We start from the raw sequence: 57,671 nt of genomic DNA, 5'->3' as shown, positions 1-57,671 counted from the left end.
TGCTTGCTGAACAGATCCGTGACCAGCTTGAAGCAGCCAATAGCCGTATCCGTTTAAAAACCGGTTCACAAGGTTCAATGAAGAGTCAGATGAAAAAAGCCGATCAGGCGGGTGCTGTTTATGCTTTAATCTTTGGTGGGCGTGAAGCTGAAGTGCAGCACATTCTGGTCAAAGAACTGGCAACAGCAGAACAGACTGAAATTGCAGTGACTGACTTTGTGCCATTTATCATTGAAAAATTTTCTTCAAAATAAGCCGAATAACATAAGGAAAAGGTAATCCCATGAACGCATTGAGTGATGCAGAACAACTTGATAGCTTAAAATCTTTCGCTAAAAAATATGGTTCTGCCATGATGAGCGGAATTTTAATTGCGTTGATTGCCTTTTTCGGCTGGGAATATTGGCAGAAGAAGAACCTGGCTGAATCACAAATGGAAACAGCCAAGGTTCAACAGTTGATGGACGATGCAAAAAGTGTCTCAGGCGATGCCAATGCATTTAATGCCTTATCTGCAACTGCGGACAAGATTGTTAAAGAAGCTCCGGATTCTGTACAGGCCATTCAAACTCAATTGTTAATGGCTAAACTGGCTTATGACAAAGCTGATTATGCACATGCAGAACGTGCCTTGAAAAAAGTTGAAAATTCCAAACTGGATGATGTCGGTCTGGTACAGGTGGTTAAGCTGCGTTTGGCTTATGCCCAGTTGGCACAAAAAAAATATGACGATGCCATTAAAACATTGGCTGCAGTGACCGATCCTGCCTTTAAGGCAACTGCTGATGAAGCACGCGGTGATGTCTATGTGGCTAAAAATGATATCGAAAATGCTAAAAAATCGTATATGAGCGCATGGGATGCGTTGCTTGAACGTAAGCAAGAACGTCAAATTTTACAAATTAAACTCGAAAGTGTTGGCGTTTTAGTTGATGATCCTGATGTTGAACGCCCAATTTTAGAAACACAAGTGGATGAGTCGTAATGGATAGAAAATACAAAATACCGTTTGCACTAACAATTTTAACATTTGCACTTGCTGGTTGTTCTACCAATAAAATCAAGGTAGAAGAGGTTAAACCGAATCCATTGCCTAAATTGGTGCAAGCAAAGACTCTTGTTCCTGTATTTTCTCAAAGTGTTTCTTCGACCAGTAAAGCAGACCCGTTACGTTTACGCTTGGATGCCGATAACGGCGTGATTTTTGCTGTCGATCCAAATGGTGAAGTGACTGCCTATCAGGGCAAACAACGCTTGTGGCAGAAAAAGGTGTCTAAGCTGGGCTTAAGCTCGGGTATAGAAGCAGCCGAAGGCCTGGTGGTGGTCGGTAATAAAAAAGGTCAACTGTTTGCTCTGGATCAGGCTACAGGTGAGCAAAAGTGGACAGCCCAGCTATCGGGTGCCATTTTATCTGCATCACTTATTCAGTCCGGTCGTGTCATTACGGTTAGCAATGATGACACGGTCTATGCGCATGATCTGGCTACTGGTCAGCAAGTCTGGACTTATAATCTGCCGAATGTACAGTTTAGCTTGCGTGGTGTTGCGACACCGGTTGCGCTTGATCCGCGTACTGTACTGATTGCTTCATCCAATGCCTATATTTATGCGCTGGATATTATTAGCGGTGTGCCGCGTATGCAGCGTCGTGTTGCTGTCAGTGATGGACGTTCGGATATTCAGCGTCTGAATGATCTGGATGGCGATCCTGTTGTGGCTGGACAATTCCTAGTAACAACCAGCTACCAGGGCCAGGTAACGGTGATGGATCTGGCGAGCCAACAAGTGGTGTGGAGCGAAGATGCCAGCAGTATCCAACGTCCGGAAGTCTTTAATAACACTGTTTATGTGGCTCAAGCCGATGGAAAAATTACCGCTTATTCACTGACCACCGGTGAACAATTATGGCAAAATGACAGTTTACTGAATCGCCAGCTCAGCAACCCGGTAATTCTAGGTCAGGATCTGGTGGTGGGTGATCTGGATGGCGTATTGCATCTCATTGATCCGGCTACAGGCCAGCTGATTGGTCGTTCAAAGACCAGTGGTGAAGTGCGTACCCTGCGTGTGATTGATAACCAACTTTATGTGGCGACCCGTAAGGGTGCTTTAAGCATCTGGCAGAACCGTTAATTTTTTTCAGCCTTATGTTAAACTAAGCTAACCGTATTTTTTTACACGGGGGATTGAGTATTCAATGCCCCGTGTTTTATTTATTTTTGGCTAATTATTTCTTCTATTGTTTCTGATTGTTCAGACCAGACCTACTGGCTGATCTTGAATAAAGGTTAATCTATGAAACCCGTAATTGCGCTCATTGGTCGTCCGAACGTCGGAAAATCAACGTTGTTTAACCAGATCACCAAGAGCCGTGATGCGCTTGTTGCTGACTTTGCCGGTCTGACCCGTGACCGCAAGTATGGCGATGCGACATATCAAAATAAATCATTCATCGTTGTCGATACTGGCGGTATTGGCGAAACTGAAGGTGGAATCGACTCCTACATGGCTGAACAGTCCAAAACAGCCATTCATGAAGCCGACATGATCATCTTTGTGGTAGACGCACGTGCCGGATTACTGGCATCTGATGAGCAGATTGCACGTGACCTGCGTACCCTCGGCAAAAAAGTATTCCTTGTTGCCAACAAAGTAGATGGCGTACATGCTGAAGCCGCACTAGTTGAATTCTACAAACTGGGGATGGGTGAACCATTACAAGTTGCTGCCAGCCATGGTCGTGGCGTACAGCAAATGCTTGAAGATGTGCTTGCTGATGTTCCTGAAGATGAAAACCCAGATCAGCACGATAAAGACACTGGTTTACGTTTAGCGATTATTGGTCGTCCCAATGTGGGTAAATCGACATTGGTCAATCGTCTGCTGGGTGAAGACCGTGTTGTAGCATTTGACCAACCAGGTACCACCCGCGATTCAGTATATATTCCATTTGAACGTGATGGCCGTAAATACACCTTGATTGACACTGCTGGTGTACGTCGTAAAGGTAAAGTGGATGAAATGATCGAGAAATTCTCAATCGTGAAAACTTTACAAGCGATGAAAGATGCTCATGTTGTGGTGATTGTGGTTGATGCACGTGACGGGATTGTTGAGCAAGACTTGCACTTGATTGGCTATGCACTTGAAGCGGGACGTGCCATGGTGATCGCGATCAACAAATGGGACAACATGTCTGAGTATGATCGTAAGCAATGCAAGCTGGATGTTGATCGTCGCTTTGACTTTATTCCTTGGGCGAAGATTCACTTAATCTCTGCACTACATGGTACAGGGGTAGGTGATCTCTATCCGTCAATTCACCGTGCCTATGATTCTTCACACTTGAAAGTATCTCCGGCAAAAATCACGCAAATTTTGAATGATGCAACCGATGCGCACCATCCACCGATGGTACAAGGTCGTCGTATTAAAATGCGTTATGCCCATATTGGTGGTCAAAATCCACCAACGATTGTCATTCATGGTAACAAGGTGGATAAAACCCCTGCAGACTACCGTCGTTATTTGGAAAACGTATTCCGTAAAGTGTATAAGCTTGAAGGCACGCCAGTAAAAATCGAATTTAGAACGTCTGAAAACCCGTTTGAAGGGCGTAAGTCACAAATTGATGAGCGCACGGCAGCACGTAAGCGTCGTTATGTTCAGAAGTTTAAGAAAGCCGAGAAGAAATTTAAACGTGGTTAAAGACCAGCTTTAAATAGTATTCAAAAAGCCCAAAGTGATCTTTGGGCTTTTTTCTTTTAAAATATACTTCTATTTTTGACAGGTGATCTTGGTGAGCAGACGGATAAGGGTAGAAGTAAATGCACTGGAGCAGATCGTTCATGTGGATCATGCACTTGATCGCAAGAGCAAAATCCAGTTGCAAAAACAGCAAATCCATCACTTTCGTAATCAATTACTTTCCGAGCAATTGCAGGTCACAATTCAACATGAGCAGTTGACGACTACTGAATATGGAAAACCATATTTGATTAATTTTCCTGAATTTTATTTTAATCATAGTCATAGCCAAAAAAATTATGCTTTAGCCACCAGTCATACTATGCCTGATATCGGGGTGGATATTGAAGATCTAGATCGCAAGGTTAGATTTGAAGCATTGGCGAATCATGCATTTCATCCTGATGAATTAAAATACTGGAACGAATTGCAACATGAGTCAGAATATTGGTTTAAAGTCTGGACCACCAAAGAAGCAGTATTGAAAGCTGCCGGACTGGGCGTGCGCTTAAATTTAAATGAGTTAAATACTTTTGTTCATCCAGTACATAATGGCGGATTGTGTAGTCATCCTTTAATTGGAACATTTGCTTATCAAAACTTTCATTTGGGGCATGTCATGCTTACGGTTGCCTGGCGTTCAGAAGCCTCCTGTAAGGGGTTTAGCTTTCCTGAAATAAAAATAATTTTGTCATCTTAAAATATGTGGTTCTTATTCATGCCCCTATAAGGTCATAACAGCTTTAAAGTCCAAGATTCATCTGGATAAACACAGATCAATAAAAATCGATAGGATAAAAAACAGTGACCTGTATCGCCTGTTTTAAAATCAAAACAGGCATTTTTATTTCAATGATCGATAGTGATGAATGTTTAGCGAGTGTGTGAAAAGATCCACGGATTATTGAAGGCCATCTTCGCTTTGGTCCACTTCGATTCGATATAATTTGGTTCCATTATTGGCGTAGATTAAGCGTCCAGCCTCTTTATAGTAGGTTTCAATCCGAAATTGATCCTTGGAAAAAGCACCTGCGACTGGAATCCAGGCTTTCGCTGTCTGATAGCTTCTTTGATCTGTTGAAGCACCAACTAAATCTTCTACCTGACCTTTAGACATACCAATTTTTAACTGGGAAAATTTAGAATTCTGGTAATCGCCAACAATTTCACCCGTATAGCTGCCATCAATCGAAACCTCTTTGGTGGCATTGCTATTCGGCTCCGAATTTAATGAGTTATTTTGAGTCTGTTTATTGGAAGGCATAGTCGAACAAGCCATTAAACTTAAGCTGCTGATTAAAATAAGAAGAGCATTTTTCATTTTCATTATTATCGCCTTATTCATGTTGAAGGATTCTAGGGATAATTTTAATCCCAGTTGCGATATTGCCAACAGCTATTTTTTAGCTAAAGTTTTACCAATTGTTAGGAAAGGAGTCTGTATTCTTTTGATCCAGCCCTTGCTGATGGAGGTGGTTTCTCAGGCGTATTCATGAGTATTTGCCCATTTTTTATGGGGGATGTCCTCCATTTATCCTGCTCAAGATGTTTCCTAAGTGACCCGTATGTTGTGATCAGACTAACGTGGATTTACTGTTCAGGCTATGTCTGTGCAGGGGATTGCAGTCCGTGATTTGGGGCTGTTGAGCTGCTGTACGAAATAATTTTAACAATGGTGTTTTAAATGCCTCTTTTTGTGTTTTAGATTGATTGAAATATGCTGAAATATTTATTCAAAATAAACCATCAAAATAGATTAATGAATTTGTGTCTAAAGGGATATTAATTTTACATATAAAATTATATTGTTGATTGAATGGTATAAAAATCAATAAAAAGTAAAATTTAGTGATGGAGTTAATCTTAATTTTTGTTATGATTTGTATGTTTTTTGTATTTTAAAAATCACGTTAAAAATATCTAAATTTCTTTATTAGTAAATCAGAAAAATTTAGTGAAAAAGGGTGTAAATCATGAAAAAGACCATATTGGCACTTTTGTGTCTGGGCGGTTTTCAGGCGGTTAATGCAGAAATTATTAAAGTGAATGGGGAAGGCACCGCGCCGATTATCAAAAAAGATCCGAATGCTACGCGTAACCAGGCTTTCCAGAATGCGAAAACTGATGCTGTCATTGCAATGATTAAAAAAATAAACGGTCCACAAGCAATGCAAGAGGCTCAGCAGTATCTGGATGAAATTGTGAAGCAAGTCGATTCCAGCTACCTCATTAACCGTGGCAGTTCAACTCAAGGCAATAATGAATTGCTGACCCAGGTCAGTCTTGAAATGGATGATCAAGAGTTCCGTTCTATTTTAAATGATCTGGGGCTAGCAAAAAAAAATAGCCGAACCAGCCCGATTATGATTGTCATGGATGAATACTTTGGTGTTCCCAAAGATAATTCCAAGCCGGTCAAAGAATTTACCTCTTATTTTTCCGATCGTAGTTACAGCTATGACGAAAATGCCAGCTACAAAGCCAGTGAAAGTGCTAAAGCCAGTGCTTCAGACTCTTATTTATCTAAAGGCCGTTCATCTGCTGCATCAGGCTATGCCTATGACAACTATTATGGTGCCGGTGTAGGTGTTTCGGCACGCTCGGCGAGCCACAATAATTCGGGTAAATCATCATCTTCAAGCAGTTACAATGCCAGTGAATCGGCAAAATATAGCCAGTCTGAACGGCAAAATGATATTCAAAGTTTCGTGAAATATGTGGAATATCAAACGCCAAGCACCAAGGCCGAACGCGATAACCAGACCTTGAATGCAATTGCTGAGTCAGCGGTTCGTTATGACCTGCGCTTACTCGATTCTGACCGTTTCAGAAGCCAGTATTTGAATGGCCGTAGTATGACGATTCAGCAGCTGACGAGTGATGCTGAACTGAATAAACTGGTGGCTGCTGCACGTAAGGAAAAAGCTGACTGGTTTATGGCTGGCAGTTCGTATATTTATGACCGTGGCCGTTCTCCTGTAACGGGCCAGTTTGTTTGTGACGGTGCGGTGAGCTTTAAAATTTATTCAGTGGATGACTCGACCCTAATGGGTGGCCAAACCCGTACTGAATCATCAACTGGTGCGACGACAGATGCCTGCCGAACCAATGTAGCAGCCAAACTCGGCGAGCTGGCGATTAGTCAAATCGGCCCGCAGATTTTGGGTTATGCAAAAAACCGTTCCATGTATGGTAAGGAAATCACCATTTTTGTGAAAAGCATTTCTGGCAATGTATCGAGCCGTTTAGGTGATGACTTGTATATTGCACTGGATGAAATGGACGGTGCGGAGAATATCGATATTCGTACGCAAGATGGAAAATTGGTTGAAATGACCATGACCTATAAAGGGGAAAAGCCGATGAGTGCAGAGTTGGCCAAAGCATTGCGCAAAGTCAATCCAACCCTGTCAAATGCTGAACGCTTACAGGCGGGCAATACCATCACACTGTGTATTGGCGGTACACAATGCAAGTAAAATTCAAAGCCCTGTGTCTGGCGATGCCAATGCTATTTTCGGCAGTGGCACATGCAGATATCCAGATTTATCCCTCAAAAGGGATTTTTGGCCTGGAGCAAGGGTGTCGTGCCGACCCGAATAAATATGAAGCCAATGGTGCATCCATAGTCTGTGACTTTAGCCAGGCCATTGATAATGATGTGATTCGTAAGCAAGCAGAGCAATTGTTTGTACAAGGTTTAAAGCAGAGCTTGGGCGAACAAATTGTCGACAGCATTTCACAAAAGACCAAGCACCGCACCTATGTCGCATCCTTGGACGTATTACGTGCCAGTGAATATATCGTTCAAAAAGAGTCAACGGCTGAAATTTTTCTGCCAGTGACCCTGAGTTTGAAGCTCACGAATGTCTTGTCGGGCGAAGTGATTTATAGCGACAGTGCGACCTTGTCTCAGCCAATCCAAGTGCTGAGCAGTGAGCTTGAGTCGGCAGCAACCAAAGCAGCGATTAAACAGAAATTTCAAAGTACCTTGTTGAGCTTGACACAGCAACTCACTCAAGACTTGAAAACCAAGTTCCAGGTGACTGAAATTGATACGCAGGTGATTGACCAGTGGAAATCCTATCTGGTGCTCGATAAAGGATTTAAGCAGGGAATTGCCATACAGGATGAACTCAGTTCTGCTGAAGGTGACCTGATTCGTGTGGTACATGCAGACAGCGATTATGCTGTTGCTGTACCGGTGCTGATGCAAGGCAATAGCAAGCACTTTAGCAAAGTATCGACCAATACACGTCAGGCCATGAATAAGCCTAAAGCCTTGGTGGTGGATGTATTGACCTATCAAGGTGAGTCTAAAGACCTGATTGAACAAATTTTTTCGGATGCGATCGGTGAGCAGGCATCTTTTACCCTGACACCAGTCAATCGCCGTTATAGTGCGATGGCACAAAGTATCAGTGAGCAGACGGCTTTGGCACAAAGTGCCGATATTAATCAGCGCGAGCTGCCAGAATTCTTTATTCGGGTTAATGTCATTCCTGTGATTGCCTATCAGCAGCGGATTGGCAAAATGACCCAACAGCAGATCTTTCATAGTGAAGTCTTTGCCGAAATGATTGATCGTTCCGGTCGGGTGATTTATTCAGCTCATGCAACAGATGAAATTAAGGACGTGATTTCTGAAGGAATGGGCTTTTCTTTGGAAGCTCGTAAAGAAGTGGTGCTGAAAAATGCGCTGTTGAAACTGGGTCAACAATTTCAGAAGGGTATTCAATTCACCCGCTCTGATTTAAAGGTTTCGGGTTCAAGCGGGCAAAGCATCACCATTGATGATGCCGGTGAGCGCTTAAGTCGAGGCATGAAAGTTCATGTCTATCACTCCGATCGGGCAGCAGGACGCAATATCCTGATTCCTACATGGGAAGCGACCATATTAGAACGTCAAGGCAAGAAAGTTACCGCGCAACTCGACTTCCCGGTTAGCAGCAATGAACGTTTGCCGGTGCGTTCTGGTGACAGTATTTTGCTGGACAGTTCTGCACCCATCGGTGATTCCAAGCAGGCACGGGTTTTATGTCTGGGCTTACATACCGAACAAGTGGGGGAAATTCCGTTTTACGGTTTTGGTCCATTGCTTTATAGCGCTTTTACCAGCCAGTCGAAGCGACCGTTTTATGCCACTGGTGCAGGTTTTAAAGGGCAAACCTTATTAAAAGACGCTGTTATTCGTATGACCGAAAATGCCGGTTTTAAAAAGAATATGGATGTGAATTTCTATCTTCCAAAAGATGAATGTTTGCAGCCTGTCTTTAAGATCGAGGTGAAAGAAAACTCGGTGAAATGTAATAGTGATCAATCCAGTTGTGATGCGACATTGGTCATGACGAGTGGTGCGCGCAGATTCAACCAGAACGCTGAAAAAATCGGTGCATATGGTTTCCAGCAGGAAATTCAACTCAAAGGCATTGTTCATCAGCATCGTCATGAAATGTATAACATTCAGATGTTTGATGCTTTGCCAAAAATTTTAAATCAAATCGTGCAAAAAGCCGATTCTTCACAATAAGGGTAATAGGGTATGAAAAAAATTTCGATTGTTTTAGCCATCAGTGCATCAATGGGAGCATCAAGTGTTTATGCTGGTTTTGGTTCACTTAGTAGCCTGGCTTCGACACTCACTGAATCGGCTACCGGGGTATCTTCGTCAAATATGGATCTGAATGGTTTCTTTACTCAAGCCAAAGCCGCGAATGCGATGTTTCTTCAGAGCCGTACTGCTTTAGCTTCATTGCTTGCAAGCAAAAAGGATTCGGATGAATTAAAAGCAAAACAGAAAAGCCTGAAAATAACTTCTGATCTGAAAGAAAAAGAAGCCATTCAAAAAGAAATTGTGGCGATGTCTAATGCTGTTTTAGAAGCTTCTCAAAAGGATGAGGCAGCAACAGTCGCAAAACTTGCATCATTGAATGCAGACCAAAAGAAACACTTGTTGGATTCTGCAACAAACTTTGTGATTGCAAGTTTAACCGCTCGTGAATTGGCGGTAGGGGCAAAACAGGTGAGTACCAGTTTGATCACAAATCCAGCCAGCTTGACCAATACTGGAATGTCATTGGTTGATGCTAAAAATGTAGTGGGTGATATTACCGGTATTGCAAAAAACTCAACCTTGGCTTTGGTAGAATATCCTAAGCTGTTTAAAAAAGCCGGTATTGAATTTAAGCTGCCAACCAGCTCTGCAGAAAAACCAAGAGTGCTTGATGATATTTAATATATTGATTGGGATGCAGATTTTAAATCGATTAAAATCGCTACCGTTCATTAAATATATTTAACACTAAAGAAGAGCCTGATCATCAGGCTCTTTTGCTGGTATTTTATTTATTCTCTCCCCATTTTTTTGCGCAGGCGATCGCTCATTAACAGCAAGTCGCGTAATTCCCCTGATCCTATCTAGTATTGTCTCACCCATACCGATCTAGTGCCCGTATGTGTTCTCTTTTCACTTTTATGATTGAGGTACTTTATTTTTGAGTGCAATGCGGTTCAATATCACTACAATGGAGCAGGAAAATGCTTGTATCTGAACATGTCGGGGAGTACTTAAAACATGGATAATTTATTGGCAGTGATGCGTGAGTTACGTGAGAAATGTCCATGGGATCAGCAGCAAACACCGCAAAGCCTCACCCGATATGCCATAGAAGAGGCCTATGAAGTCGAAGCGGCAGTCAGAGCAGGAAACGCAAATGATGTGCGCGATGAGCTGGGTGACTTGCTGTTACAGGTGGTGTTTCAGGCTCAAATGTACAGTGAGCAAGGTGCTTTTGATTTTAATGATGTGGTCAATGCCATTACCGAAAAACTGATTCGCCGTCATCCTCATGTCTTTCAGGCAGAACAATATTCCGAATTGAGTGCAGAATATGTATCCGTACTGTGGAAGCAAATTAAACAGCAGGAAAAGCAGGGCAAAGTACAATCACGCTTAGATGAGATCAAACATGGTCCTGCCATTCAGCAAGCACATGACATTCAAAAAAATGCGGCGAAAATTGGCTTTGACTTTCCAGATGTGGCAGGTGCTTATGGCAAACTGAATGAGGAATTAGGCGAATTACAACACGCCATGCAAAGGCAAAATTCCGACGAAATATTCGACGAATTTGGCGATTGTTTATTTTCACTGATCAATGTTGGACGTAAACTAGGACTTTCTAGTGAAATGGCACTGTTAAGTACCATTCATAAATTTAGAACACGTTTTGCTTTCATTGAAGATCAGGCTAAGCAACAAGATAAAAATATTGAAGCCCTATCATTAGAAGAAATGGATCAACTGTGGGAGCAAGCGAAACAACAATTAAAATAATAGGTTTCCCAATGAAAAAAATAATACCTATCCTGAAGGGGATTTCTTATATTTTTAGTCTGCTGTCTTTGTTGAGTGTATCCAGTAGTTATGCTCAACAGTTTGACCAGCAGTATTTAAAATGGAAGGTTGAACAGGAGGCCCAGGATGCACGGTTAAAAATACCGCGCGTCTCAACACGGAATTATTATTTGGCTAGGCCTGCTTTAAACTCTGCGACTTCAGCGACCAACAAGATCAACCTGAATCAGGCCAATGCGGAACAGCTACAAGAACTTTCAGGGGTAGGACAGAAGAAAGCTGAAGCCATTATTTCCTATCGACAAAAAAATGGAAAATTTAAAAATATTGAAGAATTGCAACAGGTCAAGGGGATTGGACCTGCGCTATTTAGCAAGAATAAAGACCGTTTAGGCTTGTAGAGGAATGGCAATAGCCGCTTAGAATATCGAACAAAGTATGATGCATTAAGATAATCAAATTGCCCTTTGATTGTGTTAGAGATATGATTAGCGTCATCTTAGATATTTTACGTTCAGACGTAGGAGACAGCGTCTTTTGCAAACTTTGCGCGCGTCAAAATGTGGTTTATCAACCGCTCAATTACCTTCTTACATATTAGATGTTATTGATGCCTTAACCAAGGCAGGCTATGAAGCTTATATCGTCGGTGGCGGCGTCCGTGACTTAATTTTAGGGCTGAATCCTAAAGATTTTGATGCGGTTACCAACGCAACTCCGGCTCAGGTCAAAGAAGTATTCGGACGACGTTGCCGTATTATCGGACGACGTTTTGAGCTTGCTCATGTCTATGCCGGTCGCGAACTGGTCGAGGTGGCCACTTTCCGTGCCCCGCCTAAAAAAGCAGTCACTTCTGCCTCAGGCATGATTCTGCGCGACAATAACTGGGGCACAATTGAACAGGATTTTGTGCGTCGTGATTTTTCCATTAATGCGATGTATTACCAGCCGCGTCAAGGGATTGTGCTGGATTTCTGTCATGCTATTGATGATATAAAAAATAAAACCTTGCGCTTGTTGGGTGACCCGACCTTACGTTTCGAAGAAGATCCGGTACGTATGCTGCGTACTTTACGTTTTGCTGCAAAATTAAATTTTAGTATTGCACCTGAAATTTTAGAGATTTTTACCCCAGAGCTGACCCAGCTGTTGCGTGATATCTCTCCACACCGCTTATATGATGAATCACAGAAGCTGTTCACCATGGGACATTTGAACCGGGTGCTGCCAATGCTGATTGATTTCGGTATTTGGCATCAGCTGTTTGCGGACATCAGCCCGGATATCTCCACCTTTATCGAACGCGCTGCGATCAATACCGATCAGCGCATTCAAATGGGCAAGACCATCAATCCTGCATTCTTCTATGCGGTATTGCTGTGGAAACCGTTCTTGGAGCGTTGTGACTTTTATTTAAGTAAAGGGATTGTTCCAGCAGAGGCAAGAGCGCAAGCCGGTTTGGATGTGTTAAAACGTCAGGCTACCCGGACCATCATTCCACGTTTTGCAGAAACCTTTATTCGTGAAGTCTGGGAAATGCAAACGCGTTTACTCAATCCGAAGCCGCAGCAAATACAGGCTTTATCGACCCATGCGCGTTTCCGTGCCGGATTTGACTTTCTGTTACTGCGCGAGAAATCGGGTGACGATACCACTCAAGGCATGGGTGTATGGTGGGATGCGTATCAACAGATGTCTACGGATGAAAAAGAACGTGCCATCAGTCAATATAACCGCCAGCGTGCAAAAAGCCGCCGTAAGGCAACTACAGACGATGTGGTGGAAACCAAACCGGTTGCTGCAATTACTGAAATTGAACCTTTGGTGAACGAGCCGGAACCGCGTAGTCGCCGTGAACGCAAGAGCCGGACAAAATCTGAAAGACCCGTTCAGTCCACTTCATCAAATGGCTCGGAAATTGGCTATGACCATCCGATTTTAAAACGCAAACGGGTCAAACGTGATTTAAGCCAGGTGATTTTTGGACCGACACAATGAGCACAGTAACCTACATCGGCCTAGGCAGTAATCTGGGTGATTCACGGCAAATTTTAGCAGAGGCAGTACAGAAGCTGGCGACGCTGGGAGCCGTGAAAACATCCAGATTGTATCAAAGCCCTCCAATGGGGCCACAAGACCAGCCCAATTACTTAAATGCGGCTGTACAGCTGGTTACAGACTTGGAACCCCTTGCATTGCTGGATGAATTGCAGCGTTTTGAGCAAGAATCAGGTCGAGTGCGACTGCGCCGTTGGGGTGAACGGACTTTGGACCTGGATCTCCTCATGTATGGCGAAGAACTGATTCATCATGAGCGTTTAACCGTGCCACATATTGGTGTTATGGAACGTGATTTCGTGCTGATGCCATTGCTTGATTTAGAGGCAAATTTACAACTCAAAGGACAATTATTAAAAGATTTACCGATATTGCAACATCCATCGCTTACCGTATTGGATGAGGGAAATTGGGCAAATATTTAATTTTTTGCATGACCGCTTGAGAAAGTCGTCATAAGAGGAATATCCGGATGATTAGTCTAAGTGACTTAAGAAAATTTAAAGCGCAAGGCCGCAAATTCTCTTGCCTGACTTGCTATGATGCGAGCATGGCGAAAGCAATGGAAGTTGCTGAAATTGATACGATTCTGGTGGGTGATTCTTTAGGAATGACCATTCAGGGCTGTGATTCTACTCTGCCTGTGACGGTACAGGATATGGCTTATCACACCGCAGCTGTTCGCCGTGGTAATCAGCATGCTTTTATTCTGACTGATTTGCCGTTTATGAGTTATGCCACGCTGAATGATGCCTTAATCAGTGCCAAACAAGTGATGCAGGCTGGTGCGCACATGGTGAAAATTGAAGGCGGTGCATGGCTGGCTGAAACCGTTCAGGTCTTGACCCGCAATGGTATTCCTGTATGTGTGCATTTGGGCCTAACTCCACAATCTGTGCATGTGTTTGGCGGCTATAAGGTTCAGGCGCGTACCCGTGAAGCTGCCGATCAGCTGATTGCCGATTGTAAGGCTGTGGTGGAAGCCGGTGCTGCGGTACTGCTACTGGAATGTGTTCCGGCGCAGGTGGGTAAGGAAATTAGTGAGTTGTTTCCACATACGCCTGTGATTGGCATTGGGGCGGGGGCAGATACGGACGGCCAAGTATTGGTTGTACAGGACATGCTTGGACTGACCGGTGGTCATGTGGCCAAATTTGTACGTAATTTTATGAAAGAACAGGCAGGGGAAACTGCAATTCTGGATGCTTTTAAAGCTTACCATGCAGCGGTACAAGATCAATCTTTTCCTGCTAAAGAACAAACTTTTCAAGTTGAGCTGTAAACATGAAAACAGAAACTACCATTCAGGGATTAAGCGCTTCACTGAGTCCAGCTCGATCGGCACGAAAAATTATCGGTTTTGTTCCGACCATGGGGAATTTGCATGAAGGGCATTTAAACCTGGTGCGTGAAGCAAAAAAAATCTGTGATGTTGTTGTGGTCAGTATTTTTGTCAATCCGATTCAATTTGGGCCTAATGAAGACTTTGACAGCTATCCGCGTACTCTGGAGCAGGATAGTCATTTGTTGGCAGATGTCGGCTGTGACATTATTTTTGCCCCTAGCGTTGAGCAAATGTATGGTAACAAGCCGCGTTTAACCAACATTAGCGTGTCTGAGATTACCAATGACTTATGCGGGTTGCAGCGTCCGGGTCATTTTGATGGCGTGGCGGTAGTGGTTACTAAACTGTTTAATATTGTGCAGCCAAATTTTGCCTTCTTCGGGCAAAAGGACTACCAGCAACTGGCGGTGATTCGTCAGTTTGTACGTGACCTGAATATTCCGCTAGAAGTGATTGGGGTGCCGATTACCCGTGCCAAAGATGGTTTGGCCCTTAGTTCGCGTAATGGTTATTTGAGTGCAGAACACCGTGCCATTGCTCCGACCATTTACCAGAGTTTAACTGCTGCCGAGCAGGAACTGCACAGTGGTATCAGCCTTGCGGACGTGTTAGAAAATATAAAGCAAAAGTTGACACAAGCTGGTTTTATTGTGGATTATGTGGAAGCACGCACTCCGGAATTACAAAAAATAGAAGCCTTTGATCAGGATGTGGTGCTGTTTGTTGCCGCTAAATTGGGCACTACCAGACTGATTGATAACTTGCAGGTTAAGCATACTGCATAGACTTCACTATTAAGGACAGCCTTGCCATGAAGCGTATTTTAATCGTCACAGGACAATCTGGATCGGGAAAATCATCTGCCCTGCAGGTGCTTGAAGATTTGGGCTATTACTGTATTGATAATTTACCGCTGGCATTGCTGCCGGAAATTGTGGAAAAACTGGATCGTGACAATAATCTTGAACAGCTGGCACTGGGCGTAGATGTACGCAGTACGCGTGCAGATTTGCAGGAATTTGATCATGTTTTTGAACAACTGCAGAAATCTGGTTCGGTGGATATCATTTATTTGACTACGCAAGATCAGGAACTGATTTCGCGTTTTAGTGCATCGCGGCGTCCGCATCCTTTAGCCAGTCGTTTTAAAAGCCTGACTGAATGTATACAGGAAGAAAAAAACTTATTGCTTCCGATACAGTTGCGTTCAACGGTACATATTGATACTACCGATAAAAGCGTACATGATCTGAAACATACCTTGTTGTCTAAACTTGGACAATCAGATAACCTCATTTTAATTTTACAATCATTTGGTTATAAACACGGTATTCCGCTTGATGCCGATTATGTCTTTGACGTACGTCATTTGCCGAATCCGCATTGGGATCTGGAATTGCGAAAATATTCAGGTTTGGATTTGCCTGTACAACAGTTTTTGCTGCAAAGTGAACAAACCAATGAAATGTTCCAAGACATTTATCATTTTTTAGATAAGTGGTTGCCTGCCTTTGCAGAAGGGCATCGTCACTATATGACGGTATCCATTGGCTGTACCGGCGGGCAGCATCGTTCCGTATATATCGTAGATAGACTCAAAAAAGCCCTTGAGGAAAAATGGTCTATCCAAGTCCTCCACAGAGAAATGAAGCACTGGTCATGATTGACACAACTGTTGACGTAATTAATAAACTAGGTTTACATGCGCGTGCGTCTGGAAAGCTAATCGAAGTTACCACCAAATTTCGTTCATCGATTCAAATTGGTAAAGGCAACAAATTAGTAGATGCAAAAAATATTATGGCTTTGCTGATGCTCGGTGCAGGCAAAGGCACAACTTTACGTTTAGTGCTTGAAGGTACAGATGAAGAACAGGCTTTATCTGAAATTCAGGCATTATTTGCAGCAAAATTTTACGAGGCAGATTAATCGTGGCACGTCGACCGAACCGTTTTACTGAAGATGACTTTGAAAGTTTAGAAGGGCGGGCGAGTAAAACCGAACAGAAAAAAGCAGTTCAGCGTATGGCTGCTTTAGGTGAGCAACTGGCTCAGTTGAGTATCAAACAAATTAAAAACCTTCCGGTGGAAGAACGTTTGATTGATGCTTTACTGGATGTGCAAACCATTACTTCACATGAAGCACGTCGCCGTCAGTTTCAGCGTGTAGGAAAATTATTGCGTAATGAAGATGAAACCATGATTTTGTCTTACCTTACTCCACAGCAAGGCGCGAAAAAAACTGCGCAGTTGCAACGTTGGGTCGATCGTATGATCGCGCAAGGTGATCCGGTGATTAAAGAATTCATGAAAGCGCATAATGCTGCCGAGCATCATGCCATTCGTCAGCATATTTTGCGTATCCATCGTGATATCAAAAATCAGGTGACGGAAGAAGAGCTGGCTGCATCCAAGTTAAAACTGTTCAACTATATTCAGCAAGTGGCTTTGATTTCAGATAACTGACTTTCTTATTTCTATACTCAAACTAAAAAAGCGACTCATGAAGTCGCTTTTTTTCTTCTCTCATTTAAAAGGTGATAAATGATGTTTCACAAGGGGTAATCCCCCTAAGTCCCCCTTTGAAAAGGGGGACTTTACCCATCAGATGATGGATTACTGAAACTCGCCTGTAGCACGTTCTTTGGCCCAGTCACGCAAGATGAATTTTTGCAGTTTGCCTGTAGATGTCTTTGGAATCTCGGTAATCACCACATCTTTAGGTACTTTAAAACGGGCCAAATGCTGTTTACAGTATTCAATCAGTTCTTCAGCTGTTGCAGTTTTACCTTGTTTGAGTTCCACAAAGGCACATGGAACTTCCTGCCAGCGTGGATCAGGTTTTGCCACTACCGCTGCCGTCAGGACTGCAGGGTGCTGATACAGCACTTCTTCCACTTCGAGTGAAGAAATATTTTCACCGCCGGAAATAATTACATCTTTAGAGCGGTCGGTAATTTTGGCATAGCCATCCGGTTGGCAAACGGCAAGGTCACCGGTATGGAACCAGCCACCAGCAAAGGCTTCGGCGGTTGCTTCAGGATTCTTTAAATAGCCTTTCATGACGATATTGCCGCGGAACATGATCTCGCCCATGGTTTTACCATCATGCGGCACTTCGTGCATGGTCTCCGGATCAAGTACTTTCATGCCATCTTGCAGTGGATATGGAACTCCTTGACGAGAGTGCAAGTGTGCCTGTTCCTGAATCGATAGATCGCTCCAGCCCGCTTGTGATGCACACAGTGCAGAAGGGCCGTAAGTTTCAGTTAAACCATAGACGTGAGTGACATTAATGCCAATATTACGCATGCCTTCAATAATCGCCGCAGGAGGCGCGGCACCGGCCACCATCACTTCAACACGGTGATCAATCTGGGTCTTTTTCTCTTCAGGGGTATTGATCAGCATCGACAGGACAATCGGTGCGCCACAGAAGTAGTCGACTTTATGTTCGGCAATCAATTTGAAAATCTGTTCTGCATCAACTTTGCGCAAGCAGACGTTGGTACCGCCATTGGCAGCCATGGTCCAGGCAAAGCACCAGCCATTGCAGTGGAACAATGGCAGGGTCCATAAATAGGTCGCGCGAGGCATCATGCCGCAAGCAATGATGTTACTGGCTGCATTAATGTAGGCCCCCCGGTGATGATAGACCACACCTTTCGGGTTCCCCGTGGTGCCCGAGGTGTAGCTTAAGCTAATGGCATCCCATTCATCCGCGGGTAAATGCCACTCAAAATTGGTATCACCTTGTGCAATCCAGTCTTCATATTCAATCTGGCCAATACGGGTATCCTCACCCTCATATTCTTCATCGGCGACATCAATGACATAGATTTCTTGCGGAATCAGCGCCAAGGCTTCTGTAGCAAGCTGGCTGAATTCGGGGTCAACCAGCAATACCTTACTTTCGGCGTGTTCCAGCATGAAGGCAACTGTTTTGGCATCCAGACGGGTATTTAAGGTATTCAGTACGGCACCTGCCATTGGTACGGCAAAATGTGCTTCAATCATTGCCGGCACATTAGGCAGCAGTACCGAAACGGTATCATTTTTACCGATCCCGAGTTTTTGGAGTTGGTGGGCAAACTGGCGGCAACGATTATATTTTTCACGCCAGGTAATACGACGTTTACCATGAATAATTGCATTTTGATTCGGGTAAATATAAGCAGCCCGATCCAGATAGCGTAAAGGTGACAACGCTACAAAATTTGCGGGGGTACGCGGTAATTCATCATATGCGCTAACCATGTTAAAACTCCATTCTATATTTGTTTTCATATCCTTTTGAAAAAGATATGCATTTATCAGAAATCTTGCAGTTATGCTTTAGTCGAGTGCTATTTTATAATTTTTAACATATTGAAAATTAAAAAAATTATTTTATGGGGTGGATTTTTTTTGAACGCATGGGTTCCCATATTTGCTTTTTTAGGTATTTTACTCTAAATGGGCAATTTAAATAACATTAGCTAGGGAATAATAATGAAAATACAACAGGCGGATAAAGGATGGCGTAATTGGTCTGGAAGCCAGCAGGCACATCCATAAATTTTTCAACCTCAGCATGTCAATGAATTACAAAAATGAGTCAAATTCTATGGTCATATTCCTGTCGTTGGTGCAAGGCATTCATTTAGTGTGTTGGCCAAGACGGATGAAACTTTGCTTAATCTCGATCAGTTCAAAGGCGTGCTGGCCTTTGATGAAGATAAAAGTCAATGCACAGTTTAAGCGGGTACACGCTTATATGACTTAGGGAAATATGTTGTTCCGATCAATCAGTCTTTAGCCAATCAGGGGGATATTGACCAGCAAAGTCTGGCTGAACTGCAAGGTGCCTTATGAATAGCTACACCCATGTTAAAAGTTTTGCACTATAGCCAGTTACCTGATCTGGAACTGCTGCTGGTGCCGAAATCCTGTGAGATTGACCGGGCTGATTATGTGTTTTTAAGACCCACCCAGAGCGAAGCTGTGATTCCGCAATTTGCTCCGCTTTCTGCCTATGCTCAGTGCAAGTTCTAAGCATGGGATAACTTTAGAGCATAAAAAGGGAAGTGAAAATTCCTTGATTGAGCTAGAGCTAGAGCTAAGGCATTGGCAAATAAATTCAAAATGTGCCAAATTGCGAATTTTATAGGTGAAAAGGTTTAATCCTGTGGATAAGACGTGTAAAATTCGAATCGATTTTTATTTATCCACCGTTTTTATCTTTTGAGGTTCTGCCTCGATCATAATCTCGCGGTGACATGCCCTATGGTACGGGGCATCACTCCTTAAGGATTTTTTTATGCCAATTATCACTTTGCCAAATGGCGATCAAAAACAGTTTGATCAAGCCGTATCTGTGATGGACGTTGCACTGAGCATTGGTCCGGGTCTTGCAAAAAATACAGTTGCGGGTCGCGTAAACGACCGTTTGGTTGATGCGTCTGATCTCATCACTGAAGATGCAACCTTACAAATTATCACGCCTAAAGATGAAGATGGTATTCACATCATTCGTCACTCTTGTGCGCACCTGGTCGGCCATGCAGTTAAGCAATTGTTCCCCGAAGCAAAGATGGTGATTGGCCCGGTCATTGAAGAAGGTTTCTACTATGACATCTGGATGCCACGTCCGTTTACTTTAGATGACTTGGCGGCGATTGAAGAGCGTATGAAAAAGCTCATCGACCAAGACTATGATGTCATCAAAAAAATGACCCCACGCGATGAAGTGATTGCAGAATTCACTGCGCGTGGCGAAGAATACAAACTCCGCTTGATTGAAGACATGCCTGAAGAAACGCAAATGGGCTTGTACTACCATCAAGACTATCTGGATATGTGCCGTGGTCCGCACGTACCGAATACCAAATTCTTAAAATCGTTCAAGCTGACTAAAATCTCTGGTGCTTACTGGCGCGGTGATGCGAAGAATGAACAGCTGCAACGTATTTACGGTACAGCATGGGCGGATAAAAAACAGCTTGCGGCTTATGTAAAACGTATTGAAGAAGCAGAAAAACGCGATCACCGGAAAATCGGTAAAGCTTTAGACTTGTTCCATATGCAGGAAGAAGCACCGGGTATGGTGTTCTGGCATCCGAATGGCTGGACCATTTACCAGGTACTGGAACAGTACATGCGTAAAGTTCAGCAAGATAATGGTTATCTTGAGATTCGTACCCCGCAAGTGGTGGACTTCACGCTTTGGGAAAAATCGGGTCATGCGGCAAACTATGCAGACAACATGTTTACGACTCATTCAGAGAACCGTAACTATGCGGTTAAACCAATGAACTGTCCATGTCACGTACAGGTATTCAACCAGGGGTTGAAATCTTACCGTGATCTTCCGATCCGTCTGGCTGAGTTTGGTTCGTGTCACCGTAACGAGCCATCAGGTTCATTACACGGCATTATGCGTGTTCGTGGCTTTACCCAAGATGATGCACACATTTTCTGTACCAAAGAACAGATTGGAACTGAAGTTGCAGATTTCATTAAATTGACTTTAGATGTGTACAAAGACTTCGGTTTTGAAGACGTTCAAATGAAACTGTCTACACGTCCGGAAAAACGTGTCGGTGATGACAAACTTTGGGACATGGCGGAAAAATCTTTGGCTGATGCTTTAGATGCTGCTGGTCTGGAATGGGAACTGCAACCGGGTGAAGGCGCATTCTACGGTCCTAAGATCGAATTCTCATTGAAAGACTGCCTAGGTCGTGTATGGCAGTGCGGTACCATTCAGTGTGACTTCAACCTGCCAGAGCGTCTGGATGCATCTTACGTAACAGAAGATAACGACCGTGATCAGCCTGTTATGTTACATCGTGCAATTCTTGGTAGTTTCGAGCGTTTTATTGGTATACTGATTGAACACTACGCAGGCTTTATGCCACCTTGGTTGGCACCTACACAAGCGTGCGTGATGAACATTACCGATTCTCAAGCGGAAGCATGTGAGTCAGTCGTCGCTAAACTTAAAGAAAACGGTATTCGTGCCATTTCCGACTTGAGAAATGAGAAAATCGGCTTTAAGATTCGTGAACGTACTTTAGAGCGTATTCCTTACTTACTGGTACTTGGCGACCGTGAAGTAGAGGAAGGTACAGTGAATGTGCGTACCCGCTCAGGAAAAAATTTGGGTACTATGTCAATCGATGCTTTCGTTGACCTAGTAAAAGCAGCCGTTGCCGAACGCGGCCGGTATATTGTGGAGTAAAAGCGATTAAACAGCCTGACCGTAATCAACAGGGCGGTAACAAATCAAACCGTCCTGCTTTGAATGATGAAATTCGTGCAAAAGAAGTCCGTCTTGTAGACGAAAATGGCGAGCAAAAAGGCATCGTAAGCTTAAATGATGCTTTACGTGCAGCTGAAGCTGTCGATCTTGACCTGGTTGAGATTGTTGCAAATGCTGAGCCACCCGTGTGTAAAATCATGGACTTCAACAAGCATTTGTTTGATCTGAAACAAAAGCAGAAAGAAGCGAAGAAAAAACAGCATCAAGTACAGGTGAAAGAAATCAAGCTCCGCCCTGCGACTGATGTTGGTGATTACAACGTAAAATTACGTGCCATTATCAAGTTCCTTGAAGAAGGCAACAAGGTAAAAATCACTTTACGCTTCCGTGGTCGTGAAATGGCTCACCAACAGTTGGGTCTGGCTCAATTGCAAAAAGTTGAAGCAGATGTGGCTGAATTCAGTGTAGTTGAACAAGCACCAAAAATGGAAGGTCGTCAAATGGGTATGCTACTTGGTCCTAAAAAGAAAAAGTAAGCCTCTATTGATGAAGAAAGCCCTGCAAAAGCAGGGCTTTTTTATAGCGATGATTTTTTGAATCGGTTTTTTAAGAGATCGTTTCAATTATTTAAAAGACCAGTCATTGACCAGTCTTTTGGGGGTGTTATTTTGTTGTTTCCTGTTGAGGTGACGCAAGTTTTTCCGTGGTTTTGCTGCCAATCGGAATCTGGCGAGGTAATTTTTCTTCTGGAACATTGCGCTGTAAGTCGATTTTTAACAAACCGTTTGCAAAGTCAGCTTGTTGTACTTCTACATGTTCATCCAGACGTAAAGACAGTTTAAAGGAACGGTGGGCGATACCTTTGTGTAAAAATTCTACCGTAGTATCCGATTTTTCTTCAACCGCTTTGCCGCTAATGGTCAGAACTTGATTTTCCAGGTTGATCTCGAGTTGGTCTTCGTTAAATCCAGCTGCAGAGACGACAATGCGGTAATTATTATCGCCGGTTTTTTCAATATTGTAATGTGGATAATTCGGTGTTTCACTTTGCATTGCGTAGTCAAACAGGTCATTAAAACGGTCAAAACCGATGCTACGTCGGAACAGTGGGGTAAGACTGGAATTGCTCATGGATAGAACCTCCGGTTCTCAGAAAAGTTATAGAAGCATGATGATAATTCTGTAATGGATGGCATAAGTAATGTGAAGCAATATCCTGAATGGATGATTGCTTCATGTCTAATATAAGATTGGGTGGAGGCTTTTCAAGCATCAATATGTAACAACATCCGGGGCGGATTTTTGCCTGAAAATAATGCTTTATATTTAGTGGTTTTATTGATGAATCTATAATTAAATATGCGGATGTATGGTACTAAATCATGCTATAACTGGAATAAATTTTAAGCATGTCATGTAAAACGAAAAAGGCAAAAGGTAGGAAACATGATTGATCTCTATTATTGGGGAACACCCAATGGTCATAAAATTACAATAGCATTAGAAGAAATGGGTTTGGAATACCAAATTTTTCCAGTCAATATTTTAGAAAATGATCAGTTTCAGCCTGACTTTTTACGTATTTCACCTAACAATAAAATTCCCGCGATTGTGGATCAGGATGGACCGCGTGGTGAAGCCATTTCAGTATTTGAGTCTGGGGCAATTTTGCAATATTTGGGCCGTAAAACCGGATTGTATTATCCAGTAGATGAGCAACAGCGTGTTGAAGTCGAGCAATGGCTGATGTGGCAAATGGGTGGTTTCGGGCCGATGCTAGGGCAAAACCATCATTTTGGCCGCTTTGCGCCGGAAAAAATTCCCTATGCCATAGACCGTTATGTCAATGAAACCAAGCGTCTGTATGGTGTGCTGAATAAGCAGCTGGTGGGGCAGAAGTATGTGGCGGGCGAGTATTCGATTGCCGATATGGCGATTTTACCGTGGATCCTACGCCATGAATGGCAGCAAATTCAGCTGGAAGATTATCCCTATGTAAAAGAATATGTTGATCGCCTGACTGCACGTCCTGCTATTCAGAAAGCATTGTCGATTCAGGTCGCTGGCTAAAATGACTTGAACTACAGTTGTGTTAAGATGGCGGTATAGAAAAATAAACCACCCATGCGGTGGTTTTTTATTGGATCAGCACCTTATGAAAGCATTTTTTTTAAATTCAACGCGTATTCTGGAACACAATGCCAAAATCTATTGGAGCATTATCTTTGGTATAGCAGCTTGTTTGATTCTTTTTATTGCCGAAGCCGTGCACATCCAGAATTTTATGGCGACTTTAAATACGCAGGACCAGAATGCTTTATACGCAGCCATCCAGCCTTTGACGCAGCGCTATAGCTATAGCCGTTATCTGGTTCTGGTTCTGGCTTTGCTTTGGAGCGTTTATGAATATACCTCAACCAAGAAAAAACTCGGGCTTTAAACCGGTTGCAGCCTGATGCCGGCTTACCTGCTGCTGTTTATTTCTGCCTTTGGTGCGGCCACCTTATTGCCTTTGCAGTCCGAAGCGGTTTTATTGGCTTTATTGGCTGAGGGTAGCCATTCAGTTCCGTGGCTACTGTTTGTTGCAAGCTTGGGAAATATTTTGGGATCCTGCGTGAACTGGTGGCTCGGTTTTAAGGTTGAACACTACAAAGACAAAAAATGGTTTCCTGTTTCACAGCAGCAAATGATGAAAGCACAGGCGAAATATCACAAATATGGCTACTGGTCATTATTGCTGAGTTGGGTGCCCATCATTGGCGATCCGATTACTCTTATTGCCGGTCTGCTAAAAGAAAATTTTGCCCGATTCCTGTTGATGGTTTCGATAGCTAAAATAGGGCGCTATTTGTTTATCTATTTGGTTTTTAGTCTGTTTTAAAAAAACGGGATGCTTGTGCATCCCGTTTTTAATTTTGCTTATTCACAGTGATTTAAGTCGAACTTAATTTCATCTTTAAAACTGGATTTTTTATACATCCATAAAGTGCTGGCAGTGCGCTTAACATTAATTTGGCTATTGGATACGGCCTGAACAACTTTTTGGTCTAAAGCATAAATCCCCGAACCCTGAGTAACTTTGACTTTTTTCACATCACCGTGTTTATTCACTTTAAAGTTGAATTTAACGCTACGATTGTGGCCAGCCAGTAAGTCAGAATCAAGCTCTAGCTGGGGCTGAGCGCGGTATGAGAAAGCTGTTTTTCTGTTCTGCTGTTGAGCCTGCCAATTTTTCGATTCAAACTGATAGGGGCAGGCTTCAACATCCTCCTGGTCTAACTTTAAGCTAAAGGTTTGATAGCCAATAAGCGGTGTCGCCGTGTCATTTTCGATATGGGGTTTGACATGTGCTTCACGCACGGCTTGAACCAACAGGTTATCCAGATGGCTTAAGCCGGTACTTTCCTGTACGCTGGCCTTGGTGACATTGCCGGTTTCATCTGCATAAATGCGAATAATGGCACTGCGGTTTTGCTCTTTTAAATCTTCATTTTTATAGTTTGGATGCGGAAATTTGGTCCACTGAATGCGTGTGGTCAAATGCGCGGGAAGGGCTGCGCTTTTCTGAACGGCAAGCTGTTTGGTTGCTTTAGATTCAGCACTGTAAACAGTACTGAAGGGTACACACATGAGTAGAGAAAAACACAGTATTTGCTTCATAAATATTTATTTCTTAGTCAAACCAGATGTTGCAGTGGTAGCGGAGTATTATGAGTGCGCAGTATTTCCTGAATTGGAAATACTGGCAAGTCTAAAAACTCAATTAATGTTCATGATCATGCACTTTGGTAATGTCGACGCCAAATAAATCGCGGGTTTTTGCCCAGCTCAGCGCTACTACTACCACGGTCATACAGCCTCCAAAGACGGTTGCCATGATGGTGCCCATATATTTGGCGGCTAAGCCGGATTCAAAAGCACCAAGTTCATTACTGGATGAGACAAACATGCCATTCACCGCGGCGACACGGCCACGCATATTTTCTGGCGGATAAATTTGCAGAATGGTCTGGCGAATCACCACTGAAATACTGTCACAGGCACCAGTCATGGCCAAAGCGAACAGCGATAGCCACAGGTTATTTGAGAAGGCAAACAGCAGGGTAAATAGGCCAAATCCGGCAACGGCGAGCAACATATTACGCCAGGCATTTTGGGTTGGTGGAAATCTGGTTAAGGCAATCATGGTGATGAGAGCACCAATCGATGGCGCTGCACGCAAGTAACCCAAACCTTCAGGACCGACTTTTAAAATATCTTCGGCAAAGATCGGCAGTAAGGCAATGACCCCGCCAAACAGCACCGAAACCAGATCTAGCGAAATCGCCCAAAGTACGATTTTGGTTTTCCAGATAAAGCGGAAACCATCGCCTAAACTTTCGATTAAATTATTTGTTTCGATTTTTGGAAAACTGCGCTTTTGTAGCAGGTTAATCAGGATGAAACAGATGGACAATAAACCGGTTACCGCCCATAAACTGTTTTCAGGACCTAAAAAAGCCAGCATAAAACCGCCCAGCATGGGACCAATAATCACGCCACTTTGCCAGCCGATGGTGGTCCAGGTGGCACCATTGGCATAGAGCTCGCGTGGAATCAGGAAAGGTTTTAATGATGTGGCGGAGGGATTATAAAAACCGCGAATTGTACCCAAACCAAAAATAACCGCATAAATCCCCCAAGACAGTGTAGTAACGTCGATCTGTCCTAATCCATAGGAATGGAATAGCCACCATAAAACCACAGGCAAGGGCACGGCAAAAAACAGACATATTTTCATGATGGTCTGTTTGTTAAAGCGGTCGGCAAAATAACCGCCCCACAAGGACAAGGCAATAAAAGGGATGGCTTCGGCCAGACCAATTAAACCCAGTGTTAAAGGATCTTTGGTAATCCGATACAGCGAATACGCGACAATAATTTCTTGAATTAAAATGGCGAGCGTTAGGCAGAACTGGTTCATCGTGACAATAGAAAAGTCACGATAACGCAGGGCGGCAAAAGCATCCTGTGCAGGGTTCATAGCAGTCCAGTATTCTTATGGGCTGATAATTATAATGCCGAATAGTGGATTTATTAATAAAAACATCCCGCTTTTGATAGTGAAAATAAGACTAAGAGAATCTGATCATTGGTGTGCAATTTTCAGTATCTCTGCTTTTGTTTTGAGCAAAGATGCTTTAGAATACTTGCTCCCTTACCTGCAGGTCGTTTTTGCAATGGTGCAGACGTGCTGAACAGGTGTTTAAAGAGGTTGTTATGGCTAAGTTAAAAACTCGCCGTGGTGCAGCTAAACGTTTCAAAGCGACTGCTAACGGTTTCAAGCGTAAACAAGCGTTCAAACGCCACATTTTGACCAAAAAATCTGCTAAACGTATCCGTCAATTGCGCGGCTGTGTGATGGTTCACGTAAGTGACGTTGCTTCAGTTCGTGCTATGTGCCCATACATCTAAGGAGATTTATAAATGGCTCGTGTAAAACGTGGTGTACAGGCTCATCGCCGTCATAAAAAAATTCTTGCTCGTGCTAAAGGTTACTATGGCGCTCGCTCACGCGTTTACCGCGTTGCGTTCCAAGCAGTAATCAAAGCAGGTCAATACGCTTACCGTGACCGTCGTCAAAAGAAACGTCAATTCCGCGCTTTGTGGATTGCACGTATCAACGCTGGTGCTCGTCAAAATGGTTTGTCGTACAGCCGTATGATCGATGGCTTGAAAAAAGCTCAAGTGATCATCGACCGTCGCGTACTTGCTGACATCGCTATGCATGACGCAGTTGCATTTGCTGCTTTAGCTGAAAAAGCTAAAGGTGCATTAGCTGCTTAATCATCTCTCGATGATTGAAAAAGACCGCTTTTTAGCGGTCTTTTTTATTTTGGCTTTTTAAAATACATTCAATATGGATTTCGGCTTATTTAAGGGTGTGAAATACACGAGAAGCTAATTCAGTTCAATCTAATCAAACTTGCGCTTTGGAAAGCCCGATAATATAAATAGGCCAATGGCAGCAAAGCCAATCGCCTGAATGGCGAGCATCAGCTTATGCTGGGTAGGCAATGCAGAAATTAAGGTAATGAATGCCATCAGCGGCATAATGAACACAAGAATCTCAAAACCTTTCTTATAAGGGTTATCTGCCGCAATTTTTAAGCTTAACGCTCTTAATACATGTATGCCCATACCAATGCCTACACTTATTCCTGTCAACATGGGGGAAAGTTGCTGTACCGTAGAGCAGAGATAAATGATCATACAGGTTGCAATACAGACCATCAGTTTCAGCTCGCGGCTACATTGGTCGGAATACCAGAACTTCAGCATTATTTTTGCTCATCCAAGGGGGCATTTTTATTCAATAAAGACAAGGGTGAAAACAGGCAAATGGCCAAAGCCATAAAACCGATGCCTTGGGCACCGGGGATGAGAATTTCACCATTCTGCATATGCATGAAAATCAGGGCCAACAGCAAGGCAAGAGGAATCCAGACCAAGAGTCGATAGAACAGGCCGGTCGGGTTTTTAGCAGCAAAATGAATTTTACAGTAACGGCAAATCAGGAAAATAATACCTGTACCCATGAACATCAGGATAGCATCCGGTTTTAAAGGTTCCATCCAGTACAGTCCGCCCGTTGCAATTGCGATGACCACAAAGATCAGCAGTTTATGAAGAATGGAAGCTTTAGGATTGAACCAAAATTCGAGCATGTTTTTCTATTGGATGAATAAGAACTAAGGGCACTTTAGCATACGAGTGAGAGGGAAGCACAGATTCAACCTACCTGTAGATTATTTTAAATCTCTTTCTTAAGAGCACACATAACCAGAGAGATAAAAAAAGGAGACATTTTTTGTCTCCCTCATCCTAACCTTCTCTTACACTTAAATTTAAAGCAGTGCTTAAACTTAAGTTCAGGGAGAAGGAATTTTATTCAGCTATTTTTCTGTGGACCCCAATCATAGATTTTCTTTTGATAGGCATACCACATCATCCAGAGGCCAATCAAAATCATCGGTACAGTCAGGAACTGGCCTTTACTCATCCAGCCAATAAATAGCTGGCCATTATCGGGTTCACGGAAGAATTCCACCACAAAACGGGCAATACCATAACCGATCAGGAACAGGGCAGAAACTGCCATACGTGGACGCGGCTTGGAGCTGAACCACCACAATACAATAAACAGGATTAAACCTTCGCCCAAAGCCTGATAAAGCTGTGAGGGATGACGGACCAATTGCAAGGGATCGGTAGGGAAGATCATCCCCAGTGCAAAGTTTGAATCAGAAACCGGGCGGCCATACAGTTCACCACCAATGAAATTGCCAATACGACCGAACATCAGGCCAGTCGGGACACAAGGGGCAATAAAGTCCAGCGTTTGAAACCAGGTTTTCTGGTATTTTTTGCACCAGAATAGCATGGCAAGCATCACACCCAGGAATCCACCATGGAAGCTCATGCCGCCGGTCCAGACCTGAAATAACCATAGTGGATTGGCCATGAACTGTTCAAAGCCATAAAAGAATACGTAGCCTACACGACCACCGACCACGACCCCTAAGGCACCATAGAAGATCAGGTCAGAGACCATGTCAGGTGTCCAGCCATCACGTTGTTTGGTTCTATAGGTGGCAAGTCCCCAGGCAAATAAAAATGCCAGTAAATACATCAATCCATACCAGTGGACTTGTAATGGTCCCAGCGATACCGCAACCGGGTCTATATTTGGATAGGTCAGCATTCCTGTTCCTTGTCATTATGTTTTGCACAGATTTTAGCTGAAACCTGGGAAAAATGTTGTACATTCAATGTGTAAAGATGAAGAGCATGAATTATGTGTATTGTCGCTTTAGCCTGGCAAGTTTTGCCGGATACTCCTCTATGTCTGATTTCCAATCGGGATGAGTTTTATCAGCGGCCGAGTGCAGCATTGTACGCTTGGGAAAACAGTCCGATTATTGCCGGAAAAGATTTGCAGTCCGGTGGTACGTGGATGGGGATTACTGCATCAGGTCGCTGGGCAGTGTTAACCAATTTCAGGGATGCCAGCGATAAAACACAGTATCCGACTTCACGCGGTCATTTGATTCAGGCTTTTCTGGAATCCGATTTAACCCCGATCCGCTTTGCTCAAGCGCTGGAAAAACGCCAGCGTGATTATGCCGGCTTTAATTTATTTTTAGGTGATTCAAATCAGGCGGTTTATATGAGTAACCGTGGTGAAGCACCGCAGGTTTTAGCCCAAGGCGTGTATGTGGTGTCCAATGGTTTAATGACCGAGCATTGGGAAAAGACCCGACATTTACGTAAACGTTTTACCCAGGAATTTTTACCGATGCTCCAGCAGACAACGACATCCGAAGCAGATCTGGAATTTGCGGTTTGGGATATTCTGGAAGATGAACGGAAAATTATTCCCGAGCTTTTGCCCCAAACCGGCATTAGTTTAGAGATGGAGGAATTGCTTTCATCCACTTTTATTCAAAGCCCGGTCTATGGTACACGCTGTTCCAATTTTCTACGGATGAAAAATCAGCAATGGCAATGGCAGGAAAAATCCCAGCAAGGGACAACCCAAGGCAATATTATCCAGATAAATTTACCTTTAAGCCCATAAAAAATGCCGACACGAGGTCGGCATTTTTAGAAGGCAGTTTATTTACTTGGTATTGCTTTCTTTTGCATTGATGGAGCGATTGGGTCAGCCGTAATATAACCCACCGCCGCAGCGAACTTTTTGTTGTAGTTTGCATCAATTGCAGTGTCAATTTGCGTCAGTAAATCTGTGCTTAAGCCGCTACGTGCACCAGTTACAGCATCGATTTTATAGAAACGATTCCATTCATCACCTGGGTGCTGGAAGTTACTCATGATGTAGGTCCAGCCATTCACTTCATCTACGGCATGCAAACCTGTTGATTCTGCACCTGCTGGGGTAGATAAGATACGGTCCAATGTTTTTGCATCAACATTATATGCCCATAGATAGTTATTTAAATGGTTGCCTGAATCTTCACCGATGAACAAAGTGCGTAGTTTTTCTGAGAACTTTAAGTTATCTGGACTAGCAATTTTTTCTGGATTTGCCGTATTACCAAAAGTATCAATGCTAATATCTTCACCCATTAGTAACATATGACTTTGCGCAGGTATCCATTCACTTTGAATAAGTGTTCCTGTGCTGTCAACTTGATTACCTTTAAGGTCATGTGCAAGCACGCCACCGGCTTTTAATGCTTTTGCGAATTTAATATTATGCGCAGCAACGTAACTGCTTGTATTTACAACCATTGAGTCTTGTATGTTGGCAAGTGCCGAGTAAGCCACTTTATCCTTGATATTTACCGTTGTGCCTTCCATTTTGGTAAATGCCATGCTCGCACCCATCAGGGCCGCATAACGATGAGTTTCCAGGAAAGCGGCTACTTTTTCCATACCTGGTTTGATTTTGACCCAAAGCTTTTTCTTCGCCAATGTGATTTCAGTATAGCTGGCATCATTTGGATTTACGTTTAAGCTTTCCATGATGTCTGTTGGTTGAATATTCTGAACATTGACCAGATCTTCAATTTCTTTGCTGGTTGCAGAACCAAGCTTAATCCACTCGATACGTGCTGTAGAGGTTTCATTTAATTCATCTTTGTATTTAGCAGCATAGAGTGTTCCCGCAGAAAGGTCTTTCTCTTTATCTGCAATGAACATAAAGAAACCGCCATTGGTATAGTCATCACCCATGATGACGGTTTTATTGTCAGGCATGACCTGAACTAGTTCATGTGAAATACGACCTAAACAATAATGCTTCTTGATGCTACCTGTACCATCTAAGTTCACGATCACTTCGGGTAAATGGCCATAGTTATATGGTTTTACTTTGGTCATATCATTATTAAAGAAATATTTTCCAAATCCAGTTGGAGCTGGACCACCAATGCCTTGGTTGAAAGCATCAGGTTCATATTCTTCACTTGAAAGATGGGTATTCCACGGAGAAAGACTTGCACCACAAGTAATCCATAAACCGTGCACCGGTGCAGTATTCACGTTGAAATATTTTTTAAGTTCTAGATGACCTGTTTTTTGATCTTGGTCAAGTGTAAGAATAGCAATTGGAGAAGGCAATTGACCGTAGGTATCTGCACCTGACTGGTCTTTTGAATTATATTCAAACTGAACCACATGGAATATTGGGGTCGTCACACCGTCTACTTTTGCATCTTTCAAATGAATTAAAGATGAACCATCTGGAGCATCAGAAAAGAATTGACGTTCTTGTTCTACGACGGATTTATCCATAATTGGGTTGCCATTCACATCAAAATAGCCACCGGCAACAATTGTTCCACCACCATGTTTTGGCACAGTTTGACCTGTAACAAAGAAGGGTTTATATGCAAGCTGATATTCTGTATTTGTTGCATCATCCCAAGTAATTTGTAGTTTTGATTTAACCGATGTCGTCGCCATGTCAGCAACCGTGTTCGGCGCAACCATTGGGGTAAATTTAGCACTTTTAAAATTGACAGGTTTTGTCGGTGGAGTGGTAATGATGTCTGAATCACTATTATTACACCCCGTTAATGCTGCTGTTGTGGCCATTGCCCCAAGCGGTAAAAAAGGAATTCCAGAAAACCATTTTAAAAGATCGCGACGAGTTGGCTGATGAGAAGTGGTTGTCATATTAAATCCGTAAAGTGTAATTAAGTTATTGTTTAGTTGATTATCATGAGCGATTGTATAAACGGGTGATGACAGTTTTTTTACACTTTTTGGTCAATTTAAAGACAATTTATTTTATTTAAAAATAATAAAATCAATACCTTAATATATATAAATAAAAACTCCAAACTTGCGTTTCAGGTTTGGAGCCGAGTAAAAGCAGTGTGATTATGGTTTGAATGCATGGCGCTTTTCTAACATCTTTCCAAGAAATAATCCTATTTCAAATAATAACCACATGGGAATGGCAAGCATCACCATGGAAAGTGCATCCGGTGGCGTCACAAACATGGCGACAAAGAAACAGCCCACCACAATGAAGCGGCGTTTTTCTGCCAGACTTTGCGTGCTGACCACACCAATCAGAATCAGGACTAAAGTGATAATTGGAATTTCAAAGGTTAATCCAAACACCAAAAACAGTTTTAAACAAAAGCCTAAATAACTGTTGATGTCGGTCATTGGTGCAACGCTCTCCGGCGACACACTGATAAAGAAATGCAAAATTGCCGGCAAGGTAATGAAGTAGGCAAAAGCTATGCCTAAGTAAAATAAAGAAATACTACCAGCTAAAAGTGGAATAGCGAGGTGACGCTCTTTTTCATACAGGGCCGGGCGTACAAATGACCATAGGAAGTATATGATGAGCGGCATCGCCAGCATCAAGGCCACAAATAAGTTCAGCTTAAACGGTGCCATAAAGGTTGCAGTAACATCGGTGGCAATCATGGTGGAACTGACAGGCAGTTGTTGTCTGAGCGGTTCTGACAAAAGCTGATAAGTATAATTGCGAAATGGCAATAAGCAGAAAAACAGCAGCAGGGTAATAGCAACGATTTTAAATAGATACTGACGCAGAACGATTAAATGCTGCATCACAGGCATTTGTTCCAGATTTTCAGTCTCTGATTTGACTTCAGCAGTAGGCAATTGACTTTGGCTCATACGGCAATCTTCAATGTAGAGGGGAGATAAGAGCGTGAAACCTTGACTGCATCAGCGCCATGTAACTGAACAAAATTCGCTGAAAAGGGTGTCAAACGACACGGACTGAGCCAGGTATAATAAAGGGGGGAAGATGGCTCTTGAGTCTTTTCTTGTTGTGTTGACTGGGTCAAATGATCCAGCTGCTTTTGCAAGCGTTGTTCTATTTCTGTCATGCGGTCAATTTCTTTCTGAATTTCTTCACGAAACTCTGAAAGTTTCAGTTCCCGATCGACTTCGGTTTGAACACTATGAATAAAGCGCTTCGCTTTACCATACCATTTCGCGGCAAAACGCGCAGCTTCGGGCAGTTTTTCAGGACCCAAAACCAGCAGTGCAATAATGGCAAAGCACAGCAGTTCAGTCATACCGACATTTAGCATGGCTGCACTCGCTTAGCTTTTTACAGTATTTTCAGTGTTTTTAACCTGAGCATCAATGGTGCGGGGTTCTTGCAGTTGAGCATGTTCAGCATCATCATCTTTGATCGATTTTTTAAAATCCTTAACGGCCCCCCCGATATCCTTACCCAGATTTTTCAGTTTGGATGTGCCAAACAATAAAATCACCACAATTGCAAAAATGACAACGTGCCAAATTGATAATCCTGCCATGTTATTTTCCTCTATTTTTGTTGTCCTTATCTCAACAGGCTTTGATGACAAAGCGGTGACGTTTCTGTTTCGGTTTTAAGACAAAGCGATTCATGGCTAGATGAATATGAAAAATGAGTCCTGCAAGATCATGTTTGAATATCAGCTGTGCTAGGATGGATTTCTTAAGTAAAAAACCAAGTTTGCACCCTCATGGCACTGATTCTTCCTCTTATTTCTTTTCTTGCCGGATATTGGGGAGTGCATGTTTTAAAGCCGATCCGGCCATTATTGGCAGCTTTGCTGGCCCGTCTCTTTATACCGCTACTGATCATTTACAATATGGTGTTTTATAAAGAAGGCAGTCTATGGCTGATCGGTTTCAGCTTGTTCAGTTCGATTATTTTCTTCAGTGGTTTTTATTATTTTCAACAAGACAAATTACGTGCCCTGTGTTTTAGTTATTTGAATGGTGCATGGTTAGGCCTTCCTTTTGCTTTAGCCGTCTTTGGGCCGGAAGCCAGCAGCACCATTGTCGCCTTATATATCGGCGGCTCTTTATTTGGCAATATCTGTGCAGTGATGGCGGTGAGTGAAACCCGGCAGGATAGGGGATTTATTATTAAAAATGTGCTGCTTTCACCACCTGTTATTGCATTAAGTATCGCCACCCTGCTATCTGGTTGGGATTTAAGCAAATATGAATTTCATCCGGTAATTCAGCTGATTTACCAAACCAATAAGGTCTTGGTGACTTTTGCTGGGATGTGCATTTTGGGCATGTGGCTGAGTAAAGTCAGAATCGGCTGGAGGGATTTGAAACGTAGCTTATTGATCATCAGTAGCCGTATGCTGTTGGCTGTTTTATTGTGTGCAGCAGCTTATCTGTTTTTGCCGATTCCGCATCAATGGCTGACGTTTGCGGTGATGTTGATGTTCTTTATATTGCCGCCAGCAGCGAATATTGTGGCACTGGAAACGCATTATCAGGGGACGGGCTATTCAGCAAAATATATTGCGTCGGGTACTGTGGCCAGTGCGATATTGATCGGGATTTATGGCGTAATGTTGCATGCATTGGTGTCGGGTTTATAAAAATATAAAAAAGTCCTCTCTCCCTGTGGGAGAGAGTTAGAGAGAGGGTCTAAAAGCTTTGCTTTAGAGAAAGATAATTTTTTTCTCTCCTACTAGGAGTAGGTTTAGGGAGAGATGTATTTTAAAAATCCCTCACCCCAGCCCTCTCCCAAAAGGAGAGGAGGTAATAAGAGGCGGAAATTACTTCTCTAGGCTCGCCTTAAACAACTGCATCGCCTGACCACGATGGCTGATTTTATTTTTATCTTCCTTACTCATCTCTGCACTAGAAATACCCAGTTCAGGCAACCAGAATAGCGGGTCATAACCAAAACCGTTTTCGCCACGAGGCGCTTCCAGCACTTCACCTGTCCAGATGCCTTGAAAAATTTGAGGCAGCGGATCTTCAGCATGTTGAACCAGCGCAAGTACGCAAACAAACATGCCCTCAATACTTTCACCTTCTTTACGAAGCGGTTTAAGTCGGGTTAACAGTTTTTCATTGTTGGAGGTATCATTACCATGTTCGCCGGCAAAGCGAGCAGAATAAATACCTGGCGCACCACCCAGTACAGGAACACAAATCCCGGAATCATCGGCAATTGCCGGTTTGCCTGAAATTTTAGATGCATGACGGGCTTTAATAATGGCATTTTCAACAAAGCTCAAACCATCTTCAATTGCATCTTCAATATTCAGTTTGCCTTGAGGAATCACTTCAACAGGCAGATTTAACTCGGCAAACATTTTTTCAAATTCAGCAATTTTCCCTTTGTTGTTACTCGCAAGAACAAGTGTGCCTTGAGATAACCAATCTTGTGCAGACATTCTATAAAAACTCTAATCTTTAAAATAAGTTCAATTTTACCTGAAATAGGGACTAACAATCAGCCAATAAAAAAGCACCCGAAGGTGCTTTATAGAATTAGGCAGAATTACTGTGCCTGAATCCACTTGTCCGCACGGTCACGCGCTTGACGAATCTGTTCTTGGCTCAAGTTAGCAGCCAAAGCGGTTTTCTTGCCTTCAGACAGTGAAATCACTTTATTGTCGAGCATGCCATCACGGGTAGACAATTCATACCACTGATATGCGCCGACATAGTTTTTCTTTTGTTCTTCCATCATGGCCAGATTAAAGCTGGCACGGTTATCGCCACGGCTTGCTGCTTTTTCAAAATATTTACGTGCTAAAGCTTCATCTTTTTTGGTGCCAATACCATCAGCCAGCATACGACCGACATTCAATTGTGCAGCAGTCAGACCTTGATCGGCAGCAGCTTTGTACCAGGAAAAAGCTTGCTGCTCATCCTTCTGGACCTCTCTGCCTTGCTGATATCGGGTACCGAGATAAAATTGTGCAGCGGGTTGACCGGCTTTGGCAGCTTTGGTCAGGTTGTTAATATCCATAACAGAATACTGCGCAGCCTGGCTCGAAACCGATGCCGTAGGTGCAACATATTCTGCATGGGCTTGAATGCTAAACAGTCCAGCCAATAGTGTGCTTAATAATATTTTTTTCATAGTGCGCTCACTCGATAAATAGCGACTTCACCAAACAGATTCGGGATATGTTTACTGAGTAAACTACCTTGCTGATCCCCATTCACGGCAAGTCGATTAATAATCCGGATATCATTTTCCGCACACAGTGCTTCAAAATCACGGAAAGTACATAAATGAATATTTGGCGTGTTATACCACATATACGGTAAAGCTTCCGAAACCGGCATCCTTCCTTTTAATGCCAAGAAAGACCGGGTCTTCCAGTGGGCAAAGTTAGGAAAGGTGATAATCGCCTGTTTCCCCACACGCACCATATCACGCAATAATACGTCTGGTGCATCTACAGCTTGCAAGGCCTGTGCCATCACCACATAGTCGAAGGACTGGTCTGCAAAGCGGCTTAAACCGAGGTTTAAGTCTTGTTGGATAATATTTAACCCCCGACTTACCGCAATTGCAATCTTTTCCTGATCAATTTCTAGGCCATATGCACGAATATTGTGCTTTTTACTCATATGTGCCAGCAGTTCGCCATCACCACAGCCTAAATCCAGTACGCTGGAATCGGGTTTAATCCATTTTTCTGCCAGTTGATGATCGATACGCATTACACAGTCTCCTTAGGTGTGGCTTCGAGGTGTTCTGCACCACCTAAAAATGCACGTAATGATTTAACGTAAAGCGGAATCGGGAACAGGAACGAGTCGTGACCCTGTTCTGCATCAATATCGACATAGCTGACAGGTTTATGGTTGCTGATCAGTGCATCGACAATTTCTTGTGAACGCTGCGGGGTAAAACGCCAGTCGGTGGTAAAGGACACCACCAGAAACTTGCATTGGGTATTGGCCATGGCTTTTTTCAAGGACTGCTCGTACTCGCGTGATGGGTCAAAGTAGTCCAGCGCCTTGGTCATAATCAGGTAAGTGTTGGCATCAAAGTTACGACTGAACTGCTCGCCCTGATAACGCAAATAACTTTCAACCTGGAACTCGACATCAAAACCGTACATAAATTTGCCCGACTTCAAGTCACGGCCAAATTTCTGTTTCATGGCTTCTTCAGACAGATAGGTAATATGACCGACCATACGTGCCAGAATCAGGCCACGTTTAGGATAGCTATCATTTTCCAGATAACGGCCATTATGGAAGTCGGGATCAGACAGAATCGACTGACGTGCCACTTCGTTAAAGGCAATATTCTGTGCCGATAGTTTTGGAGCACTGGCAATGATCACGCATTTTTTTAAACGGTCCGGATAATCCACCGACCATTGCAAAGCCTGCATGCCGCCCAGAGAACCGCCAATAATGGCATACCAGACATCAATGCCCATGCGGTCAGAGAGCAGGGCCTGGGTTTTGACCCAGTCACGCACGGTGACCAGAGGAAAATCCGGTCCATAAGGACGGTTGTCATTTTCCGGATTGGGCGAAATCGGGCCGGTTGAACCGCTGCAACCGCCAATATTATTCAGGGCGACGACAAAGAATTTAGAGGTATCAATGGCTTTACCTGGTCCAATACATGCATCCCACCAACCCGGTTTGCGGTCATCTTCATGATGATAACCTGCCGCATGGTGATGGCCAGACAAGGCATGACAAATCAGAATGGCATTGGATTTGTCGGCATTGAGTTCGCCATAAGTTTCGACCATGAGCTCAAAACGTGGAAGAATTCGGTCACATTCGAGCTCTAACGGCTCTTCGAAAATAAACTTTTGCGGGGTAACTAAGCCCACTGAGTCAGCTGGAAAAGACACAGGAAATTTTCGCCTTAAATCTTTAGGATGAATAACAAAAGGATACCACTTGAGGGTATCCTTTCTAAAGTTTTTTATTTGATATTGCTTATACGGCAGCAGCAATGACCTGATCGGTACTTAATACACCCTGGTCAATCAAGCGGTTGGTGCAGGCAATAATCGCTTCGATAGATGAGGTCACGATGTTGTCATGCACTCCAGCACCAAAGGCTGATTTACCGGCACCTTTGACCTGAAGCTCAACCAAGGCCAAGGCTTTGGCATTTGCACCAGAACCGATACTGCGTTCTTCATAGTTCAACACATCAATTGGCAACTGTAATGCATTCAAGATGGCAGAAATCGGACCGTTACCTTCACCACGCAAGTGCTGAACTTCGCCGTTTACTTCAATATCTAACTCAATGACTTGATTGCCATTTTCATCGGACAATTTGTAGTTTTTAGCAGAGTAATGTGAATCTTTCACGGCCACATAAGTATCTTTAAACAATGCCCAGATGTCTTGTGCAGAAACTTCTTTGGCTTGCTCGTCAGTCACCTGTTGAACCACTTGCGAAAATTCAATCTGTAAACGACGCGGCAACACCACGTTGTAATTGGATTCTAACAAGTAGGCAATACCACCTTTACCCGACTGTGAATTCACGCGAATCACGGCATCGTAATCACGGCCCAAGTCTTTAGGATCGATTGGCAAGTAAGGCATATCCCAGATTTCTTCATTTTTCTGGAATTCAAAACCTTTCTTGATGGCATCCTGATGTGAACCGGAGAATGCAGTGAACACCAAGTCGCCTGCATATGGATGGCGAGGGTGGACTGGCAAGCCTGTGCATTCTTCAACAGTGGCAATAATTTCGTTAATGTTGGAGAAATCTAGGTGCGGTGCAACACCCTGGGTATACATGTTCAAGGCCACAGCTGCCACATCGACGTTACCAGTACGTTCGCCATTGCCAAATACACAACCTTCGACACGGTCTGCACCCGCCATAATCGCCAATTCAGTCGCTGCGATACCACAACCACGGTCATTGTGGCAGTGTACGGAAATAATCACACCATCACGACGCTCGATATTGCGGTGCATCCACTCGACCTGGTCGGCATAGATATTCGGGCTAGATACCTCTACGGTTGCAGGTAAGTTTAAAATGACTTTATTTTCAGGTGATGCTTCCCAGATTTCAGTCACGGCATCACAGGCTGCTTTCGCCACTTCCAATTCGGTTGCAGAGAAACATTCTGGACTGTACTGGAATACAAATTCAGTTTCAGGATATTGTGCTGCGTATTGTTTCACTTTGGTCGCAGCATTGATCGCCAACTGACGAGCACCTTCCACATCGACATTCAAAACTTTTTGACGGAAAGTCGGAGAGTTGGAGTTGTAGATATGCACGATGGCACGTTTCGCACCGACCAAGGATTCGAAAGTACGCTGAATTAAATGATCACGAGCCTGCACCAAAACTTCAATGTACACGTCATGCGGAATATGACCTTCTTCAATCAATTTACGGGTGAAGTCAAAGTCAATTTGCGATGCAGACGGGAAGCCAATTTCAATATGTTTGAAACCAATTTTCACCAACATCTGGAACATCTTGAATTTTTGATCCATATCCATCGGTTCAAAAATGGCTTGGTTACCATCACGTAAGTCGGTACTCATCCATATTGGCGCTTTGGTAATTTCGTTATTTGGCCATTGGCGGTCTGGCAAGTCTACACGCTGGTACATGCGACGATATTTTTTACTTGGATCAGCCAACATCATGAGGTAACTCCTTGAGTAGCATGGGTTGCTTTCAGTGGGTAGATCACGGCAACGTACTACGAATATAGATTGTGTCTATTCTATTAATTTGCAAGCTGGGTACCTAAAAGGATGGGTCGAAAGTTATAAAAAAACCATCAATTCCTATCACTTGGCTTTATCGCAGCTTTTGCAAAGCTATAACTTAATCTTACTGGATTTATTCTGGAAATATTTTTCTTTTTTTGCATATAAAACTGGAGCGTGGGAAATATTTTCCATAAGCAGTACTATTTATGGAAAATATACTCATCAGTGATGTCATTTAGCGTGGCTGTTCCCATTAATGCCATGGTAATCTCAAATTCTTCCTTCAGTATTTTAATCACATGTGCCACACCCAGTGCTCCCGCAGTTGCCAGTCCATAAATATAAGGACGCCCGATGAAAACCGCCGCAGCACCCAGGGCAAGGGCTTTAAACACATCTGAACCACGGCGAATCCCACCATCATAGAGCAGCGGAAAATCGGCCGGCAGCACTTTTTTAATCAACTGCAATGCAGTCAGTGGAGGAATGCAAGTATCTAATACACGACCACCATGATTGGATACAATCAGGCATTGTACGCCGTGCTGTATGGCCAGCAGCGCATCCTGCGGATTGACGATTCCTTTTAAAATAACCGGTAATGAGGTCTGATGAACCATCCAGGCAATATCCTCCCAAGTCGGTGCAATTTTCATCAAACCATTAAATACGGGATGATCCCCCTCATGTAGTTCAGGCAAGGGGATATGCGCCGCTGTATGCGGATGCTGCATGCCTTCCGGCAAATGGAAAAATACCCGGCGTTCACGGTCACGGATACCAGTATGCGGTGAATCCACGGTAATCACCAGGGCTTTAAAATTGTGCTGTTCGGCCAGTTTTACCAGCACCAGCGATTTTTCCCGGTCACCTTGCCAATAGAGTTGAAACCACTTGTATGGATTGTCCTGTTTCAGTTGGCGCATGTCAGTATTGCTAAAGGTACTGAGTACCATATTGCTGCCCAATACTTCTGCGGCCAGTGCGGTTGCTGCTTCAGCTTCAGGATGGAACTGCTGCTGGTGTCCAATCGGGGCCAGAAAAATTGGGTGCGGATATTCCTGCCCTAAAATTTTACAGCGGGTATGACCTTGAGTCAGGTCTTTGAGCATTCGGGGCAATAAGTGAATCTGTTGAAACTGATCCAGATTGGCGCGAACGCTGACCTCATCCATAGAGCCGCCTTGCAAGTATTGCCATACCATATCAGGCAGATGCTTTTGTGCTTCAATTTCATAATCGGCAATGGTTTGTAAATAAGCCGGAATCTGCGAGAGGGGAGCAAGGGGTGCAACGGTTTTCATAGGTCGCCCCATTGGCGTAATAGGTTATGGTAATGACTGGTCAAACCCAGAATTTCTTCGTTATCGCCAATCTGCTGGCGCAATTTAATAATGTTCATGTCGAGGTTAAACAGCATGCTGCGTTGCCAGTCATCTTTGACTATGCTTTGTATCCAGGTACATGCCGCTATCCGTTTGCCTTGGGTCACCGGTTCCACCCGATGTAAACTGGTGGCCGGGTAGAGTATGGCATCTCCCGCATCGAGCTTGACTTCATGACTGCCATAATTGTCTTCCACAATCAGTTCACCACCTGCATATTCATCCGGTTCAGATAAAAACACGGTGATGGAAACGTCAGTACGAATAGCTTGTCCGATGCTGCTGGAATATTGCACGGCATTATCGACATGATTGCCATAATGCCCCTGATCCTGATAGCAGTTAAATAAAGGCGGAAGAATATGCTTGGGCAATGCCGCAGATTTGAGCTGGAGGTTGTGTTGTAAGGCCTGAAGAATTTTGGCCGCAAAGGATTGATAAGCAATGCTGTTGGGATCAATCTGTAGATTATTTTTTATTTTTTGTGCCTGAAAGCCGGCACTGTGCTGACCCTGAATCCAGGCCTGACTGTTATCTAATTGTTGTCGTAGCTCGACAACCTGCTGTTTGCTTAGAATTTCAGGAATATGTAACATCATCAGCTTGATCTGCATCCCTAACATTAATTGGATTCAAAAATAAATCATGTAGTGCATTAGGTACAGTTGCTATTTCATACACGAGGAGTCAACAGTCACTAAATCTAACACACTATATTTATACTCAATCTGCTAAGACTTGGCGAATGGCTTAAAACTTATAGTTAAAGGTTAAAGCTGCAGAACGCGGTTGTCCTAATATCACACGGCCACCGCCATTATTGAGGGTACTGATGTATTCCTTGTCTGCCAGATTATAGACATTCAAGTTGACCGAGGCATTTTTATTGAAGTTATAGCCCGCCATGGCATCAAACACCACATAGCCCGGAATGTTTGGCATATTCGCCGCTGCCGTGCTATCGGTAATCACACGCTTTTGCTCATCCACATAACGTGCGCCTAAACCCAGTTTAAAGCCGGCAACATCATAGGTCGACCATAAGCTTGCTGTCCATTCAGGTGACCAGCGCACATTGTTGGTTCGGGTAATTGCGCCAGTGGTTGCATTCACGCTCAGCTGATCTTCTTGTTCGGTTTTCATGTGCGCAACGCCGGCAGACACATTCCATGCTTCGGTAATTTTACCCACAGCACTCAGTTCAACCCCTTTTACGCTCGTTTTACCTTGCTGAATGGATTCTTGAGTAATCGCATCCTGGGTAAACTGGTTTTCATTTTCAGTGTAATAGGCAGCAGCATTAAGTGCCAGCTGATCATTCAGCAGATCCCACTTGGTGCCAATTTCATAGTGATGGGTTTCTTGCGGTTTTGCAGCCGCACTGTTAATTCCTTCTGCTGAAAGACTAAAGTTGGCACTTCCCGGAGGGGTCAGGGATTTGGCATAAGAAGCATATACGCTACTTTTAGCGGTAGGTTTAAATAGGCCGCCCAGTTTCCAGCTGACCAAGGTGTCATTCGCACCAAAACTTGCAGGAACCAAGCTGCTGCTACCCGATGGCAAGGTCAAAGCATCATATTCGGTATCATAATAGTCGACCCGTACTCCGCCATTCAGCTGGAAGCGCTCACCAAATTTAAGCGTGTCGAATAAATAGGCGGCAGCTGTATCGGTTTCACCATGGGTATAGCCACCGTTATACATCAGTGCTGGCATTGCTTCATTGCGATCTGGATCATAAAGATTGGCCCAAGAGGTTGCTACCGTCGCTTGCCCCGGCATTTGTGTGGCCATGGTTTTGTTGTGTTGCTGTTCTTTTAAGAATTCCAGACCTGCAACCACATCATGCTCAATCGCACCGGTTTTTAAATTCAGGTTTAAAGTCGTTTGGTTAGCCAGAATCTTGTTTTCCTGATCGACACCCTGACGTGAACGGTTAACTTCCCAGTCTTTCGGATCAGTTGAACCATTGGTTCTTAAGCCCGCTGAACCGGTGTTGATCCCGGTTAAAACACGGTTCATGCTGGTTTTACCCAAACGGGTGATGTTGGTCAGCTTGACGTTTTCAGCCAGATCACTTTCAATTTTTGCCGTGTACATGTCTGCATCGACATCTTCATGGTCATTGGCCTGGCCATAATAATTTTCACGGTTGACTTTAGGCGCTGAAGCTAAAGCAGAATCGGCGTTGTAGAAACCCTTCATACCAATGGTCGGGATACCGCCATCCGGAATGTTACGTTGACGGATATGCTGTGAATAGAGATACAAACGGGTATCGCTATCCAGTCCAAAGGCAATCGAGGGTGCAATGGCCCAACCGTTATTTTCAATAAAATCGCGACCTTCAACGCCGCCGTCCTGTCCCATGGCATTTAAGCGAACTACAACGCTATCATTAATCACCTGATTGATATCAGCAGTCAGGCGGGCATGTTCTGCAGTATTGTAAGTGGCAAAAACTTCACGGCTATTTTCAGTTTGAGGCAGTTTGCTGGCCAGGTTGATATACCCTGATGCTGCACCACGACCAGCTTCCGCACCAGAAGGGCCTTTGACCACTTCAATCTGTTCCACGTTAAAGACATCACGGGTGACCGCACCCAAATCGCGGATACCATCAACATAGGTAGAGGTTTGAGTCGAAAAGCCGCGCATTTGAAAGGCATCACCGGCACTGGTATTGCCATTTTCACCCAGTTGCAGGGTAATTCCCGGGGTGTTTCTTAAGGCTTCTACCAAAGATGTTGCACCTTGTTCTTTTAATAGTTCTTTTTTAATCACTGAAATGGTTTGCGGGGTATCGACCAGTGGCTGGGTATATTTTGGGGAGCTGACGCTATCGGCTTTATATTTATTTTCTGCTTTAGATTCCAAGGTAATGGTTGGGAGCTGGGTTACGCCATTACTCGCCGCTGCATGAGTCATGAGCGGGAACGAGGCCGCTAATGCAACTAGTTGAGCATTTCTGTGGTGTTTACGGCTTTTGATGTGTGCCATGGTCAGTCATCCCTAGTTTCGTATATGACGGAATTCCAATACTGTTTTGCAACTTTTGTGGTCAGTAATCTGGAACTAAAAGTGAACGTATTGTTATGGAGTGTAACAATGGTGCAAATATTAATGATAATTATTATTATTTGCAATAAATTTATATAAGATTATCCGTTTTTATTTGAAATACTGTTTAAAAAAGTGCAATCGATATACTGAATCCATTGCACTATTGAAAAAGAATAATGATTGGGCTGTGATTTTTATGCTCACTGACAATGAAATGCTTAACTCTGCTGCTCAGTTTCAGGAAAATTAAAATTATCCTCGCATTCATGCAGCACTTGAATCATGGGCTTTTCATGATTTTAAACTTAGAGTTCCGCCCATTTACGCATTAAATTATGATAAAGATGGGTCAGCTTGATCACTTCTTCGTGCTTGTCACCCAACTGCATACGCAAGTTCTGAATGGACTGATCCAGATTAAACAGCATGTGGCGTTCAGCATCATCACGGATCATGCTTTGTACCCAAAAGAACGAAGCGAGACGGCAGCCGGAGGTTACCGGCGTGACTTCATGCACACTGGTGGAAGGGTAGAGAATCATATCGCCCGCGGGCAGTTTAACTTCATGATAGCCATAGGTGTCTTCTACCACCAGGTCGCCACCCTCATATTCTTCCGGTTCACTCAAAAAAACCGTGCAGGACAAATCCGTTCGTAAGCGCTCATTGCTGCCACGGATACGACGGATGGAATTGTCGACATGAAAACCAAAGGCTTCATTGTTTTCATAACGGTTAAACAGGGGAGGAATAATGTCGAGGGGAATAGCCGCAGATAAAAACAAGGGATGCTGACCCAATGATTCTAAAATGATGGTACTTAAGTGATGCGTCAGCGGATGATCTTCAGGCAATTGCTGGTTTTGCTTGACCGTTGCTGAAAGTGTGCCGGCAGTGACTTTACCATTGACCCATTCAATTTTTGCCATCTCATCACGGAAATATTGAACTTGTTCTTTACTCAGGACATGCGGAATATGATGGATCACGGCAATACACCTTTGGATGAATAAATTTTTGTAGCTATAAAAATAGCCTCATGATGAGGCTATTTTCAATAAAATCCCATAAATAAATTATGGGATTTTAAAAGTCAATTTTAGTATTTAAAGTTGAGCGACAATACTGCGCTACGCCCTTCAGCTTCAGTGGCATAGTGAGACGCATACGCTTTAGTGAAATAGCGTTCGTCAGACAGGTTATTGACATTCAATTGCAGGCCAACATTTTCATTGACGTTATAACGTGCCATGGCATCGTAACGCACATAACCTGGAACGTATTTGGTATTGGCTAGGTCGCCATAGACTTTGTCCATTGCAGTTGCACCAGCACCAAGTTGAAGTTGAGGAAGAACCTGATAGGTGGTCCAAAGTGTAGCGCTGTTTTTAGGAACATTCGGCATTTGGTTGCCGTTAAATACCGTTTGGTCAGTACAGGTTGTACCGCGACAGCTTACGCCATTCTTGGACGCTTCACTATCTAGGTAAGTATATCCTGCGCTGATATCCCATTTATCTGTAATTTTACCGTTCAAGCCAAGCTCGATACCGTCAACTTTGCTTTCGCCAATATTACTATAAGTAGTCGGGCTCAACTGGATACGCGCATTCTGCTTTTCAGTACGGAAAATAGCGGCAGTTAAATTCAAGCGATCTTGTAAAAGATCCCATTTGGTGCCAATTTCAAAAGTCTGGCTTTCTTCAGGGTCCAAGTTGCTATACGCTGCACCTATACCTTCAGAACCGTCACCAGCATCTACACCCACAGGGTTGGCAGATGTTGCATAGCTGGCATAGATTGAACCATTTTCAACCGGTTTAAAAGTAAGGCCTGCCTGATAAGTGAAGAAATCAGTATCACTTTCAGTTTTAACTTGCTCGCCAACTTGTCTTGTTGGAGGGGTGGTGGCTGAACCTAGAACAGCACTGTTACGTGCACCATAGGTCATGGTTTGTTCTGTATCAAACTTGTCCCAACGTAAGCCTAAATCTAAAATCCATTGTGGATTGAATTCAATGCTGTCCAGGAAATAAACAGAAGTGGACTTGGTTTGGGTGTTGTATTGGTCTGCACCTTCAGTACTGATACTTCCTGTCCATGGTCCCCGATTAGGATTCTGAACAGAAGTACACCAGCCCGAAGCAATATCGGCAGGGCTACAGTCATTGGTTGGAGTATCGTCCGGATTTAGAGTACCAGTCGCATTTTTGCCATTAATAATATATTGGGTACGATCTGTTTCTTGATCCGAATACTCGGCACCTAAGTTAAAGCTATGCTTAAGAGCGCCGGTATTAAATTTTCCGGTTAACGCTAACTGGTCGGTAAATGTATCGGTATCGGCAATACGTGAGTTTACACGTGCCCATACATTCCCATTCTTATAAATGTTTCCTTGAGAATCATCTGGGTTTGTCCACAGATAATCATTTTTAGAGCTGTTATAAACCGCGGTATTTGTAATGGTCAGATTGTCAGTCAGGTCATGTTCTAACTTGATTGTACCCACCTGATTTTCCTGTTTCTGGAAATCACGGTCTTCCCAGCCGTAATAAATGCCTTGCTTGACATCAATTGGCTTTCCTGAATATTGCGAATATCCAGTAGGATTGTTGTAGGGTACGCCTGAATCAGGAGTATCGTCTGTTTTTAGGTAGTAATAGCTTAAGGTCGCACGGGTAGGCGTATCCAAGCCAAAAGTAATACTTGGAGCAATACCGGCACGTTTGTATTCAGTGCCATCGGCCTGACCGGCTTTTTCATTATGGTGGCCCATTACTGCTACACGGGCAGCAATACCGTTACCAAAATCTTTGTTGCCATCTAAAGTAATACGCTGGTAATTGTCTGTACCTGCGCCAACAGAACCTTCTAATGAGTCGCCTTTTTTCGCAACTTTAGAAATCATGTTAACGCTACCGCCAGTCGTACCTGCACCGCCCATTGCAGAGGCTGAACCTTTGGTTACTTCAACCTGTTCGACAGCAAACATTTCACGGTTTTGTGAAGTGGCATTACGCACGCCATCGACGTACATCGAACTTTCTGAGTTATAACCGCGAATAAATGGACGGTCGCCATTCGGGTTGCCGCCTTCACCAGCCCCTAAAGTAATCCCGGGCACTGTACGCAAAGCATCGCTCAAAGTGGTCACTTGAGTATCTTCAATCAGCTGCTTGGAAATGACAGAAACTGATTTAGGTGTATCCAGCAAAGGAGCAACAAACTTGGAGTTGGCAGATTGATCTACTTTTAGACCTTGAGTTGTTTCTGCTTCCGCCTGAGCATGAATAGTTTCAAGTTGAGCAACTTGATCTTGTGCAAATGCATTTGCTGCCATCACTGAAAGTGAGGAAACAATCGCAGAAGATACGATTTTTTTGCGTGTTTTAATGAAGGCCATTTCGAACTCAAAAGGGTACTGTGAAAACGTATGAGAATAATAATGATTCTTATTTTTTATCACTATGAGTTATAATTGTAATTGGTAATCATTTTTAAGTTATCAATTTGTTTTTTGAATCAAATAATGTGGCTATTTAAAGTTAATTTATTGATTTATATATGTATCTTATATTTTAATGGTTTTTCTATTTTTAATTGGGAATATTGATGTTAATTTTTTTAACAGTGATATAGCCAATTACCAACAAAAATTTCATTTTGTATTCAATGTTTATGCTGAGTCCAAGCGTGTAATTCTACTTTTAAAGGCTATTCCTGATTTTAAGTAAATAATCTTTTTCGTAAAAAATAAAAACAGGGAATGCGATCATGAAATTTCTACTCAAAAGAGCTTTTTGCAGGAGGAACAGGGGATTTAGACAAAAATTATGAACTGTGGCTAAAACAGGGCTGAATGAGAACCACAAAAGATAGCCAGAAAAAATACTGAAATAAAAAGTATCAAACAGCGAAAAATAGGCGAAAGCGGTAAAAAAATATAGAAAATGGCGATGTTTATGCACTACAGATGTTCAAAGTTGTAATTAAGCCAGACTTTTATGATCAGAATACTTAAAATTTAATGGTTAAAACATCCGGTTTTGTATATCTTTCAATGTTGTCATATAATGTGGCACTTTCAAAATTGCAATTACTATTTCTATATCGAGGAAGCCATGCAAGTAACTTCTGAAGCGGTTTCGGGCGTTGCCCGTCGTTTAAATGTATCTGTACCGACGAGCCGTGTGAACGAGCAATTTGAAGCTCGTTTAAAACGCACTGCTAAAACTGTGAAGATCAACGGCTTCCGTCCAGGTAAAGTGCCTTTAAATGTAGTACGTCGTGAATATGGCGCAGGTATTTATCAAGAAGTTGTGAACGATGTAATTCGTGACACAGTATTCGAAGCGATTCAACAAGAGAAAATCAATGCTGTTGGCATGCCAAACATTGAAAAAGTTGAAAACAAGGAAGACGCTCTTGTTTATGAAGCAACTGTAGAAGTTTATCCAGAAGTTGAAGTTAAATTTGACGGTCTAGAAGTTGAACGTAAAGCGACTGAAGTGAACGACAAAGACGTCGATCAAATGATCGAAAACCTTCAAAAGCAACGTGCAAGCTGGACTGAAACCAAAGGCATGGCTAAAAAAGACATGCAAGTTACTTTCGACTTTGAAGGTTCAGTTGATGGCGAAAAATTTGAAGGCGGTTCTGCAACTGACTTTAAACTGGTGTTAGGTTCTGGTCGTATGATCCCTGGCTTCGAAGACGGTATCGTTGGTATGAAGAAAGGCGAAGAGAAAGTGATTGATGTTACTTTCCCTGAAGATTACCAGGCTGAAAACCTTGCGGGTAAAGCTGCTCAATTCAAAATCACTGTGAAGCTAGTTGAAAAACAAAAACTTCCAGAAGTTGATGCTGAATTCTTGAAAATCTTCGGTCTAACTGAAGAAGAAGGCGTTGAAAAATTAAAAGCTGACGTTCGTAAAAACATGGAACGTGAAGTGAAAAACGGTCTTCGTAACCAAGTGAAAGGCGCGACTTTCGATGCACTTGTAGCTGCAAACGAAGTTGAAGTTCCTGCTTCTATGTTGTCTCAAGAAATTGATCGTCAACGTCAACAAATGATTCAACAGTTCACCCAACAGTTTGGTGCTCAAGGTGCGAAAGCATTTGACAGCAGCATGCTTCCAGATGACCTGTTCAAAGAACAAGCTGAAAAATCTGTAAAACTTGGCGTGTTGGTGAGCAAGGTTTTAGCGGACGCTAAAATTGAAGTTGATGCTGCTCGCGTTGAAGCTTACATCGAAGACATGGCTTCTTCTTACGAAGACCCAACTGAAGTGATTGAATACTTCAAAAATGACAAACAGCAACGTGCTCAAATCGAAGCTGTTGTATTAGAAGATCAAGTAGTTGATCACATCTTGGCATCTGCTAAAGTGACTGACAAAAAAGTAAGCTATGAAGACTTATTGAAAGAGCAACAAGCTCGTCAACAAGGCTAAGCTTAGCTGACCGAAAAAAGGCGCATCATGCGCCTTTTTTTATGTACAGGCTTATCGTGACCTGTCCTGAATTCACAATGCTTATATAAAAAATATCTGTTATTTAATTGGGAATATTTTGCATTTTCGGCAATTATCCCTCATATTGTGACTATGAGTTGAGTAACAAAAAATTTAGGAATAAATAACGTATGTATGTTCCAACAATTGATAACGCTTTAGTGCCAGTGGTGGTTGAACAGTCTTCTCGTGGTGAGCGTTCTTTCGATATTTTTTCACGTCTTTTGCGTGAACGCGTCATCTTCTTAACCGGTGAAGTTGAAGACAACATGGCAAATTTAATTGTTGCGCAAATGTTGTTTTTAGAAGCAGAGAACCCAGATAAAGATATACACCTCTATATTAATTCACCAGGAGGTTCAGTGACTGCAGGTATGGCCATTTACGATACCATGCAATTCATTAAACCGGATGTCGTGACGTATTGTATGGGACAGGCAGCCTCTATGGGTGCATTCCTGCTTAATGCAGGTGCTAAGGGGAAACGTTATTGCCTGGAAAATGCCCGTGTGATGATTCACCAGCCACTTGGTGGTTTCCGTGGTCAGGCATCGGATATTGAAATTCACGCGCGTGAAATTCTATTTATTAAAGAACGTTTAAACCGTTTAATGGCAGAGCATAGTGGTCAAGACTATGAAACTGTTGCCAGAGATACTGACCGTGATAACTTTATGACAGCACAGGCTGCTAAAGAATACGGTCTCGTGGATGAAGTACTTACTAAACGTCCATAATTTTCAGATTTTTATATTGGAGTGAATATGTCCGATCATCCTCAAGGACAAAAGCATTGTTCATTTTGCGGTAAAACGCAGTCTGAAGTCGGGAAACTGATTGCAGGTGAGGACGCTTACATCTGTAATGAGTGTGTGGACGTATGCCTAGATTTAGTCCAAACCAGCCAGCAAGTTGAATCGGGCGATTGGGCGAGCAAACCATTGCCTAAGCCACACGAAATTCGTGCCGCACTTGATCAATATGTCATTGGTCAGGATGTTGCCAAGAAAACGCTTTCAGTTGCAGTGTATAACCATTACAAGCGTCTAAAAGTGACCCATAGCGGCCATAAGCATGATGATGCGGTTGAACTGGCAAAAAGTAATATTTTACTGGTTGGACCAACAGGTTCAGGTAAAACTTTGCTGGCACAAACTTTAGCGCGTTTGCTTGATGTTCCATTTGCCATGGCCGATGCAACCACGCTTACTGAAGCGGGTTATGTCGGTGAAGATGTGGAAAACATCGTACAGAAGCTGTTGCAAAAAGCCGACTATGATGTAGAAAAAGCGCAAAAGGGTATTATCTATATCGACGAGATCGACAAGATTACCCGTAAATCTGAAAACCCGTCGATTACCCGTGATGTATCTGGTGAAGGTGTTCAGCAGGCGCTGTTAAAAATGATCGAAGGTACGGTTGCCTCAATCCCGCCACAAGGTGGTCGTAAGCATCCGCAGCAAGAGTTCATTCAGATTGATACCTCAAATATCCTGTTTATCTGTGGCGGTGCCTTCTCTGGTCTAGAGAAAATCGTACAACAGCGTCAGGAAAAAGGCGGGATCGGTTTCACTGCTGAAGTGAAGAACAAAAATGAAACCCGAAAGTTGTCTGATTTGTTCCGTCAGGTTGAAGCAACAGACTTGGTGAAATTTGGCTTGATTCCAGAATTTATTGGCCGTTTGCCGGTCATCGCAACTCTGGATGAGCTGGATGAAGAAGCCTTGATGCAGATTCTGACTGAGCCAAAAAATGCCTTAACCCGTCAATATCAATATTTGTTTGATATGGAAAACGTGGATCTGGTATTTGAGGATTCAGCATTACGTGCCGTGGCAAAGAAAGCCTTGGAACGTAATACCGGTGCACGTGGTCTGCGTTCAATCCTAGAAAATGCATTACTTGAAACCATGTATGATTTACCAAGCCGTACCGATGTCGGGACTGTGATTGTGAATGATGCAGTGATTGCAGGTGAAGCAAAACCAGTGTTAAAAGCAGAACGTCAGCCTAAATCAGAGACTGAAAATGAGGCTAAAGTAGATTTAAAAGTGATAAATTCTAAATCTGCTTAATTCGCTATTCGTCAGAAACGCGCGGAAAACTTGTGTTTTCGCGCGTTTTTTATTTCCAAAAATAAAACCTAATGTTAATCTCAAGAACTCGGCGTGGACGCCGAAATAAAATCAATATATAGCAAACAATGAAGTGCTTAATTCAGTTTAGTACAAAAATAAAAAAATACGCGGTGAGGGAAAATCATGCGTGGAGTCTGTATTGCAGTCTGTGCAAGCTTTATTTTGTTGGGATGCCATGGCAAATCTGCTATGGAACACACTCAAGCGACATCGACCTTAAAACCTGTCAATACTGAACATGAACCGGGATTGTTGGAACAGTACCGTTTTGGCATGTTTAGCATTGGTGCTTGGGTTAATCAAAAGATAGGACAGCGCTTTCAGCCAGTTCAGGCACAGAATGATCAGGCTGCGATTGTTTATTTATACCGTCCTGATAGTAAGTGGAACCGTCAGGAAATTGTGGCATCCAGCTTGTTTATCAATAGTGAACGTATTCCAAGTTTATTAAACAATCATTATTATTGGGTAGAACTGCCTGCCGGAACCTATCGCATATCCACTAGCCGCCCTGTTGGGGTGCAGCATTTCCAAAAGCCCAAATATCTGGATTTTACCGTGCAGGCAGGACAGTCTTATTTTATTAAGTATGATGAAGAAAACTTAACTACCCGTCGTGAAGTTTCGGGGCCTTTAATCTTGATGCCGGAAAAAACGGGCTTAAATGAAATCGCCTATACTCAGCTGAAGTCAGAAAGTTATAACTTTGTTGCGTTAGATCAAAATAGTGGGAAGTTGCGTAAGAAAGCGCAAAAGCTGAAACCTGCAAAATATAATCCGGCAGAAGATGTACAGCTGACTCAGCCGTTTAAGATTTGGAATCCACTGACGTGGTAATCATCTTAATATAAAAAAAGCACCCTAATGGGTGCTTTTTTTAGCTTTGGCAAATTAGTTTGCAGCAGCGTCAACGACTGGAATTTTCCCAATTTTTGCTTGCCAGATTTTAGGTGCAGTTGCGTGAATAGACGTACCATTGACATCAACAGCAACCGATACCGGCATATCTTCAACTTTGAATTTGTAGATTGCTTCCATACCCAAGTCAGCAAAAGCGACAACTTCAGCTTCACGAACAGCTTTAGATACCAGGTAAGCAGCTCCACCTACGGCCATCAGGTAAGTCGCTTTGTTGTCTTTAATAGCTTCAACAGCAGCCGGACCACGATCAGCTTTACCAATCATGCCGTACAAGCCAGTAGCTTCAAGCACTTGACGAGTGAATTTGTCCATACGTGTAGCTGTTGTCGGACCAGCAGGACCAACCACTTCATCGCCTACAGGATCGACAGGGCCAACGTAATAAATGAACTTGCCTTTAAGGTCTACAGGAAGTTCTTCACCATTATTCAACATATCAACCATACGTTTGTGCGCAGCGTCACGACCGGTATAGATTGTACCGTTAAGCAATAAAGTATCGCCTGGTTTCCAAGAGTTCATTTCTTCTTGTGTGATGTTGTCTAGGTCAACACGTTTAGAAGATGAAGAATCCCAGGTTACAGCCGGGTAGTCTTCAAGTTTAGGTGCTTGAATGTGAGCAACACCTGAACCATCTAATTGGAAATGTGCGTGACGAGTTGCAGCACAGTTCGGAATCATACCGACTGGTTTGCCTGCAGCGTGACATGGGTAATCTTTAATTTTAATATCAAGAACAGTAGTTAAACCGCCAAGACCTTGCGCGCCAATACCTAAAGCATTTACTTTTTCGAAGATCTCAATACGGAGTTCTTCCATTTTGCTTTGTGGACCACGACGAAGTAATTCGTCCATGTTGATCTCTTCCATCAATGCTTCTTTGGCAAGCATCATGGCTTTTTCCGCAGTACCACCAATACCGATACCGAGCATACCTGGAGGACACCAGCCTGCACCCATGGTTGGAACAGTTTTCAGTACCCAGTCCACGATTGAGTCAGATGGGTTCAACATGGCAAGTTTAGATTTGTTTTCTGAACCACCGCCCTTGGCAGCAACAGTAATATCGACTTTGTTGCCTGGTACGAGTTTGTAATGGATGACCGCAGGCGTGTTGTCTTTGGTATTTTTACGGCCAAATGCAGGATCAGCTAAAACTGATGCGCGAAGTACGTTAGAGCTTTCCAGGTAACCTTGACGTACACCTTCATTGATTGCATCGTCCAGGCTCATGGTTAAATCAAATTTAACGTCTAAACCCACTTCAAGAAATACGTTCACAATCCCGGTATCTTGACAGATAGGACGGTGGCCTTCTGCACACATACGAGAGTTAATTAAGATTTGTGCAATAGCATCTTTTGCGGCTTTGTTCTCTTCACGATCATAGGCACGGCTCATCGCTTGGATGAAGTCTTGTGGATGATAGTAAGAAATAAACTGAAGCGCATCTTTTACCGATGTGATCAAGTCATCTTGCTTGATAATAGTTGTCATATCAAATATCTCTTGAGCGGGCTGTTAGCTAGCGGGCTAAATTATAAGATAAAAAGCAGGTTTTGTGGGCATTTTGCGTGCTTTTTGGCCGAAAGTTTAATGGTGAATTTCAGCACAAATGAATGGTCGTTTTTTGAGTGATTTTTGTCATAGAGATGACAAGAGTAATCCTTGTTTCGGGTAAAAATGACATTTAAAATATTGATTGACATGGTTTTAATTTATTTCTTATCTGGAATTGTTGAAAAGTAAAATTTAATTTTTCTGTTTTCTTATTCGAGTTAAAGGTGGTCAAGTTGTCATAAATTTGTCCTAAAATTTTTACATCATAAGTGCATCAAATCTCATCTGATAAATACAGACTTCCTTCAATTGCTCCCGTCATGAATTTTTCTTTATATCGTGCAGTGATAGGGTTGCGGTCAGCAAGAAGATTAGGCACAGGCTTTATCTTCTTTTTTTGCTTTAAATTTTCTCAAAAATAAAAACATTCTAAATCTTCAAATCTTCAAATCTAGATCTAAATCTGCCTATACTCTTGAGAATAACGTTTAGAAAAACTGCTTATGAAAGATCAGTCTGAGTTTGCCAAAAATATTATTAAAATTTATAAGAAACATGCACGTGCATGGACAGAATTACGCGGCCATTTTCTGTATGAAAAAGTGTGGCTCAATGATTTCCTTTCACTGATTCCTAAACATGCTCAAATACTGGATTTGGGCTGTGGCTCGGGAAAACCAGTTGCGGCATATCTGATTGAACAAGGTCATGCTGTAGTAGGGGTGGATAGTTCCGAGGGCATGATTGAAATGGCAAAGCACAACTTTCCTGAACAGCGCTGGATTGAGGCAGACATGCGTCAGCTGGATTTAGGGCAAAAGTTTCACGGTATTTTAGCGTGGGACAGTTTTTTTCATTTGACTCAAGATGATCAGCGCAAGATGTTTGCTCAGTTTTCTAAGTTGGCTGAAACAGGGGCAGCTTTGATGTTCACCAGTGGGCCAAGTCATGGAGAGGCTCTTGGAGATCTATTTGGTGATGTACTGTATCATGCCAGTTTGTCGCAAGATGAATATCGCCAATTATTGAAAGATCACGGTTTTGAAGTGGTAAAGATGGTCGAGGAAGATCAGGACTGTACCGGGCATACGGTGTGGTTGGCGCAAAAATTTTGATTAAGTCATGCTTAACAAAATGTCGGTGAATAGATAAGTTGAATTTTAAAATATCAAAAAAAAACCACCCAATTTTGCAATCAGATGGTTTGGAAAACTTAAATTTACGAATTATTGAGCCGCTTGTTGCTCTGCCTGAATGGCAGTCAATGCAATCGTGAACACGATGTCATCGACCAATGCACCACGTGATAAGTCATTCACAGGTTTGTTCAGGCCTTGTAACATTGGACCAACACTCACCACATTGGCAGAACGTTGCACTGCTTTATAGGTAGTGTTACCTGTGTTCAAGTCAGGGAAAATAAATACATTCGCGCGACCTGCGACTGGCGAGCCTGGTGCTTTAGACTGACCTACGCTTTCAACCGAAGCTGCGTCATATTGCAATGGACCATCAATCAGTAAGTCTGGACGGCGTTGCTTGGCAATTTCAGTCGCTTGGGCTACTTTTTCTACATCTGCCCCTGCACCTGAAGTACCGGTTGAATAAGAAATCATCGCGATGCGCGGATCAATGCCAAACGCTTTAGCAGAGTCTGCAGATTGAATGGCAATTTCAGCCAGTTGTTCTGCATCTGGATCAGGATTAATCGCACAGTCACCATAAACATAAACTTCATCCGGCAACAGCATAAAGAATACTGAAGATACCAGTGAGTAATCCGGTGCAGTCTTGATTAACTGGAATGCAGGACGAACCGTATTGGCTGTCGTGTGGACTGCGCCAGATACCAAGCCATCAACCTGATCAAGAGCCAGCATCATGGTGCCTAAAACTACCGTGTCTTGTAGCTGTTCACGCGCTTGTAACTCGTTGAGTTTGCCTTTACGTAAATCAACCATTTTTCCGACATAATTCTCGCGAATCAGGTCTGGGTCAAGAATTTCTAAATCATGCGGTAATTCAATTCCACGTGCTTTTGCTACTTCAACCACAGCTTCAGGTTTTGCCAGCAGAATACAGTGGGCAATTCCACGAGATTGACAAATTGCTGCGGCCTGAATGGTACGTGGTTCATCCCCTTCAGGAAGAACAATGCGCTTTTTCGCTGCAATTGATTTTTGCACCAGTTCATGACGGAATGCAGAAGGAGATAAACGTGGTTTATGTGTATCGCTGATTAACTGTGTTAACCAGTCTGCATTGATGTGGCTGGCCACGAAACGGGTCACCTGCTCAGCACGCTCGGTATCATCTACCGGAATTTCATTGCTTAAATTCAGCAATTGTTGTGCTGTGTCAAAAGTGCTCAATTTGGTGTGTAAAATTGGCAAGCCATTTTTGATTGCTGTTTGACAGAATTCTAAAGCTTGAGTGCTTGGTGCCTGATGTTCAGTTAAAACCAAACCTGCCAGTGGAATGCCATTACTGCTTGCCAAGCTACTTGCAAGCAAGACATCAACACGATCAGAACCGCTGATGATGAGTTCACCTGCCACGAATTTATGCATTTCGTGTTCAATATTTGATGCAATTAAGCTGCTGTGTAATACACGGCGTTGTGCTGCTTCACCTTGGTTAATCCATTCTGCAGAAATATGCACAGCCAAGTCAGACATGCGTGGCACACTTAAAGTGTTGCTAAATGGAACTAAGCCAATGACTGGCATACAGTCTTTACCAATCATTGGGTGCGTGCTTTGAATTGCACTCACAAATCGGTTGGTATCGCTAATTAAACGCAGGTTTGGATCAAGCGTCACAGGAATCTGTGCAGAA

The 57,671-nt window shown here is 43.1% G+C and carries 56 protein-coding genes and 1 pseudogene (2 of these 57 cut by a window edge); 33 read left to right on the top strand and 24 right to left on the bottom strand.

Annotation, left to right across the window (positions count from 1 at the left end; genetic code table 11):
- From hisS to FTT83_RS02205, 5 genes are all read left to right on the top strand, one after another.
- Positions 1-254: the 3' portion of a histidine--tRNA ligase gene (gene hisS, locus FTT83_RS02225; protein WP_180081659.1), read on the top strand. 1,042 nt of this gene lie to the left of the window's left edge; 254 of the gene's 1,296 nt are visible here — the last part of the coding sequence; the start codon falls outside the window, past its left edge; the stop codon is at positions 252-254.
- A gap of 29 nt (positions 255-283) precedes the next feature.
- The gene (locus FTT83_RS02220) at positions 284-985 is read left to right on the top strand and encodes a tetratricopeptide repeat protein (protein ID WP_166169254.1); all 702 of its coding nucleotides are present in this window, start codon (positions 284-286) and stop codon (positions 983-985) included.
- The gene (bamB, locus tag FTT83_RS02215; protein WP_086195372.1) at positions 985-2,133 is read left to right on the top strand and encodes an outer membrane protein assembly factor BamB; all 1,149 of its coding nucleotides are present in this window, start codon (positions 985-987) and stop codon (positions 2,131-2,133) included. The genes FTT83_RS02220 and bamB overlap by 1 nt, the downstream gene beginning before the upstream one ends.
- Before the next feature lie 162 nt (positions 2,134-2,295).
- Positions 2,296-3,708 carry a ribosome biogenesis GTPase Der gene (gene der / locus FTT83_RS02210; protein WP_086195373.1) on the top strand — a complete coding sequence of 471 codons (1,413 nt, stop codon included), beginning with the start codon at positions 2,296-2,298 and terminating at the stop codon, positions 3,706-3,708.
- 91 nt (positions 3,709-3,799) lie between these two features.
- Complete coding sequence (locus tag FTT83_RS02205) at positions 3,800-4,447, top strand: 4'-phosphopantetheinyl transferase superfamily protein (RefSeq protein ID WP_171263150.1); 648 nt, start codon at positions 3,800-3,802, stop codon at positions 4,445-4,447.
- Between the two features lie 201 nt (positions 4,448-4,648).
- Here the strand turns inward: FTT83_RS02205 and FTT83_RS02200 are convergent, their stop codons facing one another.
- Positions 4,649-5,074, bottom strand: a complete 426-nt coding sequence (locus FTT83_RS02200; RefSeq protein WP_180174240.1) for a hypothetical protein — start codon at positions 5,072-5,074, stop codon at positions 4,649-4,651.
- 646 nt (positions 5,075-5,720) lie between these two features.
- Between FTT83_RS02200 and FTT83_RS02195 the strand changes: the two genes are divergently transcribed.
- The 12 genes from FTT83_RS02195 (at position 5,721) to yjgA (ending at position 16,972) form a co-directional block, all read left to right on the top strand.
- Complete coding sequence (locus tag FTT83_RS02195; protein ID WP_180174239.1) at positions 5,721-7,226, top strand: hypothetical protein; 1,506 nt, start codon at positions 5,721-5,723, stop codon at positions 7,224-7,226.
- Positions 7,217-9,277: a hypothetical protein gene (locus FTT83_RS02190; RefSeq protein WP_257224439.1), complete on the top strand. Its 2,061-nt coding sequence runs from the start codon at positions 7,217-7,219 to the stop codon at positions 9,275-9,277. Before FTT83_RS02195 ends, FTT83_RS02190 begins: the two co-directional genes overlap by 10 nt.
- A 12-nt stretch (positions 9,278-9,289) precedes the next feature.
- Positions 9,290-9,982 (top strand): hypothetical protein, encoded by a 693-nt coding sequence (locus FTT83_RS02185; protein WP_180043669.1) that lies wholly within the window; start codon positions 9,290-9,292, stop codon positions 9,980-9,982.
- 339 nt (positions 9,983-10,321) lie between these two features.
- Positions 10,322-11,083, top strand: a complete 762-nt coding sequence (mazG, locus tag FTT83_RS02180) for a nucleoside triphosphate pyrophosphohydrolase (RefSeq protein WP_180174238.1) — start codon at positions 10,322-10,324, stop codon at positions 11,081-11,083.
- A gap of 11 nt (positions 11,084-11,094) precedes the next feature.
- Positions 11,095-11,505 carry a ComEA family DNA-binding protein gene (locus tag FTT83_RS02175; protein WP_180043673.1) on the top strand — a complete coding sequence of 137 codons (411 nt, stop codon included), beginning with the start codon at positions 11,095-11,097 and terminating at the stop codon, positions 11,503-11,505.
- Between the two features lie 136 nt (positions 11,506-11,641).
- A complete protein-coding gene (gene pcnB / locus FTT83_RS02170; protein WP_180174237.1) occupies positions 11,642-13,102 on the top strand; it encodes a polynucleotide adenylyltransferase PcnB in 1,461 nt (486 codons plus the stop codon).
- Positions 13,099-13,587, top strand: a complete 489-nt coding sequence (folK, locus tag FTT83_RS02165; RefSeq protein WP_180174236.1) for a 2-amino-4-hydroxy-6-hydroxymethyldihydropteridine diphosphokinase — start codon at positions 13,099-13,101, stop codon at positions 13,585-13,587. Before pcnB ends, folK begins: the two co-directional genes overlap by 4 nt.
- A 47-nt stretch (positions 13,588-13,634) precedes the next feature.
- Positions 13,635-14,444: a 3-methyl-2-oxobutanoate hydroxymethyltransferase gene (gene panB / locus FTT83_RS02160; protein ID WP_180081647.1), complete on the top strand. Its 810-nt coding sequence runs from the start codon at positions 13,635-13,637 to the stop codon at positions 14,442-14,444.
- A gap of 2 nt (positions 14,445-14,446) precedes the next feature.
- Positions 14,447-15,292 (top strand): pantoate--beta-alanine ligase, encoded by an 846-nt coding sequence (panC, locus tag FTT83_RS02155; RefSeq protein WP_180174235.1) that lies wholly within the window; start codon positions 14,447-14,449, stop codon positions 15,290-15,292.
- A gap of 26 nt (positions 15,293-15,318) precedes the next feature.
- A complete protein-coding gene (gene rapZ / locus FTT83_RS02150) occupies positions 15,319-16,170 on the top strand; it encodes an RNase adapter RapZ (protein ID WP_180174234.1) in 852 nt (283 codons plus the stop codon).
- Positions 16,167-16,436 carry an HPr family phosphocarrier protein gene (locus tag FTT83_RS02145; RefSeq protein WP_180043686.1) on the top strand — a complete coding sequence of 90 codons (270 nt, stop codon included), beginning with the start codon at positions 16,167-16,169 and terminating at the stop codon, positions 16,434-16,436. The genes rapZ and FTT83_RS02145 overlap by 4 nt, the downstream gene beginning before the upstream one ends.
- A gap of 2 nt (positions 16,437-16,438) precedes the next feature.
- Complete coding sequence (gene yjgA, locus FTT83_RS02140) at positions 16,439-16,972, top strand: ribosome biogenesis factor YjgA (protein WP_086195385.1); 534 nt, start codon at positions 16,439-16,441, stop codon at positions 16,970-16,972.
- Between the two features lie 150 nt (positions 16,973-17,122).
- Here yjgA and FTT83_RS02135 read toward each other — a convergent pair whose 3' ends face one another.
- Entirely contained in the window at positions 17,123-18,763 is a 1,641-nt protein-coding gene (locus FTT83_RS02135) for an acyl-CoA synthetase (protein ID WP_180082064.1), read from the bottom strand.
- 300 nt (positions 18,764-19,063) lie between these two features.
- Here FTT83_RS02135 and FTT83_RS16295 point away from each other — a divergent pair.
- The 4 genes and pseudogenes from FTT83_RS16295 to infC form a co-directional block, all read left to right on the top strand.
- A pseudogene (locus tag FTT83_RS16295) lies at positions 19,064-19,339 on the top strand (FAD-binding protein); the annotation flags it as partial.
- Positions 19,340-19,372: 33 nt separating this feature from the next.
- Entirely contained in the window at positions 19,373-19,540 is a 168-nt protein-coding gene (locus FTT83_RS02130; RefSeq protein ID WP_171263151.1) for a hypothetical protein, read from the top strand.
- 265 nt (positions 19,541-19,805) lie between these two features.
- A complete protein-coding gene (thrS, locus tag FTT83_RS02125) occupies positions 19,806-21,728 on the top strand; it encodes a threonine--tRNA ligase (RefSeq protein ID WP_180174233.1) in 1,923 nt (640 codons plus the stop codon).
- A 5-nt stretch (positions 21,729-21,733) separates the two neighbouring features.
- The gene (infC, locus tag FTT83_RS02120; protein ID WP_180176184.1) at positions 21,734-22,285 is read left to right on the top strand and encodes a translation initiation factor IF-3; all 552 of its coding nucleotides are present in this window, start codon (positions 21,734-21,736) and stop codon (positions 22,283-22,285) included.
- Positions 22,286-22,412: 127 nt separating this feature from the next.
- On the opposite strand, the gene FTT83_RS02115 is transcribed toward infC, so the two are convergent.
- Positions 22,413-22,880, bottom strand: a complete 468-nt coding sequence (locus FTT83_RS02115) for an Hsp20 family protein (RefSeq protein ID WP_086195389.1) — start codon at positions 22,878-22,880, stop codon at positions 22,413-22,415.
- 315 nt (positions 22,881-23,195) lie between these two features.
- Here FTT83_RS02115 and FTT83_RS02110 point away from each other — a divergent pair, with 315 nt between their 5' ends.
- The 3 genes from FTT83_RS02110 (at position 23,196) to FTT83_RS02100 (ending at position 24,630) form a co-directional block, all read left to right on the top strand.
- Positions 23,196-23,819, top strand: coding sequence for a glutathione S-transferase N-terminal domain-containing protein (locus tag FTT83_RS02110; protein WP_180174232.1), 624 nt, complete (start codon positions 23,196-23,198; stop codon positions 23,817-23,819).
- Between the two features lie 85 nt (positions 23,820-23,904).
- Positions 23,905-24,189 carry a hypothetical protein gene (locus tag FTT83_RS02105; RefSeq protein WP_180174231.1) on the top strand — a complete coding sequence of 95 codons (285 nt, stop codon included), beginning with the start codon at positions 23,905-23,907 and terminating at the stop codon, positions 24,187-24,189.
- Positions 24,190-24,204: 15 nt separating this feature from the next.
- The gene (locus tag FTT83_RS02100; protein WP_180174230.1) at positions 24,205-24,630 is read left to right on the top strand and encodes a YqaA family protein; all 426 of its coding nucleotides are present in this window, start codon (positions 24,205-24,207) and stop codon (positions 24,628-24,630) included.
- 38 nt (positions 24,631-24,668) lie between these two features.
- Here the strand turns inward: FTT83_RS02100 and FTT83_RS02095 are convergent, their stop codons facing one another.
- Together FTT83_RS02095 and FTT83_RS02090 are read right to left on the bottom strand one after the other, a co-directional pair.
- On the bottom strand, positions 24,669-25,409 hold the full coding sequence (locus FTT83_RS02095) for a TonB family protein (protein WP_180174229.1): 741 nt from the start codon (positions 25,407-25,409) through the stop codon (positions 24,669-24,671).
- Positions 25,410-25,512: 103 nt separating this feature from the next.
- A complete protein-coding gene (locus FTT83_RS02090; RefSeq protein WP_180174228.1) occupies positions 25,513-26,772 on the bottom strand; it encodes an MFS transporter in 1,260 nt (419 codons plus the stop codon).
- Positions 26,773-27,008: 236 nt separating this feature from the next.
- Here FTT83_RS02090 and rpmI point away from each other — a divergent pair, with 236 nt between their 5' ends.
- Complete coding sequence (rpmI, locus tag FTT83_RS02085; protein WP_004637967.1) at positions 27,009-27,203, top strand: 50S ribosomal protein L35; 195 nt, start codon at positions 27,009-27,011, stop codon at positions 27,201-27,203.
- A 12-nt stretch (positions 27,204-27,215) separates the two neighbouring features.
- Entirely contained in the window at positions 27,216-27,575 is a 360-nt protein-coding gene (gene rplT, locus FTT83_RS02080; protein WP_004867327.1) for a 50S ribosomal protein L20, read from the top strand.
- A gap of 129 nt (positions 27,576-27,704) precedes the next feature.
- Here the strand turns inward: rplT and FTT83_RS02075 are convergent, their stop codons facing one another.
- The 3 genes from FTT83_RS02075 to lgt form a co-directional block, all read right to left on the bottom strand.
- The gene (locus FTT83_RS02075) at positions 27,705-28,070 is read right to left on the bottom strand and encodes a hypothetical protein (protein ID WP_180174227.1); all 366 of its coding nucleotides are present in this window, start codon (positions 28,068-28,070) and stop codon (positions 27,705-27,707) included.
- Positions 28,070-28,456 carry a hypothetical protein gene (locus tag FTT83_RS02070; protein ID WP_086195397.1) on the bottom strand — a complete coding sequence of 129 codons (387 nt, stop codon included), beginning with the start codon at positions 28,454-28,456 and terminating at the stop codon, positions 28,070-28,072. Before FTT83_RS02070 ends, FTT83_RS02075 begins: the two co-directional genes overlap by 1 nt.
- 224 nt (positions 28,457-28,680) lie before the next feature.
- Entirely contained in the window at positions 28,681-29,493 is an 813-nt protein-coding gene (lgt, locus tag FTT83_RS02065) for a prolipoprotein diacylglyceryl transferase (RefSeq protein ID WP_180174226.1), read from the bottom strand.
- Positions 29,494-29,586: 93 nt separating this feature from the next.
- Between lgt and FTT83_RS02060 the strand changes: the two genes are divergently transcribed.
- Positions 29,587-30,369, top strand: coding sequence for an NRDE family protein (locus tag FTT83_RS02060; protein ID WP_180174225.1), 783 nt, complete (start codon positions 29,587-29,589; stop codon positions 30,367-30,369).
- 38 nt (positions 30,370-30,407) lie between these two features.
- Here FTT83_RS02060 and FTT83_RS02055 read toward each other — a convergent pair whose 3' ends face one another.
- The 4 genes from FTT83_RS02055 to tatA form a co-directional block, all read right to left on the bottom strand.
- Positions 30,408-32,432 carry a PhoX family phosphatase gene (locus FTT83_RS02055; RefSeq protein ID WP_180176165.1) on the bottom strand — a complete coding sequence of 675 codons (2,025 nt, stop codon included), beginning with the start codon at positions 32,430-32,432 and terminating at the stop codon, positions 30,408-30,410.
- Positions 32,433-32,639: 207 nt separating this feature from the next.
- Positions 32,640-33,416, bottom strand: a complete 777-nt coding sequence (gene tatC, locus FTT83_RS02050) for a twin-arginine translocase subunit TatC (RefSeq protein ID WP_180174223.1) — start codon at positions 33,414-33,416, stop codon at positions 32,640-32,642.
- Entirely contained in the window at positions 33,413-33,838 is a 426-nt protein-coding gene (gene tatB, locus FTT83_RS02045) for a Sec-independent protein translocase protein TatB (RefSeq protein WP_180174222.1), read from the bottom strand. The genes tatC and tatB overlap by 4 nt, the downstream gene beginning before the upstream one ends.
- 12 nt (positions 33,839-33,850) lie before the next feature.
- A complete protein-coding gene (gene tatA, locus FTT83_RS02040) occupies positions 33,851-34,069 on the bottom strand; it encodes a Sec-independent protein translocase subunit TatA (protein ID WP_180174221.1) in 219 nt (72 codons plus the stop codon).
- Positions 34,070-34,261: 192 nt separating this feature from the next.
- Between tatA and FTT83_RS02035 the strand changes: the two genes are divergently transcribed.
- Positions 34,262-35,143 (top strand): permease, encoded by an 882-nt coding sequence (locus tag FTT83_RS02035; RefSeq protein ID WP_180174220.1) that lies wholly within the window; start codon positions 34,262-34,264, stop codon positions 35,141-35,143.
- A 180-nt stretch (positions 35,144-35,323) separates the two neighbouring features.
- Here the strand turns inward: FTT83_RS02035 and rdgB are convergent, their stop codons facing one another.
- The 10 genes from rdgB to FTT83_RS01985 all read right to left on the bottom strand — a co-directional run bounded on the left by rdgB (position 35,324) and on the right by FTT83_RS01985 (position 48,104).
- Positions 35,324-35,950 carry an RdgB/HAM1 family non-canonical purine NTP pyrophosphatase gene (rdgB, locus tag FTT83_RS02030; protein ID WP_180174219.1) on the bottom strand — a complete coding sequence of 209 codons (627 nt, stop codon included), beginning with the start codon at positions 35,948-35,950 and terminating at the stop codon, positions 35,324-35,326.
- Positions 35,951-36,057: 107 nt separating this feature from the next.
- Positions 36,058-36,645 (bottom strand): tetratricopeptide repeat protein, encoded by a 588-nt coding sequence (locus tag FTT83_RS02025; RefSeq protein WP_086195405.1) that lies wholly within the window; start codon positions 36,643-36,645, stop codon positions 36,058-36,060.
- Complete coding sequence (metW, locus tag FTT83_RS02020; protein WP_086175817.1) at positions 36,642-37,235, bottom strand: methionine biosynthesis protein MetW; 594 nt, start codon at positions 37,233-37,235, stop codon at positions 36,642-36,644. Before metW ends, FTT83_RS02025 begins: the two co-directional genes overlap by 4 nt.
- Positions 37,235-38,395, bottom strand: coding sequence for a homoserine O-acetyltransferase (locus FTT83_RS02015; RefSeq protein ID WP_086175816.1), 1,161 nt, complete (start codon positions 38,393-38,395; stop codon positions 37,235-37,237). Before FTT83_RS02015 ends, metW begins: the two co-directional genes overlap by 1 nt.
- An 88-nt stretch (positions 38,396-38,483) precedes the next feature.
- On the bottom strand, positions 38,484-40,181 hold the full coding sequence (leuA, locus tag FTT83_RS02010) for a 2-isopropylmalate synthase (RefSeq protein WP_180174218.1): 1,698 nt from the start codon (positions 40,179-40,181) through the stop codon (positions 38,484-38,486).
- A 269-nt stretch (positions 40,182-40,450) separates the two neighbouring features.
- Complete coding sequence (locus tag FTT83_RS02005; protein WP_180174217.1) at positions 40,451-41,554, bottom strand: alpha-hydroxy acid oxidase; 1,104 nt, start codon at positions 41,552-41,554, stop codon at positions 40,451-40,453.
- Entirely contained in the window at positions 41,551-42,234 is a 684-nt protein-coding gene (locus FTT83_RS02000; protein ID WP_180174251.1) for a Fe2+-dependent dioxygenase, read from the bottom strand. The genes FTT83_RS02005 and FTT83_RS02000 overlap by 4 nt, the downstream gene beginning before the upstream one ends.
- A 151-nt stretch (positions 42,235-42,385) precedes the next feature.
- Positions 42,386-44,635 carry a catecholate siderophore receptor Fiu gene (locus FTT83_RS01995; RefSeq protein WP_180176166.1) on the bottom strand — a complete coding sequence of 750 codons (2,250 nt, stop codon included), beginning with the start codon at positions 44,633-44,635 and terminating at the stop codon, positions 42,386-42,388.
- A 368-nt stretch (positions 44,636-45,003) separates the two neighbouring features.
- Entirely contained in the window at positions 45,004-45,687 is a 684-nt protein-coding gene (locus FTT83_RS01990) for a Fe2+-dependent dioxygenase (RefSeq protein ID WP_180176167.1), read from the bottom strand.
- 110 nt (positions 45,688-45,797) lie between these two features.
- Positions 45,798-48,104 carry a TonB-dependent siderophore receptor gene (locus FTT83_RS01985; RefSeq protein ID WP_180176168.1) on the bottom strand — a complete coding sequence of 769 codons (2,307 nt, stop codon included), beginning with the start codon at positions 48,102-48,104 and terminating at the stop codon, positions 45,798-45,800.
- Between the two features lie 718 nt (positions 48,105-48,822).
- On the opposite strand from FTT83_RS01985, the gene tig reads away from it, so the two are divergent.
- The 4 genes from tig (at position 48,823) to FTT83_RS01965 (ending at position 53,189) form a co-directional block, all read left to right on the top strand.
- Complete coding sequence (gene tig, locus FTT83_RS01980) at positions 48,823-50,154, top strand: trigger factor (protein WP_166169318.1); 1,332 nt, start codon at positions 48,823-48,825, stop codon at positions 50,152-50,154.
- Positions 50,155-50,345: 191 nt separating this feature from the next.
- Positions 50,346-50,951, top strand: coding sequence for an ATP-dependent Clp endopeptidase proteolytic subunit ClpP (gene clpP / locus FTT83_RS01975; protein WP_086175809.1), 606 nt, complete (start codon positions 50,346-50,348; stop codon positions 50,949-50,951).
- A 27-nt stretch (positions 50,952-50,978) separates the two neighbouring features.
- Positions 50,979-52,289, top strand: a complete 1,311-nt coding sequence (gene clpX, locus FTT83_RS01970; protein WP_180044110.1) for an ATP-dependent protease ATP-binding subunit ClpX — start codon at positions 50,979-50,981, stop codon at positions 52,287-52,289.
- 186 nt (positions 52,290-52,475) lie between these two features.
- The gene (locus FTT83_RS01965) at positions 52,476-53,189 is read left to right on the top strand and encodes a DUF2846 domain-containing protein (RefSeq protein WP_180044109.1); all 714 of its coding nucleotides are present in this window, start codon (positions 52,476-52,478) and stop codon (positions 53,187-53,189) included.
- A 54-nt stretch (positions 53,190-53,243) separates the two neighbouring features.
- On the opposite strand, the gene FTT83_RS01960 is transcribed toward FTT83_RS01965, so the two are convergent.
- Entirely contained in the window at positions 53,244-54,770 is a 1,527-nt protein-coding gene (locus FTT83_RS01960) for a fumarate hydratase (protein ID WP_092820830.1), read from the bottom strand.
- 566 nt (positions 54,771-55,336) lie between these two features.
- Here FTT83_RS01960 and FTT83_RS01955 point away from each other — a divergent pair.
- Complete coding sequence (locus FTT83_RS01955) at positions 55,337-55,948, top strand: trans-aconitate 2-methyltransferase (protein WP_180176169.1); 612 nt, start codon at positions 55,337-55,339, stop codon at positions 55,946-55,948.
- A gap of 111 nt (positions 55,949-56,059) precedes the next feature.
- Here the strand turns inward: FTT83_RS01955 and pta are convergent, their stop codons facing one another.
- On the bottom strand, positions 56,060-57,671 hold the 3' portion of the coding sequence (gene pta / locus FTT83_RS01950) for a phosphate acetyltransferase (protein WP_180176170.1). It continues 530 nt past the right edge of the window; 1,612 of the gene's 2,142 nt are visible here — the last part of the coding sequence; its start codon lies beyond the right edge, outside the window; the stop codon is at positions 56,060-56,062.

It is taken from the genome of Acinetobacter sp. YH01018 (assembly GCF_013420295.1).
GTDB lineage: Bacteria > Pseudomonadota > Gammaproteobacteria > Pseudomonadales > Moraxellaceae > Acinetobacter.
This window is presented reverse-complemented; position numbering and strand designations above follow the sequence as displayed.

Coding starts and splice junctions, on each gene's coding strand:
- FTT83_RS02220 (WP_166169254.1), top strand. CDS start 284: ATGAACGCATTGAGTGATGCAGAACAACTTGATAGCTTAAAATCTTTC.
- bamB (WP_086195372.1), top strand. CDS start 985: ATGGATAGAAAATACAAAATACCGTTTGCACTAACAATTTTAACATTT.
- der (WP_086195373.1), top strand. CDS start 2,296: ATGAAACCCGTAATTGCGCTCATTGGTCGTCCGAACGTCGGAAAATCA.
- FTT83_RS02200 (WP_180174240.1), bottom strand. CDS start 5,074: ATGAAAATGAAAAATGCTCTTCTTATTTTAATCAGCAGCTTAAGTTTA.
- FTT83_RS02195 (WP_180174239.1), top strand. CDS start 5,721: ATGAAAAAGACCATATTGGCACTTTTGTGTCTGGGCGGTTTTCAGGCG.
- FTT83_RS02190 (WP_257224439.1), top strand. CDS start 7,217: ATGCAAGTAAAATTCAAAGCCCTGTGTCTGGCGATGCCAATGCTATTT.
- FTT83_RS02185 (WP_180043669.1), top strand. CDS start 9,290: ATGAAAAAAATTTCGATTGTTTTAGCCATCAGTGCATCAATGGGAGCA.
- mazG (WP_180174238.1), top strand. CDS start 10,322: ATGGATAATTTATTGGCAGTGATGCGTGAGTTACGTGAGAAATGTCCA.
- FTT83_RS02175 (WP_180043673.1), top strand. CDS start 11,095: ATGAAAAAAATAATACCTATCCTGAAGGGGATTTCTTATATTTTTAGT.
- folK (WP_180174236.1), top strand. CDS start 13,099: ATGAGCACAGTAACCTACATCGGCCTAGGCAGTAATCTGGGTGATTCA.
- panB (WP_180081647.1), top strand. CDS start 13,635: ATGATTAGTCTAAGTGACTTAAGAAAATTTAAAGCGCAAGGCCGCAAA.
- panC (WP_180174235.1), top strand. CDS start 14,447: ATGAAAACAGAAACTACCATTCAGGGATTAAGCGCTTCACTGAGTCCA.
- rapZ (WP_180174234.1), top strand. CDS start 15,319: ATGAAGCGTATTTTAATCGTCACAGGACAATCTGGATCGGGAAAATCA.
- FTT83_RS02145 (WP_180043686.1), top strand. CDS start 16,167: ATGATTGACACAACTGTTGACGTAATTAATAAACTAGGTTTACATGCG.
- FTT83_RS02135 (WP_180082064.1), bottom strand. CDS start 18,763: ATGGTTAGCGCATATGATGAATTACCGCGTACCCCCGCAAATTTTGTA.
- FTT83_RS02130 (WP_171263151.1), top strand. CDS start 19,373: ATGTTAAAAGTTTTGCACTATAGCCAGTTACCTGATCTGGAACTGCTG.
- thrS (WP_180174233.1), top strand. CDS start 19,806: ATGCCAATTATCACTTTGCCAAATGGCGATCAAAAACAGTTTGATCAA.
- FTT83_RS02115 (WP_086195389.1), bottom strand. CDS start 22,880: ATGAGCAATTCCAGTCTTACCCCACTGTTCCGACGTAGCATCGGTTTT.
- FTT83_RS02110 (WP_180174232.1), top strand. CDS start 23,196: ATGATTGATCTCTATTATTGGGGAACACCCAATGGTCATAAAATTACA.
- FTT83_RS02105 (WP_180174231.1), top strand. CDS start 23,905: ATGAAAGCATTTTTTTTAAATTCAACGCGTATTCTGGAACACAATGCC.
- FTT83_RS02100 (WP_180174230.1), top strand. CDS start 24,205: ATGCCGGCTTACCTGCTGCTGTTTATTTCTGCCTTTGGTGCGGCCACC.
- FTT83_RS02095 (WP_180174229.1), bottom strand. CDS start 25,409: ATGAAGCAAATACTGTGTTTTTCTCTACTCATGTGTGTACCCTTCAGT.
- FTT83_RS02090 (WP_180174228.1), bottom strand. CDS start 26,772: ATGAACCCTGCACAGGATGCTTTTGCCGCCCTGCGTTATCGTGACTTT.
- rpmI (WP_004637967.1), top strand. CDS start 27,009: ATGGCTAAGTTAAAAACTCGCCGTGGTGCAGCTAAACGTTTCAAAGCG.
- rplT (WP_004867327.1), top strand. CDS start 27,216: ATGGCTCGTGTAAAACGTGGTGTACAGGCTCATCGCCGTCATAAAAAA.
- FTT83_RS02075 (WP_180174227.1), bottom strand. CDS start 28,070: ATGCTGAAGTTCTGGTATTCCGACCAATGTAGCCGCGAGCTGAAACTG.
- FTT83_RS02070 (WP_086195397.1), bottom strand. CDS start 28,456: ATGCTCGAATTTTGGTTCAATCCTAAAGCTTCCATTCTTCATAAACTG.
- lgt (WP_180174226.1), bottom strand. CDS start 29,493: ATGCTGACCTATCCAAATATAGACCCGGTTGCGGTATCGCTGGGACCA.
- FTT83_RS02060 (WP_180174225.1), top strand. CDS start 29,587: ATGTGTATTGTCGCTTTAGCCTGGCAAGTTTTGCCGGATACTCCTCTA.
- FTT83_RS02055 (WP_180176165.1), bottom strand. CDS start 32,432: ATGACAACCACTTCTCATCAGCCAACTCGTCGCGATCTTTTAAAATGG.
- tatC (WP_180174223.1), bottom strand. CDS start 33,416: ATGAGCCAAAGTCAATTGCCTACTGCTGAAGTCAAATCAGAGACTGAA.
- tatB (WP_180174222.1), bottom strand. CDS start 33,838: ATGCTAAATGTCGGTATGACTGAACTGCTGTGCTTTGCCATTATTGCA.
- tatA (WP_180174221.1), bottom strand. CDS start 34,069: ATGGCAGGATTATCAATTTGGCACGTTGTCATTTTTGCAATTGTGGTG.
- FTT83_RS02035 (WP_180174220.1), top strand. CDS start 34,262: ATGGCACTGATTCTTCCTCTTATTTCTTTTCTTGCCGGATATTGGGGA.
- rdgB (WP_180174219.1), bottom strand. CDS start 35,950: ATGTCTGCACAAGATTGGTTATCTCAAGGCACACTTGTTCTTGCGAGT.
- FTT83_RS02025 (WP_086195405.1), bottom strand. CDS start 36,645: ATGAAAAAAATATTATTAAGCACACTATTGGCTGGACTGTTTAGCATT.
- metW (WP_086175817.1), bottom strand. CDS start 37,235: ATGCGTATCGATCATCAACTGGCAGAAAAATGGATTAAACCCGATTCC.
- leuA (WP_180174218.1), bottom strand. CDS start 40,181: ATGATGTTGGCTGATCCAAGTAAAAAATATCGTCGCATGTACCAGCGT.
- FTT83_RS02005 (WP_180174217.1), bottom strand. CDS start 41,554: ATGAAAACCGTTGCACCCCTTGCTCCCCTCTCGCAGATTCCGGCTTAT.
- FTT83_RS02000 (WP_180174251.1), bottom strand. CDS start 42,234: ATGATGTTACATATTCCTGAAATTCTAAGCAAACAGCAGGTTGTCGAG.
- FTT83_RS01995 (WP_180176166.1), bottom strand. CDS start 44,635: ATGGCACACATCAAAAGCCGTAAACACCACAGAAATGCTCAACTAGTT.
- FTT83_RS01985 (WP_180176168.1), bottom strand. CDS start 48,104: ATGGCCTTCATTAAAACACGCAAAAAAATCGTATCTTCTGCGATTGTT.
- tig (WP_166169318.1), top strand. CDS start 48,823: ATGCAAGTAACTTCTGAAGCGGTTTCGGGCGTTGCCCGTCGTTTAAAT.
- clpP (WP_086175809.1), top strand. CDS start 50,346: ATGTATGTTCCAACAATTGATAACGCTTTAGTGCCAGTGGTGGTTGAA.
- clpX (WP_180044110.1), top strand. CDS start 50,979: ATGTCCGATCATCCTCAAGGACAAAAGCATTGTTCATTTTGCGGTAAA.
- FTT83_RS01965 (WP_180044109.1), top strand. CDS start 52,476: ATGCGTGGAGTCTGTATTGCAGTCTGTGCAAGCTTTATTTTGTTGGGA.
- FTT83_RS01960 (WP_092820830.1), bottom strand. CDS start 54,770: ATGACAACTATTATCAAGCAAGATGACTTGATCACATCGGTAAAAGAT.
- FTT83_RS01955 (WP_180176169.1), top strand. CDS start 55,337: ATGAAAGATCAGTCTGAGTTTGCCAAAAATATTATTAAAATTTATAAG.